The following is a 57,671-nucleotide window of genomic DNA, read 5'->3' as shown; positions in this document are numbered from 1 at the left end:
AATGAAGCTGCAATTGAGAAAATTTATCAGATAAAAAATCGACCATCATCTAAATCGTTGATTATTTTGGTTGATTCTCCTAAAATGTTACAAGATATTGTCGAAGTACCAGAATTGGCTTGGGATTTAATGGATCTTAACGAAACACCGTTGACAATTATTTATGATGCGCCAAAAGGATTGCCTAAATCTCTTGTTGCGGACGATAATACAATCGCAATTCGGTTAACAGATGATCTTTTTTGTAAAAAAATTATAGGTAAATTAGGAGGACCGTTAGTTTCTACATCTGCAAATTTATCGGGAGAAATTTCTCCAAAAATATTTTCGGAAATGAATCCTGCTGTAATAGAGCGAGTTGATTTTGTTGTAGACGAAGCAAAAACTTTTCGACCACAGTTCACAGCATCCACAATAATTAAATTAGGTCTAGATAACGAAGTAAAAGTTATTAGAGACTAGTTTTTTTATTACAAAACTTTTACTTTTGCAAAATGAAAATCTTAGAAGCCGTATCAAATCCAATATTTAAAGCTGTTACAGAAGTTGCTGATCAAATCAATCAAGAAACTTATGTAGTAGGTGGTTTTGTGCGCGATTATTTATTAAATCGTGGTCAAAAGAAAGACATCGATTTTGTAACCGTTGGTAACGGTATTTTATTGGCTAAAGAATTATCAAATAAATTAGGAAATACTTCACAAGTTTCTGTTTTTAAACGTTTCGGTACAGCAATGTTTAAATACAATAATATAGAACTTGAGTTTGTAGGCGCTCGCAAAGAAAGTTATTCGGAAGATAGTCGTAAGCCGCATGTAGAAGATGGTACGTTAGAAGACGATCAAAAACGCCGCGATTTTACGATTAATACATTGGCAATTTCAATGAATAAAGATACTTTTGGCGAATTATTAGACCCTTTTAATGGAGTAGAAGATTTAGAAAATAAAATTCTTCGTACGCCGTTAGAGCCTAATGTAACGTATTCTGATGATCCTTTGCGTATGATGCGCGCCATTCGTTTTGCGGCTCAATTGGGTTTTGAGATTGAGGAAGCTTCATTTCAAGCAATTATTGATAATGCAGATCGTATTAACATTGTTTCTTTTGAACGTGTGATGGACGAGTTTCAAAAAATAATGATGACAGACAAACCATCTGTTGGTCTTTTATTATTAGAGCAATCAGGATTATTGCAGCATATTTTGCCAGAATTAATTGCCCTAAAAGGAATAGAAGAAGTAGAAGGGCAAAAACATAAAGATAATTTTTACCATACATTAGAGGTTGTCGATAATATTTCTGTAAACACAGACAACGTTTGGTTGCGTTGGGCGGCACTTTTACATGATATTGGTAAAGCAGTTACAAAACGTTTTGATAAAAAAGTTGGTTGGACTTTTCATTCGCACGAATTTGTAGGCGCTAAAATGGTTGTAAAACTATTTAGACGATTAAAATTACCGTTAGGTAATCAAATGAAATATGTACAAAAATTGGTGATGATGAGTTCTCGTCCAATTGCTGTAGTTACAGACGATGCAACAGATTCTGCATTACGTCGTTTATTATTTGATGCTGGCGAGGATTTTGAAGATCTAATTACGTTATGCAAAGCAGATATCACAACAAAAAATGAAAAGAAACAAAAACGTTTCAAGCAAAATTTTGAAGTGGTTGATCAAAAAATAAAAGATGTTGAAGAACGCGACAGAGTTCGTAATTTTCAACCTCCAATTTCGGGCGAACAAATCATGGAAATCTTTGATATTAAACCCGGAAAAGAGATTGGTATTCTAAAAAATGCAATAAAAGAGGCTATTTTAGAAGGCGAGGTAGAAAATAATTATAATTCTGCATTAGAATTTGTAATTAATATTGGAAAAGATTTAAATTTGGTACCGAAAAATATTTAGAAAGTGATATATAAAATTCGTGTTTTCCTTGACGCAAAAGAGGATGTTTTTAGAGACATAGAAATTAAAGAGCGACAAACTCTATTTACTTTGTACAAAGGGATTATTAGTGCCTTTAGTTTACAAGGAGAGGAATTGGCTTCGTTTTATGAATTAGATGAAGATGGAAATCAGGCAAAAGAAATTCCCTTAGAGGATATGTCTGATGATGGTACAGATGAAACAATGGCAGATTTTTATATCAAAGAAGCATTCGCATTAGAAGGTGATCGAATGATGTTTTTATATGATTTTATGGAAATGTGGACATTTGTTGCCGAATTAGTTTCGATAGAAGATAAACCAGCAGTTTTAAATTACCCATTAACAGTTTACCGTTTTGGATCGATGCCTTTAAAAGCACCTAAAAAAGACTTAATTGTTGATTTAGAAGATGAAGACGAAATGGATTTTGCAGACGATGCAGAATTAAATGATCTTCAAATGGACGACGACATTGATGTCGAAGATTTATAAAGAGCAAAAAATATTATATATCAAAAATCTGAATGGCAACATTCAGATTTTTTTTGCTTGTAACACAACAATTTGAAGTTTATTTATCATTCACAACCAACCATTTTTCTGTAACTTGCATCTACTTATAAAATATCACTATGAAACAGTTTCTGTTTTTTTTAACCATCCTAATAAATCCATTGCTTATGGCTCAATCTCCTTCGATTGATCAAAAGTGGAAAGAAATTGACCAACAAATGCAAGAAGGTCAATTTAAATCAATCCAACCAAAAATTGATGAAGTAAAAACTTTATCAAGAAAACAAAATAACGAGCAAAGCATAATAAAAGCCTTGTTTTACGAAGCAAAAATAAAAGTTGCAACTTCTGATGAAACAGACGATGTTAATTTTGTTTTTGATGCTTTCAAAAAAGAAATTGACGGAAAATCAAAAGTAAAAGACGCCATCGTTAGTTCGTATTTAGCGCAATTGTATCAATTGTATTTTAACGAAAATAGATGGACAATACAGAAACGTACAAATGTCGAAAATCAAACGTCGAATGATGTAAGATTTTGGACTGAAGAAACATTTACAAAAACAATCAATGCAAATTTTTCGAAATCTATTGCTGATAAAAATGTATTGTTGAATGAAAAAGTAGGCAATTGGAAAACTATTCTGAATTTTAGCAATGATAAAAAACAAACGCAATTACAGGCCGATTTAACGCCAACTATTTATGACGTTTTGGTGTACGATTATATCAATTATTTGACTGAAGATGATAATAAAGCGAAAAAAATAGAACTTTATAATGAGTTGATTTCAATCAATCAAAAGCAAAATAATCAAAATGCAGTTTTGTACAATGAACTGAATTTATTGAATTATAAGAACAGCAATATTTCGTCTTCAGATTTTGTTAATCAAAAGAAATCTTTGGCTACAAAATATCCACAAGCATGGTATTCTGCGTATGTTTATTCGTCTTTGGCAACAGATTTATATGATTTAGAAGAAAATAAATTAGAAAATATTAACCAAATTTTTGACATTCAGAAAAAGATTAATCAATTATATCCAACATCTTCAGAAAAAAAATCGATTGATACTTTAATTGCTAAAATCAATTCAAAAGAATTTAAAATTGAAGCAGAAAAATATATCACCGAAAATAAAAATGCGCCAATTAAAATTTCGCATAAAAATTTAGACAAGATTTATGTAAAAGTTTTGGCTTATAATGTCGGTTTTGAGGATAATGAAAAGCAAGATGCATTGTATGTTTATAACGACAATCGTTTAAAAGAAGCGCAAAATTTCTTAAATACGTTGAAAGTTGTAAATGAATATGCGATTGATTTAAAATCGTTTGATGATTATCAATTTCACGCATCGGTTGTTAAATTAAATCCTTTGGAAAACGGGCGTTACATCGTTTTGTTTTCTCCAGATCAAACATTTAACCTGAAATCGAAAGATGAGGTAGATTATATTGATATTGCCGCTACAAAATATGCGTTGAATGTATTGAATGATAAAATTTCGGTTGTAGATCGCGAATCTGGAAAACCAGAAAAAAATGTATCTGTAGAGATTTTAAATCGTTCTAATTACAATGTAAAAGATGATAAAAAAATAGTTGTTTCTGATAAAAACGGAGAAATTATTATTCCAACAAAATGGCAAAATTTTGAATACCGTGTAAAAAACGAAAACGCAATTTATTCGTCTTATGTTTATGATAACAATTACGATGAAGAAGACGCAATTAATCAAGTAAAGATTTTTACAGATCGTGCGATTTATCGCCCAGGACAAACTGTTTACTTTAAAGGAATTTTATACAATTCGAAAGATAAAAATAGACAAGTTTTAGTAAATAAGAAGTTGACATTTGTTTTAAATGATGTGAATGGAAAAGAAGTTTCTAAAATAGAATTAAAGACAAATGAATTTGGTTCTGCAAACGGAAATTTTGTATTACCAGCTTCTGGTTTAACCGGTAATTTTTCTGTAATTGCGAATGAAAATTCAAGACAAATTGGTTATTATTCATTTAAAGTAGAAGAGTACAAACGTCCAAAATTTGAAGTAGAAATAGAGGATAACAAAGGCGTTTATAGTTTAAATGATAAAGTTGTAGTAGACGGAAAAGCAATTGCTTTTTCGGGTGCAAATATAGATAATGCAAAAGTAAATTACCGCGTTTATCGTCAAGAGATTTTTACGTTTTGGCCTTGGTATCGTTCAATTCCAGCTGGTCGTGGACAACGAGAAGAAATTACATTTGGCGAAAAAGTAACTGATGCTTCGGGTAAATTTTCGTTTGATTTTATTGCAAAACCTGCATCGGATAAAAAGAAAGATGAAACACGAACGTACAACTATTTTGTAGAGGTTAATGTAACCGATATTAACGGTGAAACGCAGTCGACAACGTCTTCTGTAAAAGTTGGTGATACACGAATGGTGTTGAATGTTTTGGTAAATGATAAAACAAAATCAGACGATTTAAAAGTAATTAAAGTTGAAGTAAAAAACTTGAATGATGCTAAATTAGATGGAAAAGGTCATATCGAAATTTATTCGTTAAACGCTCCAAAAGAAGTTTTGCGTCGTCAAAAATATACAACAGATTATAATTTTTATTCGAAGGAAGAATTCAAGAAATTATTTCCGAATGAACCCTATGGCGATGAAATGAATCCAAAAACATGGTCAACTAATAAAAAGGTTTTTGAAGCTGATTTTGATACCAAAGTTTCGAATGAAATAAAATTTAACCAAGCAAATGATTTAGAAGAAGGTTATTATGTGGTAAAAGGTTTTGTGCTAGATGGAACGCAAAAAGTAGAAGTTGACCGTTTGATTTATGTTTCGAATGAGAAAAAAGCAAATGAAATTAAGACACTGTTATCTGTTTCGCAAAATAAAACATCGTATGAGCCAAATGATGTTGCAAAAATTGACTTCAAATCGGGCGCAAAAGATGCGTATGTGTATTATGAAGTAGAAGCGAATCAGAAAATTATTGACAAAGGTTTTATCGAATTAAATAAAAAATCATCTATTCAAATTCCAATCAAAGAAGATTATCGTGGTGGAATTTACGTGAATTATGTGATGACAAAATTTAATGACATTCAATCAGGAAGTTTACAATTAATTGTTCCATTTACCAATAAAACATTGAAAGTTACGGCTGAAGTTTTACGCGATAAATTGACGCCGGGCGCAAAAGAAAAATGGCAATTAAAAATTGAAGGACCAAATAAAGATAAAGTTTCTGCCGAAATTTTAGCAGGAATGTACGATGCTTCTTTAGATCAATTTGCATCTAATTCGCTAAGTTTTGATGTGTATGATATTACAAATCAACGTCGTTATAATCCATTTAATTTATCTCAATTTTATACGATAAATTCTTCAAGAACCATATATAATCAAGATCGTTATAACTTTTATAGCAATGGTTATACTGGTGCTGATTTATATTTATTTGATTTTGGTTTTAACCAATATCGTATGAAAAATAGAATGATGAAATCAGTTGCTCCATCTGCAAATATAAATAGAGACGGGAATGAATCTTCTCCACAAGATGGAGGAGGACCGGTTTTAAAAGAGTCAGATAGTTTTTATGTAACGAAATCATCATATAATTTAGGAGCAAATACTGTAACAGTTCGCGGAGCAAGTTCAATCGATTCAAATTTTAACGCTTTATATGTAATTGATGGTGTTGTTTATGATAAGATGCCAGATAATATAAATGAAGAGGATATACAAAATATAAATGTTTTAAAAGATGCTGCAGCAACAGCGTTATACGGTTCTCGTGGTGCAAATGGTGTTATTGTTATTACAACTAAAAAAGGCGCAAATGCGGCTTTAGATAATGTAAAAGCGCGTACAAATCTTAATGAAACTGCATTTTTCTATCCAAATTTAAAAACAGATGCAAACGGAAACGTAATTATAGAATTTACTTCGCCAGAAAGTTTAACAGAATGGAAATTTATGGCGATTGCGCACACTACAGATCTAAAAACAGGATATTTAGAGCAAAACGTACGCACGCAAAAAGACTTGATGGTTGTACCAAATATGCCAAGATTTTTACGCGAAGGTGATCAAATTTCGATTTCATCAAAAATCAATAATTTATCTGATAAAGTATTAAATGGTTCGGCGAAATTGATGTTGTTTGATGCGTTTACAAATCAACCAATTGATGCAGAATTTAAATTGAATAATGCGATTCAGAATTTTGAAGTTGCAAAAGGAAATTCAACACAAGTAACGTGGACAATCAATGTTCCGAAAAATATTTCGGCGGTTGTTTATCGCGTTGTCGCTTCGGCTGGAGATTTTTCTGATGGAGAAGAATCTGCTTTGCCAATTTTAACAAATCGTATGTTGGTAACAGAAACAATGCCGATTTATGTGAAAGAAGGACAATCAAAAACGTTTCAATTAGATCATTTAGCAACTAATAAATCAACAACATTAGATAATTTCAAATTAACTTTTGAGATGACAACCAATCCAATTTGGTATGCAATTTTCTCGTTGCCTTATTTGCGCGAATATCCTTACGAATGTGCGGAGCAAGTTTTCTCACGTTTATACGGGAATATGATTTCAGAAAAAGTGATTAATTCGAATCCAAAAATCAAAGCGGTTTTTGATGATTGGAATAAAAAAGGAGAATTGAAATCGAAACTTCAATTAAATCAAGAATTAAAAAATATCATTTTAGAAGAAACGCCTTGGGTTAAAAATGCTGAAAGTGAAGAAGAGCAAATGAAACAAATTGCGGTTTTATTTCAATTGAATCAAATGCAAACTGAAATGAAATCTGCGTTCCAAAAATTATCAGATAAACAGCAATCAAACGGAGGTTTTGCTTGGTTTGAAGGCGGTCGTCCAAACGAGTATATTACAACGCATATTGTTGCTGGTTTTGGTAATTTGAATAAAATGGAAGTTAATTATAAAGCTTTTGATATTGATGTTAACCCATTAATTAAAAAAGCGATTCAGTTTATGGATGACGAAAATTTAAAACGTTTCAAAGAATTTAAGAAAGATCAAAAATCATTTAAAGAAGTTACATATTCAGACGGTTTACATTATTTATATGCACGTTCTTTTTTCTTGGAACAATATCCAATGTCGGCTGAATTAACTGAAATGAAAACAGCAATGTTGAAAAATTTGAACGACACAAAATTAGATATTTCTTTACAACAAAAAGCAATGGCTGCTTTGGTTATGAATCGTTTCGGAATGCAAAATGAAGCAAAAATTGTTGTGAATTCTGTAAAAGAAAGAGCAGTTTTATCGGATGAAATGGGAATGTATTGGAAAGAAAATCAACCGGGTTGGTTTTGGTATCAAGCGCCTGTAGAAACACAAGCTTTATTGATTGAGGCTTTTGATGAAGTAACAAAAGATGTGAAATCTGTAGAAGAAATGAAAGTTTGGTTGTTAAAAAATCGTCAAACAAATCAATGGAATTCTACAAAAGCAACTACAAAAGCAGTTTATGCATTGATGAATACAGGGAAATCTTGGATTGATGCTGATAAAGGTATTGTTGTTAAAATTGGGAATAAAAACCTTGATTTAGATAAAAATGCGCAAGCTGGTTCTGGTTATGTAAAAACGTCTTGGAATAAGAACGAGATAAAACCAGAAATGGGGAAAGTAGAAGTTTCTAAATCTTCGCCAGGTGTTGCTTGGGGAGCAGTTTATTGGCAATATTTTGAAGATTTAGATCAAATAAAATCTAGTGAAACGGGAATCAAATTCAATAAGAAATTATACATCAAACAAAATTCTGATAAAGGACCAATCTTAAAAGAAATTACAACTGCAACGCCAATAAAAGTTGGTGATATTGTAACGGTTCGTTTAGAAATTTCGGTTGATCGTAACATGCAATTTGTACATATAAAAGATATGCGCGCAAGTGGTTTTGAGCCTGTAAATGTACTTTCTGGTTACAAATGGAAAGGAGAATTTGGGTATTATGAAAGCACGCGTGATGCGGCAACAAATTTCTTTTCGGATTATATGAGAAAAGGAACTTATGTTTTTGAGTATGATTTAAAAGCAAATAATGCAGGTAATTTCTCGAACGGAATTACGTCTATGCAAAATATGTATGCGCCAGAATTAAGTGCGCAAAGCGAAGGAATTCGTGTTGAAATTAAATAAGAATTAGAATCAATAAATCTAAAAGAGCTGAAAATATTTCAGCTCTTTTTTTATTATCTTTAATTTAAATTTTGATAAAAAAGTTAATTCTACTACATGAAAAAATTACTTTTATTTAATACTTTGTTGATTCCATTTTTAGGATTTGCGCAATTACAAACGATTTTTCAGAACAAAATAGATTCAATTTATGAGAAAAATAAAGATGCAATTGGAATTATTGTACATGTTGAAGCTCCAAAACAAAATATTTCTTGGAGTTATGCAAAAGGAGTTTCGGATATTAAAACGAAAGAACCATTAAATAGCGAACAACCCGTTTTGATTGCAAGTAATACCAAACCTTATGTTGCAGCTGCGATTTTGAGATTAGTTGAAAAAGGTCAGATTTCTATTGATCAACCTATTAAGAATTTATTGTCAAAGAAAACGCGTCAATTGTTTGAAAAAAAGGGTTACGATTTAAACGTAATTACTGTAAAACACTTATTGTCGCATACGTCTGGAATTCATGATTATGTAGATGATGCTTATTTTGGATTTGTAAACCAACATCCAAAATATAAATGGATAAAGGAAGAACAAATTAAAAGAGCAATCGATAATGGAGAACCTCAAAAAGTTGGTGAAAAGTTTAGTTATGGTGATATAAATTATTTGCTTTTAGCTGAAATTATTGAACAAAAAACACGTCAACCATTTTATACAGCGATTAGAGATTTGTTAAAATATAACGAATTAGGATTGACTAAAACATGGTTTATTGATTTAGAAAAATATCCCAAACAAACTTTAGCTCTTGCTCATCAATATTCGGATAAGTATAATTGGGATTCTTATGACATTAATCCGTCTTGGGATTTGTATGGAGGTGGAGGGATTGCTTCGACAGCTAAAGAATCTGCATTATTTTTTCAATATCTATTTGATGGTAAAATAATTAAAAATAAGAAGATTCTGAATGAAATGTCTAGTTATGTTTTGCCTTCAGATCAATCAAAGTATTGTTTAGGAATTTATCATTTTGATATGGGATTTAACGCCTATTACCATGGTGGTTGGTGGGGAACAGATGTTATATATTCTCCAGAATCTGAAGCAACGATTACTGTTTTTACTTTACAAAAAGGATTTCAACATATCATCAATCCATTTATAGGAAAAGAATTTCAGAAATTATTAATGAAGAAAGATATTGTAAAACTATAATAAAAAAGCCTCACAAATTGTGAGGCTTTTTTATTATTATGTAAAATGATTTTACTTTTTATTGTCTTGTAATCCAAAAACTTGTTGCAATAACGAAGTTGTTCTTAAAGCAGAGTTTCCTCTAATTCCGGTTTCTTTTTCAGCAACCATATTAAAAACACCATTTATTGCTTGTTGCGTTACATAAGCGTTTAAGTCTGGGTTTACAGTATTACCAGTAAGCGTATTGTACTTTGTAATCATATTATTCCAAACTTTATCAGCGCCAACTTTTCCTAAAGAAGCTTCAACTTTCGGCTCAAAAGCCTTTGTTAAATTAGCTGTCGTTTTAGACTTTAAGTAATTTGTAGCCGAATTATTTCCTCCTAACAAAATATCTTTTGCATCTGTAATTGTCATCGATGTTAATGCATTTACAAATATTGGAGCCGCTTCTGAAACTGCATCTTCGGCAGCAGTGTTCAATAATTTTACCCCTTTATCTGCTAAACTTCCTAAACCTAAAGAACGCAATGTTTTTTCTACCGTTTGCAATTCTTCTGGCATCAATATTTTAGCAACAGAATTGTTATAGAAACCATTTTTTTGACTTAATGATTTTATTCCGTCGTTTAATCCAATCGATAAAGCTTCTTTTAAACCAGATGCAACTGTTGCATTTGATAAGTTATTAAGCTTAGTTAAAGACGTCGCAGAAATAGTTTTAGTTTCTTGTGGACTAGTTATAATTTTTACTGAATCAACTTTTGCAGTAGGCTGTTTTGTTGATGTTGTTTTATTAGTTGTAGAAGTTTGAGTATTTACTTTTTCAACTTCTTTTTTTATTGTTCCAAAAATTGATTTTAAATCTTGTGCTTTTGCATTTGAAGCAAAAACTGAAATTAATGCAACACTAAAAATGGCTTTTTTCATTTAGGATATTTTTATACTTATTTTTAGGTATAATTCAATTATCTGACCAAAGATTAAAATTCACTTACAAAGTGTAATTTAACCGATGGAAACTTGTCTTGTGTCATTTGAATTGTAAACGGAGAATCCGCTAAAAATACCAATTGATTGTATTTATCTCTTGCTAAATAACGTTGTTTTACTCGTTTAAATTCTAAGAACTCTTCTGAGTTTTCATTCTCAACTTCAACCCAACATGCTTTGTGTACAGAAAAAGGTTCGTATGTTGCTTTTGCGCTATATTCGTGCTCTAAACGATATTGGATAACCTCGTATTGTAATGCACCAACGGTACCGATAACTTTACGATTATTCATTTCTAAAATAAATAACTGCGCCACACCTTCGTCCATTAATTGGTCAATACCTTTCTCCAATTGTTTAGATTTCATTGGGTCAGCATTGTTAATATAACGGAAATGTTCAGGTGAAAATGCAGGAATTCCTTTGAATGTGAATTTTTCTCCTTCTGTTAAAGTATCTCCAATTCTGAAGTTTCCTGTGTCATGAAAACCAACAATATCTCCAGCATAAGATTCGTCGATAACTTCTTTTTTATCAGCGAAAAATGCATTTGGAGCAGCAAATTTCATGTTTTTATCTTGACGTACGTGGTAATAATTTTTGTTACGCTCAAATTTTCCAGAAACGATTTTTACAAACGCTAAACGGTCGCGGTGTTTTGGATCCATATTTGCGTGAATTTTGAATACAAAACCAGAAAATTTATTTTCGTAAGGTTCTACAATTCTCAAATCTGTTTCTTTTGCTTGTGGAGTTGGCGCAATATCAACGAACGCATTTAGCAATTCGCGCACTCCAAAATTATTTAATGCAGAACCAAAAAATACAGGTTGTAAATTTCCGTCCATATATTCTTGCATATCAAATTCTGGGTAAACACCGTTTATCAAATCAATTTCATTACGAAGATTTGTAGCATAATCAGAACCAATTAAATCATCTAATTCTGGATTGGCTAAGTCTTCGATTTCTGTTGATTCAGAGATTTTTTGTTTATTATCTCCCGAAAATATATTGATATTTTTTTCCCAAATATTATAAATTCCTTTAAAAGTAGCACCAATACCAATTGGCCAAGAAAGTGGTGTAACTTGTAAACCTAATTTTTGTTCTACTTCGTCCATCAAATCAAAGGCATCTTTTCCTTCGCGGTCCATTTTATTAATGAAAACCAACATCGGAATTTTGCGCATACGACAAACTTCTACCAATTTGATTGTTTGTTCCTCTACACCTTTTGCAACATCAATTACCACAATCGCAGAATCTACGGCAGTAAGCGTACGGAAAGTGTCTTCAGCAAAATCCTTGTGACCAGGCGTATCTAGAATATTAATTTTTTTACCTCTATATTCAAATGCTAAAACAGAAGTTGCAACAGAGATACCACGTTGACGCTCAATTTCCATAAAATCGGAAGTTGCACCTTTTTTGATTTTGTTACTTTTTACCGCTCCAGCTTCTTGAATTGCCCCACCAAATAATAATAATTTTTCGGTTAATGTTGTTTTACCAGCATCGGGATGGGCGATAATTCCAAAGGTTTTTCTTTTATTTATTTCTTGTACTAAAGACATCTTAATCAAATTTTCAGGTTGCAAAGATAGTTTATCTATAGAAAACACGAAACATTATCGGTGATAGAATATTTAAAAGTAAATTGCGTTATCATAAAATAGAGGAGATTGACCTATGAAAAAGATATTTTACATTTTTTTGTTGATGATTAGTGGATTTGTTTGGGGGCAGATTGCTGATTTTAATAATTTGTGTATCAATAATTCTAATTTGAGTTTAGATAATACGTATTATGATTTTAAATTTAAAACTCCAATCGGATGTTCTCAAGATCAAAATAGTAGCTATAAGAGTATAAATTATTATAAAGTAGTTACTGGAGGTAGTTTTGAATTTGTATTACGTTCATCTAAATTGGTAAATTTTCACGTTTGGATTTTATCAGAAACAGAACTAAGTAGTTTTTTTTTAAATAAAGAATCACGTTATAATGCAGTAAGGTCTTCATATACTGTAAATAATAATGAGAAAGGATTATTCAATACAATAACAGATGAATGTGAATTTTATGGAGCTGCTGATGGTAAATTAAAACCAATTGATGTTGCTGCTGGACAATATGTTGTAATAGGGGTTTTAGGTGCAGATATTAATACAAATTTTACTATCAGTTCAGGAGGAACAGCAACTGTTTGCGAGCCTGAGCCAGAAAGAGGGACGCTTGATTATAACAATAAATGTGTGAGTGATCCTTATAAATTAGCTGATGTTAAAAATGATATTAAAGCTAATATAGCAAGTCAGTTTGCTGACAATACAATTGATGTAAATAAAATAAAATTATTTGTTACAGAAACTTCAATTTCTGAAAAAACTTCAGATATTGTATCAGCTGATGGACCTAATCAAACATATTATGCAAAAGTTTATGACGACCTTGGTAGGTTAAAATATATTTATAAATTAACATTTTATTTTAGAGCACCACATAATTTTAATTCCTTTTTTTTTAATGGGAATAGTGAGCTTAGAAATTTTAATACATGTAGTACTGTTTTTAAATGGAAAGGAAAAAGATGGTATTTATATGAATATTTAAATTTGGCAGATGTTTCTGATTATGATATTCTATACATAAAATATGTAGATAAGAATGGAGTAAATCAACGAATAGATGACCCAGAAAATTCTTATGATATTGACATTCCTATTGGAGGAACTTTAATATTAGAAATCTTAGTTAAATCTGTAAACCCTTTAAAGTGTGATAATCAGTCTTTTATAAATCAATCAATAACTAATAATACATTAACATTGAATGATGAATATTCTATGAATGTTTGTGAAGGTTCAGTTTTTAACTACGATGAAGTCTTAAGAACTATGTTTCCAGCGGGATATTCAGGTTACGAATTAATAACTTCAAGAGCTAATAATTCTATTCTAAATTTTGGAACAGAAACTGAATTAGTAATTCCAGTTAAAGTAAAATATGGTCTTGATGATTGTATAACAAGAGAAGTTAATATAAGAATTAAAAAAACTTCTCCTGCAAACATTGCAAATGCAGAAATTAAAAATATTTGTTTGGATGATTTTTCTCAAGCTGATGTAAATAATGCAATTACAACAATTCAAAACGGTAATTTATATCAATTAAAATATTACCAAACAAACGGAACTTCAATTGCTTTTGCAGATTTATTTACTTACATAAAAACAACTAAACAAGGCAAAATAATTGTAAAGGCTTTAGCTTCAGAAAATACAGCTATTTGTGATACAGAGGTTGAATTAACGTTTAATTTAGGTGTATCATCTTTTGTTAAAGTAGATAATATACCAACTTTAAATTCTACATGTGCTGAAGTTGGTACTGGTTATATATTTACAAAAACAGAAATAGAAACTTATTTAAAATCAAAATTAGGAAGAGCAGACATTACTTTTGAAGGAGTTGGAAATGAAACTTTAGCTGATAACGCATCAACAACAATTCGATTTAAAGTTAAATTAAATAGTGAATCTTGCTGGTCTGAGGAAATGATACTTAAATTACAGGTAATTACAAAGCCAAATGTTATAAATGCTTCGCGAGAATTACAAGCAGATTGTGATAACTTGATTATAATTAACGAATCTATTTTGAAAGATTTATTTGGAGTAAATTCTACTACCATTTATGATTACGAAATTTTACACAATAATTCAACGCCATTAATTTTTGATACAAATGGAAAGACTGAAATAAAAGTTATTTTCAAAAATAAATTAGCTGGAACTTGTTTTGTAGAGAAAACAATTATTGTCAATAAAAAACCAACTTTAATAACTCCACCAAGTTTAAATGCAGATATTGAGGCTAAAAAAATAGTATATTGTGAAGATAATATTGATGCTGCAAAAACTCAATTAACAACTCTTTTAAACTATATAAAAAGTACGTATAATTTAGAGGCAAGAATAACAGTTGAAGAAATTTTCAACCAATTTATCGACGATGAAAATTTTGTAGAAGTTGTATTTTATAATCCTAATTCGTGTGGAGAAATAAAACTGAAAATTGGGTATAAAAAGAATGGTTTACCAAATATTATTGTTCCAGCAAAAGGATTAATTTGTACAGATACGTTATTTGAACTTGATTTTACTACGCAAACAGATTATGCAAATTATAATTATAGTGTAGAAAAAGCTGATGGAACACGAATAATAGGTATAGATAATTTTCACCTTGATGCAGGAACATATAAAGTGACAATAGAGGATAAAATAACATTATGTTCTGTTGTTAAAACCTTAGTTGTCGAAAATTCTCCTGAACCAATTCTTGAGAAAATTACAGTTAACGAAAAAAGTATCATTGTTACAGCAAAAGGTTCGGGTAAATTAGAATATGCTTTGTTTGATGAAACAGGAAATATTGTAGTTGCTTGGCAAACAAATAACGAATTAATTATTCCAGAAAATATAACGAATAATAATTTCACCGTAAAAGTGAGATTAAATAATTGTGGTGTTGTAACTTATACAAATATTATTTATTTAGCATTACCAAGTTTTATTTCGCCGAATAATGATGGGAAAAATGATTTTTGGCAAGCAATGACTAAAAATGGTAAAGTAAATGATACAACAAATTCATATAGATTGATTATTTTTGACCGTTACGGAAAACAATTTTTAAACAAAGAAGGTATTGATATTATAAAATGGGACGGTATGCATTTAGGGAAACCAGTTGCAGACGGTACTTATTGGTATCTTTTAGAACCGATTGGCGAATCGGGTGTATTGCAAGTTAAATACACGGGTAGTATAGTCGTAAAACGTAAAATAAATTAGTTGCTTGAAACATTTTTATGAAGAAATTTTCACTTTTAGTAATCACATTACTTTCACTTTCAAAAGTAGAAGCACAACAAGGCTTACCATTTTATAACCATTATTTGGTAAGCGATAAAATGTTGATTAATCCATCGTATGCAGGTCAAAATCCAGAAGTTATTTCAATTTCAGGAACGCACCGCAATCAATGGGACGATTTGCCAGATAGTCCAAGTACGCAAACCGTTAGCGCGCACGGAATTATTATTGATCGTTTAGCAATTGGAGCATCATTTTTTAATGACCGTAATGGTGCCGTAAAAATGACAGGATTTGGTTTAACAGCCGCTTATCATATTCCGTTAGAAGACCGCGAATATGATTCGGAAGAGGCAAGTGTTTTCTCGTTTGGGGTTGGTGCATCTAATGTTTCACAACGTTTTGATTTGTCTAAAGTAATTGCAGAAGATGGTAGCGATCCTGCTTTAAATGAAGATAAATATTCTACATTTTTTGTGAATTTAGGATTGTCATTTAAGTACGCAAATTTCTTTGGTGGTGTTTCTGTTTTAGATATTCCACTTTCTCAAAACGAATATTACATCAATAATATAGAGCCTTTGCCAACGTGGTATTATTTTAATTTCGGGTACAATTGGCACTTGTCAGAAGGTATTGCGTTAGAGCCATCTTTGGTTTATAATATGAATTCGAGCTCTGAACGTCATTTAGATTTAAATTTGATGAGTAACATTAGTTTCGGAGACAATGGACAAGGTGTAGGAATTGGAGTAGGATACAAGCAAGGAATGGATTCTAAAAATAGTAATCCGTTATTTGTTTCGCCAATTCTGAAAGTAAAAGTTGGATCTATAAAAGCAGGAATGTCTTACGATATAGGTTTGTCAGATTATCAAGTTGATGGACGAAAAAATGGTTTTTTATTTAGCTTAGGTTTTGATTTACAAAATCCGTGGGGCACAAGATTTGATTAGAAATTTTAAAAATAAAACATAAAAAAACTCCAACTAATTTTAGTTGGAGTTTTTTGTTATTGTAAAGGTGCAATATTTAATTGTACATCTCTTTTAAAAATAAAATAAGGTTGTAAATTTTCTCGAGTTACAATTTTTTGTCCACGTTGCGAACCTGCAAATCGTGAGTAACCAGCTCCAATTCCAAAACCGACTTCATTTTTCAAAACATAAATCTGACGATAAAAAGGGTAATAACCATATCTCAAATTATAATTTGATGGTTCAAAAATTTTTCCTTTATCATCAACAATCGATAAGATTTTTACATGTTTCAAATACTCAATGATTTTTGGATTTCCTTTATCACTCAAAACATTTAATCCAATAATTCCGATTGCTTTTGGATCTTTTTTTACAAAATCAATCACTTTATCAGCATCGCCCATCGCCGTAACATTTGTGCCTTTTGGTACAGTCAATTTTAATTTTTCGTTTATTGTATTAAAATTTGCCGAATTGGGATGATCAAAAACAAAAGTAGTTTTTGGATTGGCTTGATATAAATTTTCTTTAATTTCTTTTTGACTGATAGAATCGATTGGATTATCAACCGAAGTAATAAAAATTGCAGCATCTAACGCAATTACAGAAGAAACATAATTGATTTTTGTTTTTTCAAATAAATGTTGTTGTTGCGCTTTTGTCAAAGGTTTACCAACAAATAAAAGTGGAATTTTACCTTCGTAAAAATCTTTAATCGCTTTTTCTTCAATTTCTTCTTTTATATCAATTTTTACATCTGGATAATCAACCATATACATTTCTGCAAGCGATTTCGCCAAATTCTTAAAACTAGGATCTACCGTTATTGTTAAGTTTCCATACTCGTGTAAAGCTCTTTTTACAGGAGTTTTATTGGCTTGTTTTTCCAATTCGGTTTTTGCCTCCTTGTCTTTACAATTAACCGATGAAAAGGCAACAAAAGTTGCAAAGGCTAATAAACTAATCTTTTTGATCATTTTTATAACTTTTTATAGCACGATATACACGAAATGCGCCGTAAACAATAAATAAAATACCAAGTAACATGGCTTTTATATCATCTAATTTTATAACGAAAAATTGATATTTCCAAGTAAAAATCCCGATCAAAAGATAACCGAAACCGATCAATCCGTATGCAATATTTTTATTCATAATTCGCAACGAAGTTACAATTTTATTGTGTTAACTGTAACTTAAAAATTAAATTTGTGTGTGTATTTTTTCTAAATAAGCGAAACCATTGCGCCTAAAATAGGGACGCAATGGTTTCTGAAAGAAAAGTATTTTATATTAATTTGTTGTTTGAAATTTAACTGGAATAGAGAAAATTAAATTTGCATCCGAACCATCTTGTAATTTTGCAGGCGTTATTTTTTTACCTTTTCTTAAAATTTGTTTGTTGATTCTTTCTAACGCAATTTTTGCTTCTTTTCCTAAATCTTGGTTACTTCCACTTAACGATTTTACTTGATAAATTTCTCCATTTGTATTGATAATGAATTGCATTTTTGCAGCAGCAGAAGTCATATTGTTTTTAGACGCAGTTTCTGCAAAATCACTTAATTCATAACCCAACTCTTTCGAGATTTTTTCGCTCATACACTTTGTTAAAGCGTCATTTCCTTTTTTGCTTTCGCTTTCGCAACCAGGATAAATTGCCATAACAGCTGCATTTCTTGTCGTAATAGCAACATTAGGTTTTTTCTCCGGAAAAGTCGGTTTTCCTTCAGGTTTGTCTGTGTTTTGAGGACCTTTTATGTCTTTCTCTCCATCACTCACTTCTCCACCGCCAGTTTGTCCTTTGCTTTTATCGCCATCTCTATCAAAAGCGCCCAAATCTTTCTCTTTTAATTCATCTACAGATTGTATTGTTTCCTCAACAATCGGTTTTTCTTTTGGTGTAGGCATAATATGTTTCGCCTGATCTGTGTTCAATTGCAAACGTTTTACCTCTGTTGGCGGATCTTCTTTTGGTGGAATTACAGTTTCGTCTGGTTTTTCGGGGTCAATTTTTGTCATATCAACCGTAACTACTTTTTGAAAATCATCTGTAATAATTATATCTTTTGTTGCTTTATGATTTGCATACAAAGTTCCACCAGTTGCTAAAGCAACAATTCCGATTCCAATAAAAAGAGATTTCATTAAATCGTGATTCGCAATTTGACGCAATTGATACGCGCCATATTCTTTGTTTCGGTTTTCGAAAACAATGTCTAAAAATGTTTTGTTACTCATATCATAAAATTTTAAGGTTAATTACTCTTTTTCTTTATAGATTCACATTTTAGCAAAAAGGTTGGTTGAGGTTTGAATTATTTTCTAAAAAAGTTTAATTTTATTAGAAAGTCTATTTTTATGGAGCTAAAAATAGGATAGAAAGTTTGACGACTATTTTTAACTCTAAATATGATTTTTATTTGCTTGACAGATTTAATTCAACAAACTTCACTTTACATTTAGTGCATTTCGTGTTTAAAGTTTATCTTTGTACACTTAAATTTTAAACAAAATGCCAAGAATACTTACAGGAGTTCAAGCAACTGGAACTCCGCACTTAGGAAATATTTTAGGAGCAATTTCACCAGCTATTGATTTAACTGAAATTGAAGGAAATGACTCATTTATCTTTATTGCAGATTTACATGCTTTGACGCAAATAAAAGATGCAGAAGTTTTAAGACAAAATACGTACGAAGTGGCTGCAACATGGCTTGCATTAGGTTTAGATCCATCAAAAGTGGTTTTTTACCGTCAATCTGATGTTACCGAAACAACAGAATTAACTTGGTATTTGTTAAACTTTTTCCCTTTTCAACGTCTTACATTAGCGCATTCTTTTAAGGATAAAGCAGATTATTTGGCAGATGTAAATGCTGGATTATTTACATATCCAATTTTGATGGCAGCAGATATTTTATTGTACGATGCCGAAATGGTGCCTGTTGGTAAAGATCAATTGCAACATTTAGAAATTACACGTAATGTGGCTGAGAAATTTAACCATCAAATGGGCGAAACATTTGTATTGCCACAAGCTGCTATTGACGAAGATATTATGTTGATTCCTGGTACTGACGGAAACAAAATGTCTAAATCAAGAAATAATTTCATCAATATTTTCTTGCCAGAAAAACAATTGCGCAAGCAAGTAATGTCTATCGAAACAGATTCTACACCGTTAGAAGATCCTAAAAACCCAGATACAGACAATGTTTTTGCATTATACAAATTATTAGGAACACCGGAGCAAGTAGAAGAAATGCGTCAAAATTATTTGAATGGTGGTTACGGTTACGGACATGCGAAACAAGCGTTGTATGAAGTTATTTTAGAAAAATATGCGGATGCACGTATTCGTTTTGATGAATTAATGAATGATAAACCAACTTTAGATGCGTTTTTAGAAAACGGTGCATTAAAAGCACGTGTTGTTGCACAAAAAGTTTTGAAACGTACACGAGCTAAATTGGGCTTAAAATAATAAAACATTATAGAAATAAATAGTTGCGCTATTGTTAATATTTATATCGAGCTTTATTTAATCTCGTTTTAAATAGGTACCTTTGTAGTAATAAAATTTAATTCAAATGATTAAAATTTCAGAAACAGCAAAAATAAAAATAAACTCACTAATGCAAGAAGACGGTTCATCAATCGAAGAATCTTTTGTTAGAGTAGGAGTTACAAGTGGAGGATGTTCTGGTTTAAATTATAATTTAGAGTTTGATAAAGAACATAAACCAGAAGATAAAGTGTTTGAAGATAACGGTGTAAAAGTAATCGTTGATAAAAAATCATTCTTATACTTAGTTGGTATGACACTTGAGTATTCGGGAGGATTAAACGGAAAAGGATTCGTTTTTAACAACCCAAATGCGACAAGAACATGTGGTTGTGGTGAAAGTTTTTCGATGTAATTTGATGAAAAAATTAACTTTATTAATCGCCTTTTTTTGTGGATTTGTTGCTTTTGCACAAAACACAATTGTAGAAAAAGATTTGATGGTTTATCAACCAACAGCAAATTCTGCAAAAATTAATAAAGCTTATTCAGAAAACATGTTTTTTGGTTTGTTTGGTGTTAAATCTTTTATAAAAGCGTTAGACTTAAACGAATCAAAAATAAAAACGATTACAATTGCAAATGCATCAACCAAAAAAGTTGCTTATAAAGCAAATTATGATGCAAATGATCATTTACTTGATTTTGAAATTACAGACGAAGTAGGAACACCTTTCAAAGTAAACTATACTTACAAAGATGGTGTTATCGAAACAGAAAAAATTGAAAGAAAAGGAAGTGAATCAAAAGTAAATCAGTTTTTTTATAACCAAGATATCATGTACGTCAAAAATGCAAATAAGCTTTTTGATATGGTTTGGTTAGAAGGTGATGTGATGCTAAAGAAAACATATTTAGATCAAAAAGTAGGCTTCGAAGATCGTTTAATGCACGATTGTAGAATTACAAAATCTTTAGGAAAAGACATAAATAAAGTATGTTTCAGCAGTTCTACATTTACAGTGCCATTCAAAATAAAAGAATACACACCAGATGTTGAGCCACGAACAGAAAAAGTTAATTTGATAGAAGGATCTTGGTCTGAAATAAAATTAATTTCACAAAATAAATATGCAATTTCGATTAAAAATCAACCTCAATTTGAAGTTGTTTTAGATCAAAATCAACGCATTAAACAATTTAATTTTTTAGGTAATAAAGCGGACAAACAAACTCCACTTCAATATAATTTTACCTATACATTTTATAAATAATAAGATGAGTAACACAAAATATACAGAAGACGATCTGCGTGAAGATCTTGCTAGCCAAAAACAATATGAGTTTGGTTGGTCGACTGAGATGGAATATGAAGAATTCCCGGTCGGATTGAATGAAGATATCGTACGTGCTATTTCAGCCAAAAAAGAAGAGCCAGAATGGATGACGGAATGGCGTTTAGAAGCTTACCGCGCTTGGCAAAAGATGGAAGAACCTGAATGGGCAAATGTAAAATACGAAAAGCCAGATTTTGATGCAATTCGTTATTATGCAGCACCAAAGGTGAAGAAAGAATTAGCGAGTTTGGATGAGGTTGATCCTGAATTATTAAGAACTTTCGAGAAATTAGGAATTTCATTAGACGAACAAAAACGTTTATCTGGAGTTGCAATTGACGTAGTTTTTGATTCGGTTTCAGTTAAAACAACTTTCCGCGAAACTTTATTAGAGAAAGGAATCATCTTTATGTCGATTTCAGAAGCGATTAAAGAGCATCCAGAATTAGTCAGAAAATACATTGGTAAAGTAGTTCCACCAACAGATAACTTTTATGCAGCATTAAATTCAGCAGTTTTTTCTGATGGATCTTTTTGTTACATACCAAAAGGTGTTCGTTGTCCAATGGAATTGTCTACTTATTTCCGTATAAATTCTGCAGGAACAGGACAATTTGAACGTACTTTATTAGTTGCGGACGAAGGTTCTTATGTTTCTTATTTAGAAGGTTGTACTGCGCCAATGCGTGATGAAAACCAATTGCACGCTGCTGTTGTTGAGTTAATCATTATGGATGATGCAGAAATCAAATATTCTACAGTACAAAACTGGTACCCAGGAAATGAAGAGGGTGTAGGTGGAGTTTTTAACTTTGTAACAAAACGTGCGGTTTGTGAGAAAAACGCAAAAGTTTCTTGGACGCAAGTTGAAACAGGTTCTGCTGTTACATGGAAATATCCTTCTTGTATCTTAAAAGGTGATAATTCGGTAGGTGAGTTTTACTCAATTGCGGTAACAAACAATCATCAACAAGCAGATACGGGAACAAAAATGATTCATATCGGAAAGAATTCGAAATCTACAATTATATCAAAAGGTATTTCTGCAGGTAAATCGCAAAACTCTTACCGTGGATTAGTTAAAGTAATGAAAAATGCAGACGGAGCGCGTAACTTCTCTCAATGTGATTCATTATTAATGGGTAACGAATGTGGTGCGCATACTTTTCCATACATCGAAATTGATAATAAATCTGCACAATTAGAACACGAAGCAACAACTTCTAAAATTGGTGAAGATCAATTGTTCTATTGTAATCAACGTGGTATCGATACAGAAAAAGCAATTGCTTTAATCGTAAACGGATTTAGCCGCGAGGTATTAGATAAATTACCAATGGAATTTGCTGTTGAAGCTAAAAAATTATTAGAAATTTCATTAGAAGGTTCTGTAGGATAATTTTAGATATTAGTATTAAGTAGTTAGAAATTAACAATTATAAATAGATTGATTGATTATAAGATTCTGAAATCTAAAATCTAAAATCTAAAATCTGAAGAAAAAATGTTATTAAATATAAAAGACTTACACGCTCGTATTGAAGAGCGCGAAATTTTAAAAGGATTAAATTTACAAATCAATCCAGGAGAAGTTCATGCAATTATGGGACCTAATGGTGCTGGTAAATCAACTTTATCTAATGTAATTACAGGTAAAGATGAATACGAAGTAACAGAAGGAGATATCGCATTTGAAGATGAATCTATCTTAGAAATGGCTCCAGAAGAAAGAGCTCAAAAAGGAATTTTCATGTCATTTCAATATCCAATTGAAATTCCTGGAGTTTCTGTAACTAACTTTATCAAAACTTCTTTAAACGAAACACGCAAAGCACAAGGTTTACCAGAAATGGGCGCTTCGGAAATGTTGAAAATGATTCGTCAAAAAGCAGAGTTATTAGGAATTAAAAAAGATTTCTTATCTCGTTCTTTAAACGAAGGATTTTCTGGAGGAGAGAAAAAACGTAACGAAATTTTTCAAATGTTAATGTTAAACCCAAAATTAGCCATCTTAGATGAAACTGATTCTGGTTTAGATATTGATGCTTTACGTATTGTTGCAGATGGTGTAAACGAGTTTAAAAACGAAAATAATGGTGTATTGTTAATTACGCATTACCAACGTTTATTAGACTATATCGTTCCTGATTTTGTACACGTTTTAGCTGACGGAAAAATCATCAAATCTGGTGGTAAAGAATTGGCTTTAGAGTTAGAAGAAAGAGGTTACGACTGGGTTAAAGAAGAAGCAGGAATCTAATTTCTGTTCGAAAAAAGTAATAAGTAGTATGTCTTAAGTTGATAATACTTTTTACATAATACATTAATACAATATCAAAAATGATTGATTTAAAAGAAAATTTAGTTTCTCGTCATTTAGTGTTTAACGAAAAAAATAAAGTGAATAAAGGTATCGAAGGTTTACGTCAAGAAGCCATCGAAATCTTTAATCAAAAAGGTTTTCCGACACGTAAAGACGAAGAATGGAAATATACAAATCTTGCGCCTTTGTTGAAAGTGGATTATAAATTATTCCCAGAAGACGAAGTTGCAGTAGAGTACAAAGACATCAAAAAATATTTGGTTCACGATATCGATTCTTATTTAATTGTATTCGTTAACGGAAAATATTCTTCTTTTTTGTCAAACACAACACATGATGAAGCTGATATTTGCGTACTTTCTAGTGCAATGCATAAAACAACTCATCAAGCTGTAATCGAAAATTATTACGGTAAAATTGCGAAGAGCGATGATAGTTTGGTTTCTTTAAATACCGCTTTTGCAAAAGACGGCGCGTTTATTTATATTCCAAACAATGTTATCCTTTCTAAACCAATTCAGCTTGTTTATTTTTCGACTGGCGCATCTCAAGAAGTGATGTATCAGCCACGTAATTTGGTTGTAGTAGGTGATAATGCACAAGTGCAAATTATCGAAAGACATCAAACTTTAGATGAAAAAGCGAATTTAACAAATGTTGTTTCAGAAGTTAATGTTGGTAAAAATGCCGAAATACATTGGTATAAATTCCAAAATGATACAAATGAAGTTTCATTAATTGACAATACTTACATTAATCAAGAAAGAGATTCTCGTGCTAATGTATTTACGTTTTCTTTTGGAGGAAAAATTGTACGTAACAATTTAAATTTCTTTCAAAACGGAGAAAACTGTAATTCTATAATGGATGGTATTACAGTGATTGATGGTAAGCAACACGTGGATCATCACACATTTGTAGAGCATAATGCGCCAAATTGTGAATCACACGAAATGTACAAAGGTATTTACGATGACAAATCACAAGGTGTTTTTAATGGTAAAATTTATGTACACAAAGAGGCTCAAAAATTGAATGCTTTTCAACAAAATAATAATGTTTTATTATCAGATGGAGCGTCAATTAATTCAAAACCTCAATTAGAAATTTTTGCAGATGATGTTAAGTGTTCTCATGGTTGTACAGTTGGTCAATTAGGAGAAGATTCTTTGTTTTATATGCAACAACGTGGTATTCCTAAGAAAGAAGCGCGCGCAATGTTATTGTATGCTTTTGCTTCGGATGCATTACGTCATGTAAAAATTCCTCAAATATCAAATCAAGTAAACACCATAATTGCAAAAAAATTAGGAGTTAGCTTAGATTTTGAATTATAAGAAAGTTTTAAGTAATAAGTTTTATATATTAAGTTGTAAGTTTTCTTACAACTTTTTTTAAATTCATTTTATAAACTACATAATACAGCAAAAAAATGTCATTAGATATTCAACATATTAGAAGTCAATTTCCTATTTTGAATAGAGAAGTTAATGGTCAATCATTGGTTTATTTAGACAATGGTGCAACTTCGCAGAAACCAAAAGTTGTTTTAGATACATTAGACACCTATTACGAAAAATACAATGCAAATGTACATCGTGGTATTCATACATTAAGTCAGGAAGCTACTGATTTGATGGAAGAATCGCGTCGTAAAATACAAGCATTTATCAATGCTAAACACGATCACGAAATTATTTTTACAAGAGGAACTACAGAAGGTATTAATCTTGTTTCAAATGTTTTGCGCAATGTGTTAACAGCAGAAGATGAAATTATTATTACAGAAATAGAGCATCATTCTAACATTGTTCCTTGGCAATTGCTTTGCGAAAGAACGGGAGCGAAGCTAAAATATATTCCATTAACCAAAGAAGGTATTTTGGATATCACGAAGCTTGATGATTTATTGACGGATAAAACAAAATTAGTTTGTGTTAATCAAGTTTCTAATGCATTAGGAGTTGTTAATCCAATAGAAATTATCATTCAAAAAGCACACGAAAAAGGTGCTTGGGTTTTGATAGATGCAGCACAATCTGCACCACATACACCAATTGATGTTCAAAAAATGGATTGTGATTTCTTGGTTTTTTCTGGACATAAAATGTACGGACCAACAGGAATTGGAGTTTTATATGGTAAAGAAGATATTTTGAATGCTTTACCGCCGTTTCATGGAGGAGGAGAGATGATAAAAGATGTTACGATGGAGAAATCGACGTATGCATGTTTGCCTTTCAAATTTGAAGCTGGAACACCAGATATTGCAGGAATTATTGGTTTAGGCGCTGCTGTAGATTTTATTAATTCAATCGGTATTCAAACTATTCATGATTATGAGAAAGAGTTGGTTGATTATACAATTCAACGTTTATCAGAATTTGAAGAAGTAGAAATTTATGCAAAAGATGCAGAGCATTCTGGCGCAGTTTCTTTCAACTTAAAGTTTGATGGTGTACATTCTTCGGATGTCGGTATGATATTGGATAAAAAAGGAATTGCGGTACGTACAGGACATCATTGTGCGCAACCAATTATGCAACATTTCAATATTCCAGGAACAGTTCGTGCTTCGTTTGCAGTTTATAACACAAAAGCAGAAATTGATACATTTATAGACGGTTTAAAAACAGCTATCCGAATGTTGGGATAGGTGGTTTTATATAATATAAGTAGAAAAGGGAAATGATATTATCATTTCCCTTTTCTTTTTTTAAACGCTAAAGAAGCACAATTTCATCTATTACAATTTCAGTTATTGTTTTTTGTTGCTTTTCCTTATCTAGATATTCACGATAAGTCAATTTACCCTCAACTGCGAGTTGTTTACCTTTTTCAATGTGTTGTTCAATCACATTAACAATCGATCCATACGCAACAATATTGTGCCATATTGTTTGCTGAATCTTTTCACCTTTGCTGTTTGTATAACCTTCATTTGTCGCTAAACTAAACTTTGCAAACTTCTTGTCGTTTTCTAATGTTTTAACTTCAGGATTGTTTCCAACATTCCCTATTAATCTTACACTGTTTCTTAATGTACTCATGGCGATAAAATAATTTAAATTAATGTATACGTAAATTTAAGAAACTAAATATAATTAACTGAATTTTAAATATTTAAATTTATAAAACATGATCTTTAAACAATTTATCTAATGTTTTTTCAAGATTATTTGTTTTACCTGGATGTGGACGAGATGATTGTATAACCGAACTTCTGACCGCAGTTAACCAACGAAAACGTTCGGCAACATCAAATTCAGAAATAGCAGATTCGGTGTGTAAACCTTCAGCAATTTTAGATAAAGCATTCAAGTTACTATCAATAAAATCTAAATCCAATTCATGGCAAAATGCGTTAATTCTTCTATCGTTTATAAAATATTTTACTTTTAGATAATTTTCTTTTTTAGAGAAAAGAATAACCCCAATATTGATAAATTCTTCACGTTCAACTTTCGGAACTAAGCGAAGAATGGCATACTCATATAATATTTTTTCTGGCATTGTTGGCTTCGTTTATAAAAAGTTCGGTATGTTGTAATCGTGTTTTGATAAAGGTTTTGTAAACCGTTCTCATTTCATCAAAAGTTGCATGATAAGCTTCGGTTTCTAACCATTCATCTGGAATTAAATCAACAATATTATCAATAATTTCATCATTCAGAATTGCTTTAAATTCAGCATCAACTTCTTCTAATTTTGTTGCATTTTTTAGTAAAACATGGTCTTTTACTTGCGAAAAAGTTGTTAAAGCAGCTTTTTCCCAATTGTCCCAAGAATGATGAAAATAATACGAAGCACCATGATCAATTAACCATAATTCTTTGTGCCACATTAACATATTTGTATTTCTAAATGTACGGTCAACATTGGTAAGAAAAGCGTCTAACCAAACAATTTGAGATGATAATTTATCATCAACTTTCATCACAGCAGGATCGTAATTAATAGCGCCAGACAAAAAATGCAAAGCAAGATTTGTGCCTTCGCTAAACTTTAATAAATCCTGAATTTCTTCGTCTGCTTCCGATTGCCCAAAATATTCGTCCAATAAAGCAAAAACTAATTCGGGCACTTTAAATCCTAAAACGCGGGCAATTTCTCCACCCAATAATTCGGAAATTAACATACGAGGACCATGTCCAGCTCCTTTAAATTTTAACACATATCTAAAACCGTCATCTGCATCTGCCAAAGCAGGCAAAGATCCGCCTTCTCGCAAGGGTTGCAAGTAACGTTCTACGGTAACTGTTCTCAATTCTGGCTTATTCATCGCCTAAAATTACAATGAAAAATTAATTAAACTTTCACATTTATAATTTTTTAGTATCGCCAAACTTGTGGAATTTTGTTAACTAAATATTTTTGTTACGGATAAATGAGTAAAATTGTAAAAATAGGACGATTTTTTGTTCGTAAAAGCATGTTAATTATAGGATTAATAGCTGCTTTTACAATTTTTGTAGCACTCGCTATTCAGATTTTTACATCATATTATATTTACAATTACCAAGGAAATATACCGAATGATTATAGAGTTGCAGTTGTTTTTGGAGCAAAAGTACAAGCAGATAGAAATCCGACAAAATTTCTGAAAGACCGATTAGATGCCGTAATTAGATTGTATAATGAAGATCAAATTGATGCGATTTTATTGTCTGGTGAAAAACTAAACGAAGGTTTTAATGAAATTGATGTGATGGAAAAATATTTGCTAGATCGCGGCGTAAAAATAGAAGACACTTATTTGGATGGCGCAGGTTTGGATACGTACAGCACAATTTATAGAACAAAAAATATCTATCAGTTTAATAAAGTAATTCTAATTTCGCAATCATTCCATTTAAAAAGAGCTATTTTTTTAGGAAAGATTTTTGGATTAGATTGTATTGGATATAGCGCAGATAGTGGACCTTATAAAACAGAGAAAAAGCAAAGTTTTAGAGAAGTCTTGGCAAACATAAAAGCCTTGTTGGATCTTAGTAATGATCGCACACCAGAAGTAATAATTGAGCCAAAAAAAGATTAAAAATAAAAGCCACTTAATTTTAAGTGGCTTTCTTATTTTTAGTATTCTATTAAAGTAACAATATCTGTTGCAAATGGTGTTAATTTATCTTTTCCATTTAAGAAAGTTAAATCAACAATAAACGAAAATTGTGTTGTTTTTCCACCACATTTTTCTACTAATTTAGCACACGCTTCTGCTGTTCCGCCAGTAGCCAAAACATCATCGTGTATTAAAACTCGTGCACCATCTTTTATGTAATTCGAATTTACTTCGATTGTAGCTTGTCCATATTCCAAATCATACGATTCGCTAATAGTTGGAGGTGGTAATTTACCTGCTTTACGAATTAATACGAAAGGAACATTTAATTTTTGCGCAATTTGTATTCCGTATAAAAATCCTCTACTTTCAATTCCGCAAACAATGTCTACTTTTCCTTTGGCTTTTTCTACAAAAGCGTCTACAATTTCTCCAGAAAGTTCAGGATTTAAGAATAAAGGTGTAATATCTTTATAAACAATTCCTTCTTTTGGAAAATCATTTACATCAACGATAGTTTGATTTATTTTTTCTTGAAGTGTCGACATTTTGTTTTTGAATGTTTTTTGTAAGCAACAAATTTAAAGAGAAAATCTGGCTTATATTCCTAAAATCTATAATTTATATTAGGATGAGATTATTCGCCCAAACCTAAACTTGCCCAAATACGTTCGGGAATGCGAACAGGTCGCTTTGTTTCGGCATTCACACAACAAAGTACCGTATAGCCTTCGTTTATTTTTTTTCCAGCTTCATTATATATGGTATAATCAAAACGAATGCGAACACCTTTGTCACGTTCTTTCACAATTGCCTCAATTTCTATCATTTCATCATACAAAGCACTGCCAATGTACTTCGAATGCATTTCTATAATAGGCATTTGTATACCCATAGCTTCTAATTCGGCATATGGAAAACCGCGTTCGCGCATCAATTCTACACGACCTATTTCATAAAATTCGGGATAATTACCATAATAAACAACTTTCATTTGGTCGGTATGTTTATATAGAATACGCGTTTTGGTACGAAAAACGTTTAATTGTTCTTCTTGATTTATCTTCTCCATGATTATTTTTCTAAACCTTCATTTTCTCGTTTCAAAAATAGAGAACAAAAAAAAGACTTTATCATTTTATTTTATAAAAATGATAAAGTCTATTCCGTAATTTTTTTATAATCCATCCAACTAAATGATGCTTGCGAAGAATCTTTTTGCTCTTCTTTTAAAAAATCATAAGGAATTTGAACGATTGTTTTAAATGTAGGATTTGCAATCTCAAAATAAAATATCCTTACATTTGGTTCATCATTTGGCTCAATTTTTAAAAGAGCAAAATTATTTTTGATGCCTAAATCTCTTAAATGATTTTCTACTTTAATTATTGCAAAGTCAATTTTTTCTTGTGTTATTTCCATAATGAAACAAAAATACTAATTATTAATTTTGATAAGACATAATTTGTCTGAAAATATTATCTTTGTATTACTTTTATTTTTATCTCATACTACTTATTGAGTTTTTTAATTATACAACGTATTTTTTAATATATCAATACCCTTTTCGTTTTTTTTATTAAAAATTTATGCACAATTTTGTAGAGAAGGTTTAGTTAAATTACTTCGCTGATTATCAATTTTTTACATTAAAACTTAAGCACTTTTGGACAATATTATGACGATAACTGCAAATTCTGTGTGGGATAAATGCTTGTCTTTTATCAAGGACAACATTGCCGAAGATGCATATAACACATGGTTTGTACCTATACGACCGGGCAAATTAATTAATAATGTTTTGACGATTCAAGTACCAAGTAAATTTTTTTACGAATGGTTAGAGGAGCATTATATCAAAATTTTAAAAAGTGCATTGCAAAAAGAACTTGGTTCTGATGCAAAATTGGTTTATAGTATTTTAATGGATCAGAAATCGCAAGGACGCGAACCTTTTACGGTTCGTATTCCGAGTTCGAATAAAGAAAAACCAAAACCGCAAGAAGTAGAAGCGCCAATTAATTTGCAAGCTGGCAAAATGATGAATCCGTTTATTATCCCAGGATTACAAAAGCTTAAAATTGATTCGCAATTAAATCACAATTACACATTCAGTAATTTTATTGAAGGTGAATCTAATCGTTTGGCTCGTGCTGCAGGTCGTGCAATCGCAAAACGTCCAGGTGGAACTTCATTCAATCCATTATTTATATATGGTGGTGTAGGTTTAGGAAAAACGCATTTAGTGCATGCGATTGGTTTAGAAGTAAAAGATATTCATCCCGATAAAACAGTTTTATATGTGTCAACAGAAAAGTTTACACAACAATTTATAGAAGCTGTAAAAAATAATAATCAAAACGATTTTATTCATTTCTATCAAATGATAGATGTATTAATTATGGATGATATTCAGTTTTTGTCAGGAAAAGCAAAAACACAAGAAGTTTTCTTCCATATATTTAACCATTTACATCAAAGAGGAAATCAAATTATTTTGACTTCGGATAAATCTCCAGCCGATATCCAAGATATGGAAGATCGATTGATTTCTCGTTTCAAATGGGGATTATCAGCCGATTTACAAAATCCAGATTACAACACACGTTTATCTATTTTGAAACAAAAATTAGAAAACGATGGAATCGAATTTCCAGATGAAGTAATGGATTATATCGCACAAAATATTGATACAAATGTGCGTGAATTAGAAGGTTCTTTAAACTCAATAATTGCACAAGCAACTTTAAATAAACGCGAAATTACACTTGATTTAACGGCACGTACGTTGTCTAAATTAGTGCAAACTGCACGCAAAGAAATTTCGATAGATTATATTCAAAAAACAGTTTGCGAATACTTCAAAGTTAAGATGGAAGATATTCAATCAAAAACACGTAAACGCGATGTTGTGCAAGCACGTCAATTGGCTATGTATTTTGCAAAACAATATACCAAAGCATCATTGGCAAGCATTGGTAAACAGATTGGTAAACGCGATCATGCAACTGTTTTACACGCATGTAAAACCGTTAAAAATCTGCAAGAAACAGACAAAGCTTTCCGTGGATATATAGAAGATATTTCGAGAAAAATAGCAGATTAATTTTAGAAAAATTTTACCATGAAAATTTTAATGGTTTGTTTAGGAAATATTTGTCGTTCTCCTTTAGCAGAAGGTATTTTGCAAGCAAAAGTTGGCGATAAACATCTTGTAGATTCTGCCGGAACTGGAGATTGGCATGTTGGCGAACAGCCCGATCGTCGCTCTGTTTCTGTAGCAAAAATGCATGGTGTAGATATTTCTGATCAACGTGCAATGCATTTTAATCCAATTTTTTTTGAAGAGTTTGATTTAATTTTTGCAATGGATAAACAAAATTCTATTGATTTACAAAAATTAGCGCGAAACGAAGAAGAACAAAATAAAGTAAAACTAATTTTGAAAGAAGGTTTGGGTGTTGCACACAATGTTCCAGATCCTTATTACGATAACGAAGATGCTTTTGAGCATGTTTATCAATTACTAGATGATGCAACAAATGGCATCATCACCAAATACAATCTTTAATTTTATTACAATGAATACGGCTAAAGTTTATCTAATTCCTTCACTTTTAGGTGAAAGCGAACACAGTAGAGTATTGCCTTTATATAACTTAGATATTATCCGTTCTTTAAATACTTTTGTAGTTGAGAATGAGAAGTCTGCGCGTAAATTTATTAAACAAGTTTGTCCAGAAAAAGTGCAAGCAGATTTAGAAATTTATATATTAGATAAGGATACAAAACCTGCGGAATTGTTTGATATTATAAAAATATTAGACAAAGGAATTTCGGTTGGTGTTATTTCCGAAGCTGGTTTGCCTGCGGTTGCAGATCCAGGCGCACAGTTGGTAAAAGTAGCCCAAGAAAAACGCATTCAGGTTGTACCTTTGGTTGGTCCTTCGTCTATTTTATTGGCGTTGATGGCTTCGGGAATGAATGGTCAAAACTTTGCATTTCACGGTTATTTACCAATTGATAAAACAGATCGTAAAAAACGATTGTCGCATTTAGAAGCTGAAAGTGCGAAAACTGGAATTGCGCAAATTTTTATGGAAACACCTTATCGTAACAATCAAATGGTTGACGATTTGACGAAAATTTTGCGTTCCGAAACCAAAATTTGTGTGGCTTGTCATATCACATTAGAAGACGAAGATATCCGTACATTAAGCATTAAAGATTGGAAAAAAGAGAAATATGATTATCATAAACGTCCTGCAATTTTTGTAATGCAAGCGTAAATTTTATAATAAAATAATTTAGGAATACATCAACACGTTGTGTTGCTTTTCCCGAGTTCATTTTTACAAAGTATACAATTAAGCCAACTCCCAAAGAGTTGGCTTAATTGTATAATCATATCTCGTCGCGAAAATTTAGGTACTTTATTATCAATTAAAAATTCTTAAATAATTAGTACATTTAATTCCAAACTAATTGAAGATGAGAAAAATTGAACAACTTTTTGATGAATATGGAGAAAGTCACAAAAATGCAACCAATAAATTAATTCATTGGATTTGTGTTCCACTTATTTTTTGGACAATTTTAGGTTTCATTTCTTACATTCCGACACCGCATATTTACATTCAATATTTTGGATTTTTAAGTATTGCGTCTATTTTAGCACTGTGTCTTGTGTCTGTCTTTTATTTCCGATTGTCATTTGTTATTGGTCTGTTGATGATTTTCGTGATGTTGTTGATGGAACATTTTGTGTCATTAGTAAACATCAATTTTGGCAACAAATCTTGGATATTATATCTTATAGTTTTTGTAATTACGTGGATTTTACAATTTGTAGGACATAAAATTGAAGGGAAAAAACCAAGTTTTCTAAAAGATTTACAATTTCTTTTGGTTGGTCCTATTTGGTTGTTGAGTTTTATTTTACGTAAAATCGGAATCAAATATTAAGTTATTTTTGAGCACTAAATATTTCGTTCACTTTTTGCTCAATAGCTGTAGAAAGTCTGCTAAAACCCAAATCATTTGGATGTATACCATCAGTAGAACCTTCGTTATCAGTTCCAAGTAAATTATCGCCTTTCAAAAGATGCAAATTTGTAACACCATCTTTTATCAATGCTTCATATTGATTGCGATAAGCTTTATTTTGCTGTATCATATTTTGATGCCCAATTTGATCAAATTTACTCATTGGTCTTATAATGCTTTCAACCATCAAAATTGGTGTTTTTGGATGATATTTACGCAGTAATTTTACAAAAGGAATCGTTCTGGCTTTTATTTCTTCTTCAGAACTATTCGGAACACAATCTAAAATAAATAAATCTACATTTTGAATATCTTTCATCATTTCGGCGATTTCAATTTCGATTTTAGCATTTCCGCTCAAACCAAGATTGATCCATTCGTATCCAGTTTTTCGAGATAGAATAGAAGGATAGCTCATTCCCGGGCGACTTGCCGAAGCGCCTTGTACAATACTAGAACCGTAAACAACAATTTTCTTTTTATAGACAATTGGCTGATTGATAAAGTTAGCTGTTTCATCTATCCCGATTTTTAAATCAGTTAATTCGTTCCAAAGTGGTAAATACAAAAGAAATTCTTTTTCGGTTTTTGTCATATTCTGAACAACATCGTAATCACTTTTTACATTTTGTTGATTGGGAAGTGCCGCTCCTGCAAAAATCCATTTTCCGTTTTCTTTAGTATACAAATCCATTCCACGTGCCATAATTCCAGTTGTATTTGCGCCTAAATACGTAGAACGCGTAGTCCAATCTAGTTTAATTTTAGAAGTATTCGATTTAAAAGAAACATATAATCCCGCAGGATCTGTAAACAATGTTTTTACTTTTGGCGGAAGATTAGCATATTTATCTGTATCAATACGATGATAAAAAGGCGTGTTTTGAAAAGCTTTTCCTTGAATTGTAAACTCTTTATTTGTAATGTATTTAAGTTGTTGTGCAAAGAGTTGAAATGTGATGAAAAGACTAAAAAGCAGAAAATATTTTTTCATTTACGTTAGGTTGTATTTAGGTGCAAATTTGAGAAATAATTTGAATTAAAATAAAAAAGGATTCCAATTTCTGGAATCCTTTTTCTTTGTGTGTGTTAATTTTAAGCGGTATTATACTTTTAAGTCTGTATGAGCACCTAAAAGCGATTTATTTTCTTCTATTATTGGATCTACAATATCTTTTAAGAATTCGACAGTTTGTTCTGCTGCAAATCCTGTAAAGTTTTTCGGATCTAATAATTCAACTAATTTTTCTTTATCAATTTTGATTGAGTCATCTGCAATAATACGTTCAATCAAATCATTTGATTTTCCTTCCATTTTTACCTGTCTTGCAGCTTCCATAGAATGAGTTCTGATGATTTCGTGTAATTCTTGACGATCTCCACCATTTTTAACACCTTCCATAATAATATATTCGGTTGCCATAAATGGTAATTCTTCTGCAATATGCTTTTCAATGATTTTAGGATAAACGACTAAACCATCTAAAATATTGTTCCAAATGATTAAAACTGCATCAATTGCTAAGAAAGCTTGAGGAATAGCTAAACGTTTGTTGGCAGAATCATCTAAAGTTCTTTCAAACCATTGTGTAGCCGCAACCATTGCGGGAGATGAAGCTAATGACATTACGTATTTAGATAATGAAGAAATACGCTCAGAACGCATAGGATTGCGTTTGTAAGCCATTGCCGATGATCCAATTTGATTTTTTTCAAAAGGCTCTTCAACTTCTTTTAAGTTTTGTAACAAACGTAAGTCGTTTGTAAACTTATGTGCAGATTGTGCAATATTTGATAATAATTCTAATGCTTGTGCATCAATTTTACGGTCGTATGTTTGTCCAGAAACTGCAAATACATTTTTAAATCCGAAACGTTCTGATAATTTTTTATCTAACGCTTTTACTTTCGAATAATCGCCATCAAATAATTCTTTGAAAGACGCTGCTGTACCCGTTGTTCCTTTAACGCCACGAAAACGTAAAGTATCTATTCTAAATTCTAATTCTTCTAAATCTAATAAAACAGATTGTAACCAAAGAGTTGCACGTTTACCAACTGTTGTTAATTGAGCTGGTTGAAAGTGTGTAAAACCTAATGTTGGTAAATCTTTGTATTGACGAGCAAATTTTGCTAATCCATCAATCACATTAATTAATTGACCTTTGATGTGTTGAAAACCATCACGAATCTGAATCAAATCTGTATTATCTCCAACAAAAGCAGAAGTCGCACCTAAATGGATTATTGCTTTTGCACTTGGCGCAACATCACCATATGCATGTACGTGAGCCATTACATCGTGACGAAATTTTTTCTCGTACGCTGCGGCTACATCGTAATCAATATTTGTTGCGTTATCTTTTAATTCTTGAATTTGTTCGTCTGTAATATCTAATCCAAGTTCCTTTTCTATTTCTGCTAAAGCAATCCATAACTGTCTCCAAGTTGTAAATTTTTTCTCAGGAGAAAAAATGTATAGCATTTCATCGCTACAATATCTTGATTCTAAAGGATTTTGATACTTGTTCATTGTGTATTTTGTTTGTTGTTGTGTTTAAAATTTCTTTAAAATTGTCTGTACATCTTTTACATAATAACCTTCAAAAAGATAAGCGTGTATCAATAAAGGAAATAATTGTGCAATAGGCAGGCGTTCTTCGTGGTTATTTTCGAGCGGAGAAATTTCTTGATAAGCATCAAAAAAAGTATCATCAAATCCACCAAAAAGTTTTGCAATAGCCAAATCCATTTCGCGATGTCCATAATAAATAGCTGGGTCTACAACTGCAAATTCGCCATCTTTTGTCGCTAAAATATTTCCATTCCAAAAATCACCGTGTATAAGTGTTGGTTTTTCTACAGGAAAAATATTGTCTAATTGTTGGCAAAGTCGTGTAGCAGCTTTTACTTCTTTTGTGGTGATTAATTGTTTGTTTTGTAACAATTTCATCATCGGAATAATGCGATTATTGGTGTAAAAATCGCTCCAAGAAGTTGTAAAATTATTAGGTTGTACAACGATAGAAATATAATTATCCTCGTTCCAACCAAATTTATCATTTGTATTTTGATGAAACTTAGCTAAGTTTCGACCAAGATTTTCCCAATTTACAAGTGTAGGTTCTGCGGTTTCTATCCATTCTAAAATCAAATACTGAAAATTATTATCTGTTTCTCCAACATTCAGAACGTTAGGAGTATAAAAGGTTTCAGTTTTGCGAATAGTATCCAATGCGCGAGCTTCTTTTTTGAAAAGATCAGGAAAATTATTTGCTGTATTAAGTTTTAAAAAATATTTTTTATTGAACGATTCAAGTCGAAAGGCATCATTTATATCGCCACCTTTTATGGGAACAATATTATCAATATCTAAATCTAATTGTTTTAACCGTTCTAAAATTTCGTTCATAAAAATATCATATAAAAAGTTATAGCCCAACAAATGTTAGGCTATAACTGAATTATTAAAATAAAGTTGTTCTAATAATATTTTGAGATCTTTCTGGACCAACCGAAACTAAATAAACTTCGATTCCTAAATATTTCTCAATATAGTGGATGTAGTCTTGCGCTGTAAGTGGCAATTCGTCAAAAGATTTTACGTTTGTAATATCTTCTGTCCATCCTGGTAATTCGTCACAAATTGTTTCGTATTGATCTAATTTGTTCGTAGAAGAAGTAAAATAATCAATTATTTTTCCGTCTTCAGTTTTGTATGCTGTACATACTTTTATTGTATCGATATTAGATAAAACATCTAATTTAGTGATTACTAAATGTGTAATTCCGTTAATCATACAAGCATGTTTTAACGCAACTAAATCTAACCATCCTGTACGACGTGGACGACCTGTAGATGCACCAAATTCATGACCAACTTGGCGAATTTGTTCTCCTAATTCGTTGTCTAATTCTGTTGGGAAAGGACCATTACCAACACGTGTACAATATGCTTTAGAAACTCCGATTAAATTTTTCAATTTTGTTGGAGGTACTCCTGCACCAACACATGCACCACCAGTTGTTGGAGATGATGATGTTACGAAAGGATATGTCCCAAAATCGATATCTAACATTAATGCTTGTGCGCCTTCAAATAAAACACTTTTACCAGCATCAATTGCATGATTGATTTCTAATTCAGAATCAATGATACGTTCTTTTAAACGTTCACCATATTCTAAATATTTTTCGTAAATATCTTCGAATTTTAATGGTTCTTTATTGAATAATTTTTCGAATAAAGCATTTTTAACTACTAAATTTTCTTTGATTTTTTCTGCTAAAATCTCTGGATTTAATAAATCTACTGCACGAATACCAACACGTGCTACTTTGTCCTCATAACAAGGTCCAATTCCGCGTTTTGTTGTACCAATTTGATTTTCTTTTCCTGCAAATTCTTCACGGTATTCATCCATAAGAATATGGTAAGGCATAATGATATGCGCTCTTCTCGAAATAAATACATGATCAGTAGAATAACCTTTCGCTTCTAATTGAGCTGTCTCATTAAAAAAAGCTTCTGGATTAACCACTACACCATTTGCAATAATACATTTTCCTTTACATTGCAAAACCCCTGAAGGTAATAAGTGAAGTACAAATTTGTCCTCGCCTACATATACTGTATGTCCCGCATTGTTACCACCTTGGTAGCGTACAACATAATCCGATTTTTCGGCTAATACATCTGTGATTTTTCCTTTTCCCTCGTCACCCCATTGAAGGCCGACTACTACGTGTGTTGACATATTATTTTGTTCGTTATTTGATTTGGAATAAAAATGAAATTTATCATTTTCTTGGTTCACTGCAAAGGTAAATGAAACCTTGTCTTAAACAAATTTAAAACCCACATTTGGACGATTATTTTTCAAGTTTTTATTAATAATTTCAAAAGTTTAAATTAACCGAAAAATAACCGAATCCATTAAAATAATTGATGTAATTTTGTAAACTTTTACACCAAAAATTTCTTGTATGAAAATTGAAATATGGTCGGATGTGATGTGTCCGTTTTGTTATATCGGAAAAAAGCATTTTGAACAAGCTTTAGATAAAATTCCTTATAAAAATAATATCGAAATAGAGTGGAAGAGCTTTCAGTTGAATCCAGATTTGCCTAAAAACGAAATAACTTCTGTTGAAGAATATTTAGTAAAAGCAAAAGGAATTTCGGAAGAGCAAGTTGCTGCCATGAATAATCAATTGGCTGAAATGGGAAAATCGGTTGGAATAGATTTTCAGCAACAAAACTCTAAAGTTGTTAATACGGGCGATGCGCATCGTTTAATTCATTTTGCACAAGCTAACGGCAAAGGTTCGGAAATAGAAGAACAATTATTCGAAGCATATTTTACTGAAGGTAAAAATGTGGCTGACCATGAAGTTTTGGCAACAATTGGCGAAAAAATAGGATTAAATAAAACTGAGATTTTAGAAATGCTAAATTCAGATGCTTATGTATTTGATGTTGCTTCGGATATTTTAGACGCACGAAACATTGGTGTTTCTGGTGTTCCTTTTTTTGTAATTGATCGTAAATATTCAATTTCTGGCGCTCAACCAGTTGATTATTTTGTGTCTGCTTTAACGCAAGCGTTTGAGAAAGATCATGCAAATAATTCATCACCAAATAACGCATCTTGCGATGTTGATGGTAATTGTGACTAACGTTACTAAATTTAAGATATATAAAAAAGCGTCTCAATTTTGAGACGCTTTTTTAGTATTATATTGTTTTATAATTTTCTAAATAATTAACAATTTTTTCGGCTAATTGCTTCTGATAATCTGCTGCTTTTAAAACTTCGATATCTTTATCATTGCTAGCAAAACCAAGTTCTAATAGAAAAGCAGGAACTTGAGAGTCTCGTAATATCCTGAAGTTTTGCTTTTTTAAACCTCTATTTTCAATTGAATTAAAGCTAATTAGTTCAGCTAAATCACTACCAATTTGTGCAGTTTTTTCATCTGTATTATTTTTATATATAAAAACTTCAGAACCATTTGTTGTTCTGTTTTGCGAATTATTAACATGTAAAGAAATAACAAGATCTGGTTTTATCGAATTTATTTTAGACAATCTATTTTCAAAATCAACTATTTTATCTTCATCTCTCGTTAAAATAACTTCAATGTTTTTTTCTTTTGCTAATTGCTGAATTTTTTTTGCAATTTCTAACGTAAATTGACTTTCTACAATCGCATTATTTTTAGATCCGACATCAGATCCACCATGACCAGCATCTATAACAATTGTTTTTGATGCAGTTTGCGCATTTAAATTGGTCGTTAAAAATGACGTTGTCATAAAACCTAGTAAATAAATAATCCTTTTCATGTTAAATTGATTTTATACAATAACGTAATAAATCCTAAAACTATTTCGATTCGAAAATAACTTTAGAATTTATTTAACTAATTGATAAATATTGTTTTATTAGGTTTTAAGGCGCTAAAGATTGCAGAATCTTATCCGCTATTTTATCATAATTTTTTTCGTCTGTCAAATATTTTCTGTCATCATCATTTGTCAAATATCCAATTTCTATCATCACAACTGGAGCTTGTGAATCACGTAAAACTTTCGAATTTGTCTCTATAATTCCTAAATTTTCAAAACCCAAAGAACTTATGTTTATACTCATTTTTTCGCCAATTGCTTTTGCTTGTTCAAAATAAGGATTCATTGGAGAAACATGAATTTCAGTTCCTTTTTTCGTGTCTTTTATATTGTAATTCGCATGTATAGAAAGTACCAAATCGGGTTTCAATTCGTTGATTAATTTTGCGCGATTAGCATTTACAATTTGCTCGTCGCCCGTGCGTAAAAAAACAAAATTAATGTCCGAATATGGATTTCTTTCTTTAATTGTATTAACAATTTTTAGAACAATATCTTTTTCTTGAAATTCATCTTTCTTAACACCAGTATCTGCGCCACCATGTCCCGCATCTAAAACAATAGTGCGTTTAGGAGTTGAATTTGTACTGACTAAATTGGTTTGTGCAAAAATATTTGTAGCGATTAAAATACAAAAGAGTTGGATTATTTTTTTCATTGTTAGTATTCGTATAGTTTTCCGAATTTTAGCAATAATTGTGCATTTTTGATGCAGAATAGGTTAATTAAAACATAAAATTAAAATAATCCTCTTGCCTTTATCTCTAAATATTTGTTGATTAAGTTGATAGATAATTCTTTTGGTTCGCAATAAATGGTTAAAATACCAAATTGATGCAAACGATTTATGATTAATTCTTTATCGTAATTAAATTTTTCTGCAATAGTTTGATCATAAATATCGGTTGTTGTTTTGGCTTTTTGTGTGGTTAATTTTTTTAATTCAGAATTCTTAAATAAAATTAAAACCACAACATGCGATTTTTTAATCAATTTTAGATACGGTAATTGACGTTCTAAAGCATCAATAGTTTCAAAATTTGTATAAACAAAAAGCAAAGAACGTTGCGTTAATTTACGTTTTATGTAAGCGTATAATTTACCAAAATCACTCTCCAAATAATTGGTTTGTACATTGTATAATTTCTCTAAAATCAACTGCATTTGATGATTTTTTCGGTCTGCAACAATGTGATCTTGTATATTTTTATTGAAGGTAATTAAACCTGCTTTTTCATTTTTTTGTAAAGAAATATTCGCAATAACTAAGCTAGAATTGATGGCGTAATCTAACAATTTTAGACCATCAAAAGGCATTCTCATCGTTCTTCCTAAATCAATTATAGAATAAACGGGTTGCGATTTTTCTTCCTGAAACTGATTTACCATCAGTCGATTTGCTTTTGCCGTAGCTTTCCAATTAATTAAACGATATTCATCACCAATTGTATAATTTTTAATGTTTTCAAACTCTGTATTTGTTCCAATTTTTCGAATACGTTTCATTCCAAATTGATTTTGATGTTGCGCTGTCGAGTACAATTGAAACTGTTTTAATTGTAAATAAGACGGATAACAAGCAATTTCAATCGGTTCATTCGTCGTAATTTTACGCTCAACCAAACCTAAAAAAGAAATAAAAATATTGGTTACGCCAAATTTATAAGCGCCACGTTCTGTCGGTTTTAATTTGAAATCAAATTTTATGGATTGATTTGACTTAAAATGTTTTTTGAATTGTAAATCTCTTATCTGAAATTGAATAGGAAATTCTTCTATAATTCTTATGTAAAGCGGAAATTGGTATTTATTTTCTGCAATTAATTCTAATAAATTTTCATCTCCATTCGAAAAACGTTCAGGATAATTTCGTTCAACAAAAACTGATTTTTTTGGTAGATATAATAAGAAAAATTCTGCACTAGTAATCACAACAAATGCAATCAATAATAGTTTTGCAGCCAAAAAAAATGTTGGCATAAAAAAACTGATTACGAAGCAAAATGCAACGAAAAATCCTGCATAAAAAAAGCGATTTGTAAAAAATATACTTTTAATAAATTTCATTAACGAGGAATTTCTACACGGTCAATAATTTGTTGAATAATATGATGTGTTGTAAAGCCTTCCATTTCTTTCTCAGGAATCATCACAACACGATGTCCCAAAATAGCATAAGCAACTTGTTTGATGTCTTCGGGAATTACAAAATCACGTCCATTAATTGCTGCATTAGATTTGGATGCATCTAAAATTGCAATAGACGCACGCGGCGATGCACCAATATATAAAGCTTGATCTATCCTTGTTTGATGAACAATTGTAGCAATATAATTAAGCAAAGCTTCGTGTACATAAACCGATTTTATGCGTTGTTGATACGATACAATTTCTTCACCATTTATCACTTTTTCTACCAATGATTCTTTGTCAATTTCTTTGCGATTTTGTTGCTCATTCAATAAGATAATTTCATCCTCTAACGATGGATATTTCACAATAATCTTGAACATAAAACGATCCAATTGCGCTTCTGGTAAACGATATGTACCTTCTTGTTCAATCGGATTTTGTGTCGCAAAAACTAAAAAAGGTGGCGCCAAAGGATAGGTAGTCCCATCTACAGTAACTTGTTTTTCTGACATCGACTCAAACAACGCAGCTTGAGTTTTGGCTGGAGAACGGTTAATTTCATCAATCAAAACAATATTAGCGAAAATAGGTCCTTTTTTGAACTCAAATTCATTGATTTTTGAATTAAGAATTGACGTTCCGATCACATCCGAAGGCATCAAATCTGGCGTAAACTGAATACGACTAAAATTGGCGTCAATTGTTTTTGCCAGCAACTTTGCCATCATTGTTTTCGCAACGCCAGGTAAACCTTCTATCAACGAATGTCCGTCAGAAAGCAATGATAAAATTAATTGATCAATCACATCATCTTGCCCAACAATTACTTTTTTTAACTCGTTTTTTATGGCATCCGTTTTATTTTGAATATCCGAAAAATCAGTGCGATTTTCGAGAGGTTGATATGTATTTTCGTAATTCATTAGATATTGGCTTTTTGTTTGTAGTTTTCGATTATGTCGTACACAATTTTTAAATCGTGTTGATTTGGGTTTTCTTTTTGGTGAATATTTTTTAGAATTTCAAAATTCTTATAACATTCTTCTTGTGTAAAATTTCCTTTTTGAGCCACAATTTCTATAAAATTTTTGTGGGTAATATCATCTGTTTCAATCAAAAATATTTTTCTAATTTTGTATAAAAAGTAATCAATTTTCTTTGAAATAATATCTTTTATTTCTCCATTTTCTTGATACAGTGATGAAATTGTTTTGGCAAATTCTACCGTATGATTTTCTTCTTGTTTATAAATCGGAATAATGCGTTGTTCGCGTCGACTTCGGAAAATTAAGAAGATAAATAAAAGTGCTAAAAGTACATACCAAGCGTATTTTAGTGCTTTTTCGGATAAAATGTAACGCATCATAGAAGTGTTGCTACTTGCATAGGTTTTATCAGTATTATACCAAATTATTGTTCTGCCTTTTAGATGTTGTAAAACCGATTTTGTGTAAAAATAACTATCTTGATTTAGTAAATAATAATTGCTAAAATAAAGCGGTTCTGCATGAAATAAATAATATCCTTTTGCATTTTCAGGTTGTTTTTTTAGAATATTTGGATAGTTTTTATTCTTATATTTTATAGTTCCTATTATTGTAAAATCGTTGCTAAAAGTTTCAAAATAATGATGTTCGATTAACTTTTTTTTATGAATATTAAATGTATCATTTGTCGTTAATTCGAAGTCCGCAGTTGGCGGTATATTGTTGGTGTAAATGGTATCTAAGGTATTATCTTGATAATCTGAAATAAGAACAATTCCTCCATTTTTTACGATATTATTGAAGTTTTGTAATGTAATCGAATCAAAATACGATTCATCAGAAATCACCACAATTGCATAGTTTTTTGCTTTTGCTGAATCAATATTTAGTTCAGAAAGTTTCTCTAAATCCTGTACTTTACCTTTTGCTAAATTTCCAATTTCTTTGTGCGCAATATACAATCCATACGGATTTTTACTGTTTTGCGTCAAATCGATTTCCCAATTTTTTGTTTTGGCTGATTTTGTACAACTATTTAATGCGAAAAATGCTGAAACAAAGCAAATAATTGCAATTAATCTTTTAAATATTATCATTTTATCGATTGATTTAATTGATTAAACATTGCTTTGAAAGTTTGGTATTGAGTTGCATCTATTTTGAATTCGCCAAACCAAATTTGATTGAAAACTTTGGTATTATTTGCAAAAGAAGTTTGTATATTTTCTTGTTTAATTTGATTAATAAATTGCTGATTTGTTTTCTTCGGATTCCATTCAATTAAACCTTTTTTATCTAAATTTTGTAAATTTTGATAATGTAAATAGCGAATTGCTAAAGGATAATTTTGTTCTTTTTCGGCTTTAACAATTAAATCATTCAGATTAATTTCAGATAGATTTTCTTCAATAAAACCAAAATCAGATTCGTTATAAATTTTCTTCGTATTAGATTTAAAAACTCCACCATTTTTATAAATACGATAAGCGATAAAAGCTAAAAAAAGTGCCAATAAACAATAGAAAATTATCTCTAATGGTAAGCGCAAAATCACATTAAAAATCTTTCCAATAAATTCAGAAAATTCATTTGGTTGATATTCTTTTGGAAGTGGTTTTTCTTTTTCGATATAATTAAATTCTTCCGAATTATATTTTGCTTTAAACGTATTAAATTCTTGTGATTTAGTTTGAGCAAAAAGTATAATTTGAAAAAATAGAAGTAAAAATGTCGTTATAATTTTATTCTTTTTCATTTGTTGTTTGTGATGGATTAAACAAAAAAGAATTATTATTTCTGTGTTTTTGAATTGGATAAATAATATAATACCAAACGATTAAGGAAATTGAAAGTAAAATAACTAGTAAGCTAAAAAACAGATTGACATCGTATAAACGTGTTATAAAACCTTCAATAAAACCAGCAATCATAAAGAGAGGAATAGTGCTAATCAAAATCATTACGGCTTCTTTTGCTTTGATGGTTAATGATTTTGTTCGCGATAAAGTTTTAGGAAACATAAAACTATTACCAATCATTAAACCACAAGCTCCAGCAATAATTATAACCGAAATTTCTATAGTTCCGTGCATCCAAATGGCAGACATTGCTTTTCCTAAAACACCTTCTTGGTAAAACATATAATGAAATGCGCCCAACATTATTCCGTTCGAAAATAAAATATAACCCGTACCAATACTAAAAAATAAACCTAAAGTAAAGGCGTAAAATGCAACTTTTATATTGTTAATTGTGATGTATAAAGTAGAGCCAGCCTCGCTTCCAGATTTGTAAATTGCCGCAGGATCTCCTTTTTTTATATTGATTAATGTTTCGTTTACATAATCATCGCCCAAAATAAGTCGCGTAAAATCTGGATCAAAATGCGAAGATAATACACCAATTAAAACTGCAAGCGAAAAGATTAGAAATGAATACAAAAACATTTTTTGGTTTTTATATACAATCGCAGGAACATCATTCTTGAAAAAATCAATAAACTGATTAGACGAAGTTCGTTGATCTTTGTAAATTGATTGATGGGCAAAAAGTGCCAACTCATTCAAATAATCTTTGGTTTTACTTTTTGAATAATAGGTTTGCGCAAATGCCAAATCATTTGTAATTTCAATATAGTTTTTGGCTAAAATATCTGGATGTACATTTAATTTATTTTTCAAATTATGTTCAATATCAGACCATTTCGCCTTATTTTTATCAATAAAATGCGCTTCTCTCATTTTAGAGTAGTTGTTAGTTACCCAAATATATGAATAAACTTTTAGTGAATACACCACAAAATGTTCAAATTGAATATAATATTGCACCATTAGGCAAGCGCGTATTAGCGTATATTATTGATGCAATTATTCGTATTATTTTAGCGTATTCTTTATTTTTTGTTTCAGAACATCTGCCTTATAATGACGAATGGATGCAGTACGGTATTGATAGTACCATCTTTTTTATCGTGTTAATGTATCCACTTATTTTAGAAATTTTGATGAATGGACAAACCGTTGGAAAGTTGATAATGAAGATTCGTGTGATTCGTATGGACGGAAATCGTGCCAATAATTTTGATTATTTTTTGCGTTGGGTAATCGGAATTGTAGAAATTTATCTGTTTTTTGGAATGATTGCTTTGATAACTGCAATTGTCAACAAAAATGGACAACGTTTAGGCGATATTGTGGCAAATACTTGTTTGATTGATCTTAATCCGAAATTAGATTTATCACAAACTATTTTTGCAGAAGTTTCGCAAACGTATAAAATCCGTTTTCCAGAAGTTTATCGTTTGTCCGACCGCGATATAAATATTGTGAAAGAAAATTTTACGTCAGCTTTACATTCAAATAATTACGATGTTTTACAAAAATTAACGCGAAAATTAGAAGAAATAATGGATGTAAAAAGTGATGGTTTAGGAAATATAGATTTTATACAAGTTATAATTCAAGACCATTATCATTTTCATAAAGACAAGTAAATTGTATTTTTGCCTCAAAATTATTAAGAAATGAATTGTCCTTGTTGTTCAGGAAAACCCTACGAAAATTGCTGCGAACCTTTTCATCTTGCAAAAGAAAATCCAGAAAATCCAGAACAATTAATGCGTTCGCGTTACACAGCTTTTGCTAAAGTTTTGACAGATTATTTAGTTGAAACGACACATTTTTCTACCCAAAAATTACATGATGCAAAAGATATTGAAAATTGGGCAAAATCAAATAAATGGCTAAAATTAGAAATCGTTTTTGCGAAAGATGACAAAGTTAGATTTCGTGCTTTTTATCAAGATCAAAAAGGAGATATTTACGAACATGATGAACTTTCTACATTTAAAAAAGAAAACGGGAAATGGTTTTATCTAGATGGAGAATTTTATTGATTTATTTTAAATTTTTCAGAATATCTTCTACTTCTAATTGATAAATTTCCAAAAACTTCTCATCATAAGGATCTTTATCTTTGTAATTGTTTTTGATTAATTCTAAACTTTTTTGGTAATTATATTTTGCAGAATCCAATTGATTAGTAGCTTCTAAAGTTTGTGCTTTGTAAAAGTAGGCTTCTGCAATATTTTTATCTAAATTAATGGTTTTATTGTAAAATTCTATCGCTTTTTTATAATTTTTCTGATCAAATTCCATTTTTCCTCTGTAAGTAAATGTTCTTGGATAAATGTTTTGAGGATTTTTTTCGGACGCAATAAATTTGTCATAATAAATATTTGCCGAATCATAATTTTTTAAACCTTGATAAGAAATTCCCATCAAATAATAAATATTTTCTCCCCAAGGATATTCAACGATTTTTGAAAGTTTATTTAATCTGTGATAATTTTTTAAGGCATTTTCATAATCCTTAAGTTTTGTTTGTTTTATCCAGCCAGCATAACCTAATTTTTCTTGTGGAGCTAGTGCAATTGCTTTATCTAAACGCTTCATTCCTTCTTCGTGCTCTCCTCGTTTGTTATATGCTACTGATGATTCCCAAACTATTTTATAATTATCAGGATTAGACTTTATTAAATGATCTAACATAAATACCGAGTAATACGAACCTTGAGGTTCCGCTGCTATTTTAAATTTTGTATCAATAGGAGAGAAAAAATACAAATAAATTATAAAAATACTTACACAAAAAATAGGAACAGAAAACAATAGTTTTAGTGTTCCAAAAATAATTCGAACAACTTTAGAACTAAAAAATATCTTCAACTTTTCCATTTCGTATTTTGATATAAATTTGATAATAAGAATCTTTATTTTTTCCATTCCAATTTTTCAATTGTTGTATGATTGCAACAATTTGTTTTTGTAAAGATGCAGGAATTTCAATATTTTTATAGTGCTGATTTGTAGTTTTAATTCTGAAATAACCAATTTCATTTTTACAATTAATTACAAATCTTACATTAATAAGTCCAGAAAAATTAGGGTAATTTAAGTTATTAATTGATTGAGAAATTTCATTTCTAATTCCGAAACGTTCCGTTTTATAACCAGTTTTATCATTATAATATTGATAAATATCAGATGAACAAGGTTCAAAAGCTGTATTCTGGTCAATAATATCACGTTTATTAATATTACCAACTTCCGTTTTAAGACTAAAATAAAAAATTGCTCCTACAATAATTACCAGAAAAATTGTGAGATATACAAAGTAGTTGATGTATTTCATTCAGATAAAGTTATATAAAATTTTAATAAATAAAAACCTCAATTTTATGAATTGAGGTTTTGTTTTTTTATCTGAAATAGAGTTAGACTTTAATTGCCTTTCTATTTAATTTATTTTGATAATTGACCAATTTTTTCCCAAGAAGGATCAATGTTTAATTTTACAGCAATGTAAACATCTTCACCTTTTTGATTGAAAACCGTTCCTTCAGCCATTTCTGCTTGTACTTGCTTTGGTGTTAGTCTAAACATTGCGCCTGTAGCAGGATCAATAATAAAACCAATTAAACCTCCAAAAAATGCATTTCCAATGTACCATGCATTAAATTTTTTAGTGATTTCAATTTCAAATGGTTGATATCCATCTAAAACAATTTTTACATTGTGATTTTTCTTACGTTCTAACTTCTTTTCTATTGGCGTTTTTCCAATTTCCACTTCATCAATGTAAACTGTTGCTTCGGAAGGAGTACTTGCAAAGCTAATTTTCTGTTTAGAGCCAGAAATAATTGTAGCACAACTTGTTAAAGTTAATAAACTTCCTGCAAATAATGCAATTGATAATTTTTTCATGTGTAATTTTTAATATGGTATAATCGCAAAATATTATTCAGAAATATTTTGTTAAAATTAGAACAAAAATAGACTGAAATATGGATTTAACAAATTTTATTTTAAGAATTTAGCAACACAACATAAACTCAATTCTAAGAATTGAGTTTATGTTTATTATTTAAAGTATTCTTCAGCTTCAATGATGCTTTCTGGGCGACCAACATCAATTAAAATTCCTCCCGAATGGTCGAAACCTTTTATTGATTGCGATTGCATCAAATCCATATAAACTTTCATGATAGAAAATTTACCATGTTGATGAATATGCCCAAATAGAGTAGGAGAAATCAAATGAATACCACTAAAAGCCAATTCAGTTAGGTTTTCTAAAGAATCTGTTGCTTTAATTTCTTCGTTTGTGTTTAAATTTTTCCAACCTTTTAATTCGTTTTTATCACTAAAATAAAGTTTTCGAGACGAATTTCTGTCCGAAACAGCTAAAGTTACTAGCGCTTTATTTTCTTGATGAGATTTTATAAATTCTGCAAGATTTAAATCAGTCAAAATATCTGCATTAATCACTAAAAAATCTTCTGTAAAATTGGCTTTCGCTTTTACTAATCCGCCACCAGTTTCTAAAACTTGATCAGTTTCATCAGAAATTTCAATCGAGATATCAAAGTAATTATTTTCTTCTAAAAAAGCAATAATTTGATCTGCAAAATGATGAACATTGATTACAATTTCGTCAATTCCGTAAGATTTTAGGTACTCAATATTTCGTTGCAAAAGAGTTTTTCCATTTACAACTGCCAACGCTTTTGGATGATTTTCTGTAAATGGTTTTAAACGAGTTCCTAAACCCGCTGCAAAAATCATTGCTTTCATATTTAATACGCTTCGTTTATCCAATTTTTTTCTTCTTGCACAACATGATGTAACGTAACTTGTGCTTCAGGAAATTTTTCTTCAATGTGTTTTGCGGTTGCATCAGCCGAATAAACCGAACGATGTTGTCCGCCTGTACAACCAAAATTAATTTCTAAATTCTCAAAACCACGGTTCAAATAATCTTCAATAGAAATGTCAATTACGTTAAAAGCACCTTCTAAAAAGATAGCGATTTTAGTTTCCGTTTCTAAGTATTTTTTTACCGCTTCGTCGCGTCCTGTTTGTGTCTTGTATTCTTTGATTCGACCTGGATTTAATACGCCACGACAATCAAAAACAAAACCACCACCATTTCCGGTAGGATCAGTTGGAATTCCTTTTTTGTATGAAAAACTGCGTACGTTTATGTTTAATTTAGCCATTTATTTTTTGATTTACTCGTTCTAAAGTTTCCGGTAAAACGAGAAGTTTAATGATATGTTTTAATTCTGGATAATTCTGTAAAATTGGATATTCTAATATTGCTTCTAAATTTTTCAGTCCGAAAGAAATACTGTCTATAAAATGACTTTTTCGTTCGATGATTCCGCGTAATCCGTAAGCGCCTAAAACTTGTAAAAGTCGTGCTACAACACAATATTCGTACGATTGTCTAAAATCTATCGGAATTAATGTTGGCAATTGTTTTTGTAATTCTGCAAAGTAAAATTCGTACAATTTTTTCTTAAATTCGAAAGGTAAATTTGCTTTTGCTTGCCAAATTAACGAAACCAAATCGTAAACAACAGGACCGTATAAACCGCCTTGATAATCAATAAAATATGGTTGATTATCTTTTATCATAATGTTGCGCGTTTGGAAATCTCTAAAAACAAATCCTTTTGGCGAAAGTTGATTGAATTGTGAAGCAAATAAATCAAAATCTTTAATCAATTTTCCTGCATTATAATTGATGTCTAAAACATCTAAAAAGTAAAAATTGAATTGAAATAAATCTCTTAAAACAAGTGTTTTATCTAATTTCGAATAAGAAAAAGTATGATTAAAATCGATAACTTTTTCTCCTTTTATTTGAGCAATTGCTAATTTTTCGAGCGTTTTAAAATAATACGGTTTTGCTTTTTCTAAATCAGTTAAAACCAAATCCATTAATGTTTCGTCGCCCAAATCTGTTTGAACATAAGCGGAGAAATCATCCGAAACCGAAATTATTTCGGGAATATTTGGAATTACTTTTTTTAAGTCGAGTGTAAATTGAATAAAAACTTTATTCTCTTCAATATTTTTACTTTCTGCTAAAATATACGATTCATTTTGATCAAAAAATCTTGAGTATATACGCGAAGATCCGCCACCAGAAAGTTGTGAAATACTTTCTATCGCTTGTTTCGTAAAGTTTTCTTGTAAAAATTTAGATGTAGTTTCGTTCATCGTTTTAGGTATTACTGAAGTGCGAAATTTAGAAGCACAACAGTTCAGCTAAAGTACAAAAGTTGATAGAAGTACACAAGGACGAATTATAACTTAGTAATGCCTTGTTTTTGGTAGTTTTTCTTTAGTTCAATTATTGTTTGTAAATAAATTTAAAATTTTTGTAAACATGATTTTGTGTGAGTTTTGCTAAAATTATAGCTAACATCTTATTTTACTAAAGTTACATATATCAATAAAGATTAAAAAATCATTTTACATTTTATGTAACCTTTTTCTAATTGCTGCATCTTACTAATAAATAAACATAATATGAAAAAAATAGCACTTATAATTGCCCTTATTTCGCTGCAATCTTGTATCACGGTTCGCGTAAATGCAGATGTAGATTCATCTAGTTTTTATTCAAAAGAAACAAATCCAGATATAAAAGTTCAAGGAACTTTTTTTGAAAATGGAACAAATGATTCGAAATGGTCAAATTCTAACGGAGATAATTGGACAAAAGCGAGTTTTAAAGATGCTTCTGTAACAAGTTATGTGAAATTTGAAACGACTAAAAGTTTAACCGCTAATTTTCATCATAAATTAAAATTAGAAGGTTCTGTTCGTTTTGAAATTATAGATGAGAATAAAAATGTTTTATTTTCGAGAGATTTTAAAGATTCGAAAGAAGAAAATTTTACTGTTGATTTTCCAAAATCAGGAAATTACCAAATTCGTTGGGTTTCTAAAGATGCCTCGGGAAGTTATTTTTTAGAATGGAAACAAGAAAAATAATATCATTTAATAGAAAAAGGATTTCTGCGAAGAAATCCTTTTTTATTTATAGTTTAGACAAATGCACTAAATCCTGTGATTGATCGTCCGACAATTAATGAATTAATTTCTTTTGTGCCTTCGTAAGAGTAAATTGCTTCGGAATCGGCTACAAATCTAGCCACATCATATTCTAATAAAATTCCATTTCCGCCCATTACTTCGCGTGCGTGCGAAACAACATCTCGTGTTCTTAATGTACAAAAAACTTTAGCTAACGATGCATGTTCGTCTTTTAGAATTCCTTCGTCTTGCATTTCAGATAATCTAAAAACTAAGGTTTGCATTGCCGTTAAATTAGATAACATTTCGACCAAATGTCCTTGTATCATTTGAAAAGATGCAATTGGTTTTCCAAATTGTTCTCTTTTGCGCGTATAGTCTAAAGCGCTTTCGTAGGCACCGCGTGCGCAACCTGTCGCCATCCAAGCAACGCCAGCTCTTGTCATTCTCAATACTTTTGCTGTGTCTTTAAAAGAATTGGCGTTTTGTAAACGATTTTCTTCTGTTACGACACAATCTTTTAAAGTAATTAAACCATTTTGAACGATTCTCAACGCCATTTTTCCTTTGATTTTCTCGACAGAAAAACCAGGATTATCTTTTTCTACAATAAATCCTTTTACTTCGCCATCAGCCAAATCTCTTGCCCAAATAATTATTAAATCGGCGAAAGTTGCATTTCCAATCCATTTTTTTTGACCATTTAAAATCCAACCATCTTCAGTTTTTTCACATGTTGTTGTTAAACCGCCTGCTGCACCAGAACCAACTTCGGGTTCGGTTAATCCAAAAGCACCAATTTTATCAAATTTCTGCATTTGTGGTAACCATTTTTGTTTTTGTTCTTCAGACCCGCACATATAAATTGAACCCATTGATAAGCCTGATTGTACGCCGAAAAATGTAGCAATAGAAGCATCTACACGTGCCATTTCCATTGCCAAAACTCCTTCCATCATAAACGGTAAATTTGGACAACCATAACCATCATAAGTAACCCCGCAAATATTAAGTTCTTTAAATTTCGGAATTAGTTCGAAAGGAAATTGATCGCGTAACCAATAATCATTAACAATAGGTTTGACTTCTTTCTCCATAAAAGCTCTTACTTTTAATTGTAATTCGCGGTGTTCTGGTGGAAGAGTGTGAAAAACATCATAAAAATCGCCATCAATTGGTGGTAATTCTTTTTTCTTTTGATTGGGATTCAACATTTTCATTAAGCCTTGAAGTTGTTTGTCATCAAGTTTAGAAAAGTTGTTCATGAGTTGAGGTAAATCTACTTTTTGAGAAATTTTTTGCAATTGCTCTAAATCAACAGATTTTAGTAGATGTATAATATTTTTTAAATTAGAAAATGCTCCTGACATAATAATTTGGTTTCCCAAAAATTAATCAAAGAGCATTCCTAAAATATTGTATTGTGATTAAAATTAAGCTTTTACTAATTTTATTTTCAAGTTATCTAACATTGTAGTTGTCATTTTTGAAATGTCAAATTTAGGATCAAATCCCCAATCTGCTTTTGCTACAGTATCATCAATTGATGAAGGCCATGAATCTGCAATTGCTTGACGGAAATCTGGTGCATAATCAATTGTAAAATCTGGAATGTGTTTCTGAATTTCTTTTGCTAAATCTTCTGGTGCAAAACTTAAACCTCCTAAGTTGTATGATTTAAATTCACCTAATTTTTCTGCATCCGAAGTCATTAATTCTACAATTGCATTAATTGCATCGTCCATATATAACATTGGTAAATATGTTCCTTCTTTTAAGAAAGATGTATATTTTCCGTCTTCGATAGCTTTGTAATAAATGTCTACAGCATAATCTGTAGTTCCTCCACCAGCAGGAGTTTTCCAAGAAATTAAACCAGGAAAACGTACCGAACGTACATCAACGCCATGATTTTGTTGGTACCATTTGCACCAATATTCTCCAGCTAATTTAGATATTCCATAAACTGTAGAAGGTGTTTGAACTGTGTTTTGAGGTGTGTTTTCTTTTGGTGTATCTGGACCAAAAACACCGATAGATGAAGGCCAAAATATTTTATCAATTACTTTATCTTTTGCTAATTCTAAGAAAGTTAATAAAGTATCCATGTTTAATTTCCAACCAAACATTGGATTTTTTTCTGCTGTACCCGAAAGTAATGCAGCTAAATGATAAACAGTTTTGATGTTGTGTTTTGCAATTACTTCTTTTATTTTTTCTGCATCCATCACATCAATTACTTCGTAAATACCGTCGTAATCAACATCTTTTGGGTCGCGTATGTCAGAAATAATTACATTATTTTTTCCATAAATTGTTTTTAATTTTTCGGCTAATTCAGAACCAATTTGTCCTAAAGCTCCGGTGATCAAAATCGTATCGGTTTCCATTCTAAAAGTTACTTTTGTTTGTTTACATCAAAGGTAAAATAATCTGTTAAATTTCTGAACTTATTTTAGTAGATTTGTAACAAAGGTTGTGTAAATAACGACAAATCGTATCAATAATACTTAGTACAATCATGAAAAAACAATTATTTGTTGCCGCTTTTGCATGTACATCTATGTTAGCAATGGCGCAAGAAGGATATCAGGCTTTAAATCCAAATTTTATGGATAAAACTGTTCGTCCGCAAGACGATTTATATAATTATGTAAATGGTAATTGGATGAAGATTACCGAAATTCCTTCGGACAGAGCAAGATGGGGAAGTTTTGATGAATTACGTGAAAACACAGATAAAGTAACGTTACAATTAGTAAAAGACTTAATCAAAACAAAACACGCAAATGGTACAAGTGAGCAAAAAATTGCTGATTTATACGAAGCGTATATGAATGTTGATGCGCGTAACAAAACAGGTTTAGCGCCAATTCAAAAATATTTTAAGCAAATAGATAATATTAAGAATCTAAAAGATTTACAAGATTATTTAATTGATGTAGCTTCTATAGGAGAAAATCCTTTTTATGGTGCTTATGTGTACACAGATTTAAAAAATAGTACACAAAACGCTGTTTATTTAGGTGATATTGATTTGACTTTAGGTAAAACATATTACCAAAAAGAAGATGCAAAAAATACGGAGACATTAGGTAATTTAACAAAATTTGTTGACCAATTAATGCCTTACACAGGTTCTAAAACAAGAGATTTAAAAGGACCAAAAATTGTTGAATTCGAAAAAATGATGGCGAAATACATCAAAACAGTAGAAGAAGACCGCGATCCAAATAAATCTTACAATCCAGTAAAATTATCTGAGGTTAAAAACTTAACAAAAAATATTGATATTGAAAGATATGTAAAAGCGTTAGGAATTAATCCAGAAACTGTAATTGTTGGTGAATTAGATTATTACAAAAATTTAGATAAAATCTTAAATCAAGAAAATTTACCTTTAATTAAAGATTATTTAAGATTTAAATTAATCAACTCTTTTGCAAGTTATTCTACAGCAGATTTAGATAAAATTAATTTCGAATTTTACGGAAAAACTTTATCAGGTCAAAAAGAACAACGTCCATTAGAAAAAAGAGGTTTAGCATTTGTAAACGGTTCTACAGGCGAATTATTAGGACAAATTTATGTAAAAGATAATTTTCCGCCAGAAGCAAAAGCAAAAGCAGAAGAATTAATTAGTTATTTATTCAAATCTTTTGACAAACACATCAAAGAATTGGATTGGATGTCTGCTGAAACAAAAACAAAAGCGTTAGAAAAATTAAATAAATTTACGGTTAAGATTGGTTATCCAGACAAATGGAAAGATTATTCTGGCTTACAAGTAAAATCTTTGGCTGATGGCGGTACATTAATAGACGATGTAATTGCAATTAGCAAATGGCGTTCTAAAGAAAACTTAAAAGATTTTGGAAAACCAGTAGATAAAACACGTTGGGGAATGTCGCCACAAACGGTAAATGCATATTTTAATCCAACAAATAACGAAATCGTTTTTCCAGCAGCAATTTTACAACCACCTTTCTATGATTATAGAGCAGATGCAGCTGTAAACTTTGGAGGAATTGGAGCAGTTATTGGTCACGAAATTTCTCATGGATTTGATGATTCAGGAGCAAAATTTGATGGAGATGGTAACTTAGTAAACTGGTGGACACCACAAGATGAGCAAAAATTTGCAGCAGCTACAGGTGCATTAGCAAAACAATATGACGGTTACGAGCCTGTAAAAGGAACACATGTAAATGGTACTTTTACATCTGGAGAAAATATTGGAGATTTAGGAGGAGCTTCTGTTGCTTTTGATGCATTACAAATGTATTTAAAAGACAAAGGAACTTATGCAAACATTGATGGTTACACACCACAACAACGTTTCTTCTTATCTTGGGCAACAATTTGGAGAACTAAAGCAACGGAAGAAGCATTAGTAAATCAAGTAAAAACAGATCCACATTCGCCAGGATATTACCGTTCTTTTGGACCAATCGTTAACATTGATGCTTTCCACGACGCATTTAAAACAAAACCTGGAGATAAATTATACAAAGCGCCAAAAGATAGAATTAGAATTTGGTAAGATGCTAGGTAAAATAATCACTTGGTTTAAAAATAGAAAAAGAGTTATTAGTATGACAACAGTTGAAGCAATCAACAATGCTAACGTAACATTGATAGATGTTCGTGAGCCTTATGAATTAGAGACAGAAGGATTTGTGCCAAACGCAATTAATATTCCGTTAGGAGACGTTCCGACTCGTGTAGAAGAAATAAAAGCAATGGCTAAACCAGTTGTGGTTTTTTGTAGAAGTGGTAACCGTTCTGGTTCTGCTGCACAATTTTTACAAGCAAATGGATTAGATGAAGTTTTTAATGGAGGAGGTTTTCAAGATGTTTTAGATGTTTTAGAAAAATAAATCATTGAAATAATTCAAATTTTATAAAAAAATCGATAAATATTTATTTATCGATTTTTTTTGTATTTAATTGAAAATAAAGAATATATTTACTTTTAAGTATTTGTTTTACGAAAATAATTCTAAATATTTAAAAAAAGATGAAAATAATAAGTGACCAGTTAGGTATTGGTGTGTCTTAATAATGTAAGCAGTTAAAATGTCAAAGGATAATTTAGAAAATATTGAAGATGACATTTTGGTTTATAAGATTGTCGAAACAAAAAATCAACATTTGTTTGCTATATTATATGATAGGTATGCAAACAATCCTGTCCTAAATAAAAAATCAACATAGAAAATTGGACCATTTCATTGAGTTTCCGCCTTGAAATGGTTGTTTTTCAAAATAGAACCCCTTG

The 57,671-nt window shown here is 30.7% G+C and carries 55 protein-coding genes (1 of these 55 running past the window's edge); 25 read left to right on the top strand and 30 right to left on the bottom strand.

Translation table 11 applies throughout. From position 1 onward, the window contains the following. The 5 genes from BM072_RS13650 to BM072_RS13630 form a co-directional block, all read left to right on the top strand. Window positions 1-462, top strand: partial view of an L-threonylcarbamoyladenylate synthase gene (locus BM072_RS13650; RefSeq protein WP_092909638.1) — the 3' portion only. The gene continues 87 nt to the left of window position 1, outside the view; only the last 462 of its 549 coding nucleotides appear in the window; its start codon lies off the left edge, out of view; the stop codon is at window positions 460-462. A 32-nt stretch (window positions 463-494) separates the two neighbouring features. Beyond that, window positions 495-1,916: a CCA tRNA nucleotidyltransferase gene (locus BM072_RS13645; RefSeq protein ID WP_092909569.1), complete on the top strand. Its 1,422-nt coding sequence runs from the start codon at window positions 495-497 to the stop codon at window positions 1,914-1,916. Window positions 1,917-1,919: 3 nt separating this feature from the next. After that, window positions 1,920-2,432 carry an IS1096 element passenger TnpR family protein gene (locus BM072_RS13640; RefSeq protein ID WP_092909567.1) on the top strand — a complete coding sequence of 171 codons (513 nt, stop codon included), beginning with the start codon at window positions 1,920-1,922 and terminating at the stop codon, window positions 2,430-2,432. Between the two features lie 188 nt (window positions 2,433-2,620). Continuing rightward, complete coding sequence (locus BM072_RS13635) at window positions 2,621-8,647, top strand: alpha-2-macroglobulin family protein (RefSeq protein ID WP_177190322.1); 6,027 nt, start codon at window positions 2,621-2,623, stop codon at window positions 8,645-8,647. A gap of 96 nt (window positions 8,648-8,743) precedes the next feature. Continuing rightward, entirely contained in the window at window positions 8,744-9,856 is a 1,113-nt protein-coding gene (locus BM072_RS13630) for a serine hydrolase domain-containing protein (protein WP_092909561.1), read from the top strand. 51 nt (window positions 9,857-9,907) lie between these two features. On the opposite strand, the gene BM072_RS13625 is transcribed toward BM072_RS13630, so the two are convergent. Together BM072_RS13625 and BM072_RS13620 are read right to left on the bottom strand one after the other, a co-directional pair. Beyond that, entirely contained in the window at window positions 9,908-10,768 is an 861-nt protein-coding gene (locus BM072_RS13625; RefSeq protein WP_092909558.1) for a DUF4197 domain-containing protein, read from the bottom strand. Window positions 10,769-10,821: 53 nt separating this feature from the next. Beyond that, on the bottom strand, window positions 10,822-12,408 hold the full coding sequence (locus tag BM072_RS13620) for a peptide chain release factor 3 (protein ID WP_092909554.1): 1,587 nt from the start codon (window positions 12,406-12,408) through the stop codon (window positions 10,822-10,824). A 115-nt stretch (window positions 12,409-12,523) separates the two neighbouring features. Here BM072_RS13620 and BM072_RS13615 point away from each other — a divergent pair, with 115 nt between their 5' ends. Next, window positions 12,524-15,694, top strand: a complete 3,171-nt coding sequence (locus BM072_RS13615) for a T9SS type B sorting domain-containing protein (RefSeq protein ID WP_092909550.1) — start codon at window positions 12,524-12,526, stop codon at window positions 15,692-15,694. Window positions 15,695-15,711: 17 nt separating this feature from the next. Continuing rightward, a complete protein-coding gene (locus BM072_RS13610; protein WP_092909547.1) occupies window positions 15,712-16,671 on the top strand; it encodes a PorP/SprF family type IX secretion system membrane protein in 960 nt (319 codons plus the stop codon). 56 nt (window positions 16,672-16,727) lie between these two features. Here the strand turns inward: BM072_RS13610 and BM072_RS13605 are convergent, their stop codons facing one another. The 3 genes from BM072_RS13605 to BM072_RS13595 form a co-directional block, all read right to left on the bottom strand. Continuing rightward, window positions 16,728-17,672, bottom strand: coding sequence for a PstS family phosphate ABC transporter substrate-binding protein (locus BM072_RS13605; protein ID WP_092909543.1), 945 nt, complete (start codon window positions 17,670-17,672; stop codon window positions 16,728-16,730). Continuing rightward, the gene (locus BM072_RS13600; protein ID WP_092909539.1) at window positions 17,656-17,850 is read right to left on the bottom strand and encodes a hypothetical protein; all 195 of its coding nucleotides are present in this window, start codon (window positions 17,848-17,850) and stop codon (window positions 17,656-17,658) included. Before BM072_RS13600 ends, BM072_RS13605 begins: the two co-directional genes overlap by 17 nt. Before the next feature lie 138 nt (window positions 17,851-17,988). Next, complete coding sequence (locus tag BM072_RS13595; protein ID WP_092909537.1) at window positions 17,989-18,936, bottom strand: hypothetical protein; 948 nt, start codon at window positions 18,934-18,936, stop codon at window positions 17,989-17,991. 274 nt (window positions 18,937-19,210) lie between these two features. Here BM072_RS13595 and trpS point away from each other — a divergent pair, with 274 nt between their 5' ends. From trpS to BM072_RS13560, 7 genes are all read left to right on the top strand, one after another. Further along, entirely contained in the window at window positions 19,211-20,182 is a 972-nt protein-coding gene (gene trpS / locus BM072_RS13590) for a tryptophan--tRNA ligase (protein WP_092909531.1), read from the top strand. 106 nt (window positions 20,183-20,288) lie between these two features. Beyond that, complete coding sequence (locus tag BM072_RS13585; protein ID WP_092909527.1) at window positions 20,289-20,618, top strand: HesB/IscA family protein; 330 nt, start codon at window positions 20,289-20,291, stop codon at window positions 20,616-20,618. A 4-nt stretch (window positions 20,619-20,622) separates the two neighbouring features. Further along, entirely contained in the window at window positions 20,623-21,477 is an 855-nt protein-coding gene (locus BM072_RS13580; RefSeq protein WP_092909523.1) for a hypothetical protein, read from the top strand. A gap of 4 nt (window positions 21,478-21,481) precedes the next feature. Next, window positions 21,482-22,939, top strand: coding sequence for a Fe-S cluster assembly protein SufB (sufB, locus tag BM072_RS13575; protein WP_092909519.1), 1,458 nt, complete (start codon window positions 21,482-21,484; stop codon window positions 22,937-22,939). Window positions 22,940-23,044: 105 nt separating this feature from the next. After that, window positions 23,045-23,800 carry a Fe-S cluster assembly ATPase SufC gene (sufC, locus tag BM072_RS13570; protein ID WP_092909515.1) on the top strand — a complete coding sequence of 252 codons (756 nt, stop codon included), beginning with the start codon at window positions 23,045-23,047 and terminating at the stop codon, window positions 23,798-23,800. 80 nt (window positions 23,801-23,880) lie between these two features. After that, window positions 23,881-25,200, top strand: a complete 1,320-nt coding sequence (gene sufD, locus BM072_RS13565; protein WP_177190321.1) for a Fe-S cluster assembly protein SufD — start codon at window positions 23,881-23,883, stop codon at window positions 25,198-25,200. 95 nt (window positions 25,201-25,295) lie between these two features. Next, window positions 25,296-26,519, top strand: a complete 1,224-nt coding sequence (locus BM072_RS13560) for an aminotransferase class V-fold PLP-dependent enzyme (RefSeq protein ID WP_092909511.1) — start codon at window positions 25,296-25,298, stop codon at window positions 26,517-26,519. 67 nt (window positions 26,520-26,586) lie between these two features. On the opposite strand, the gene BM072_RS13555 is transcribed toward BM072_RS13560, so the two are convergent. The 3 genes from BM072_RS13555 to BM072_RS13545 form a co-directional block, all read right to left on the bottom strand. Then, window positions 26,587-26,913, bottom strand: coding sequence for a single-stranded DNA-binding protein (locus BM072_RS13555; protein WP_092909507.1), 327 nt, complete (start codon window positions 26,911-26,913; stop codon window positions 26,587-26,589). A 79-nt stretch (window positions 26,914-26,992) separates the two neighbouring features. After that, entirely contained in the window at window positions 26,993-27,376 is a 384-nt protein-coding gene (locus tag BM072_RS13550; protein ID WP_092909503.1) for a DUF3037 domain-containing protein, read from the bottom strand. Next, window positions 27,354-28,145 (bottom strand): HipA family kinase, encoded by a 792-nt coding sequence (locus tag BM072_RS13545; protein ID WP_092909501.1) that lies wholly within the window; start codon window positions 28,143-28,145, stop codon window positions 27,354-27,356. The genes BM072_RS13550 and BM072_RS13545 overlap by 23 nt, the downstream gene beginning before the upstream one ends. A 105-nt stretch (window positions 28,146-28,250) precedes the next feature. Here BM072_RS13545 and BM072_RS13540 point away from each other — a divergent pair, with 105 nt between their 5' ends. Next, on the top strand, window positions 28,251-28,901 hold the full coding sequence (locus tag BM072_RS13540; RefSeq protein WP_092909498.1) for a SanA/YdcF family protein: 651 nt from the start codon (window positions 28,251-28,253) through the stop codon (window positions 28,899-28,901). A 38-nt stretch (window positions 28,902-28,939) separates the two neighbouring features. On the opposite strand, the gene BM072_RS13535 is transcribed toward BM072_RS13540, so the two are convergent. From BM072_RS13535 to BM072_RS13525, 3 genes are all read right to left on the bottom strand, one after another. Continuing rightward, window positions 28,940-29,470, bottom strand: coding sequence for an adenine phosphoribosyltransferase (locus tag BM072_RS13535; RefSeq protein WP_092909494.1), 531 nt, complete (start codon window positions 29,468-29,470; stop codon window positions 28,940-28,942). A gap of 89 nt (window positions 29,471-29,559) precedes the next feature. Continuing rightward, a complete protein-coding gene (locus BM072_RS13530) occupies window positions 29,560-29,994 on the bottom strand; it encodes an acyl-CoA thioesterase (protein WP_092909491.1) in 435 nt (144 codons plus the stop codon). A gap of 89 nt (window positions 29,995-30,083) precedes the next feature. Next, the gene (locus BM072_RS13525; protein WP_092909489.1) at window positions 30,084-30,344 is read right to left on the bottom strand and encodes a hypothetical protein; all 261 of its coding nucleotides are present in this window, start codon (window positions 30,342-30,344) and stop codon (window positions 30,084-30,086) included. A gap of 256 nt (window positions 30,345-30,600) precedes the next feature. Here BM072_RS13525 and dnaA point away from each other — a divergent pair, with 256 nt between their 5' ends. The 4 genes from dnaA (at window position 30,601) to BM072_RS13505 (ending at window position 33,887) form a co-directional block, all read left to right on the top strand. Further along, window positions 30,601-32,028: a chromosomal replication initiator protein DnaA gene (gene dnaA, locus BM072_RS13520; RefSeq protein ID WP_092909485.1), complete on the top strand. Its 1,428-nt coding sequence runs from the start codon at window positions 30,601-30,603 to the stop codon at window positions 32,026-32,028. Between the two features lie 18 nt (window positions 32,029-32,046). Then, window positions 32,047-32,493: a low molecular weight protein-tyrosine-phosphatase gene (locus BM072_RS13515; RefSeq protein ID WP_092909481.1), complete on the top strand. Its 447-nt coding sequence runs from the start codon at window positions 32,047-32,049 to the stop codon at window positions 32,491-32,493. Beyond that, window positions 32,465-33,211 (top strand): SAM-dependent methyltransferase, encoded by a 747-nt coding sequence (locus tag BM072_RS13510; protein ID WP_245752201.1) that lies wholly within the window; start codon window positions 32,465-32,467, stop codon window positions 33,209-33,211. Before BM072_RS13515 ends, BM072_RS13510 begins: the two co-directional genes overlap by 29 nt. Before the next feature lie 202 nt (window positions 33,212-33,413). After that, window positions 33,414-33,887, top strand: coding sequence for an Mpo1 family 2-hydroxy fatty acid dioxygenase (locus BM072_RS13505; RefSeq protein WP_092909478.1), 474 nt, complete (start codon window positions 33,414-33,416; stop codon window positions 33,885-33,887). Window position 33,888: 1 nt separating this feature from the next. Here the strand turns inward: BM072_RS13505 and BM072_RS13500 are convergent, their stop codons facing one another. From BM072_RS13500 to BM072_RS13485, 4 genes are all read right to left on the bottom strand, one after another. Beyond that, window positions 33,889-34,962, bottom strand: a complete 1,074-nt coding sequence (locus BM072_RS13500; RefSeq protein WP_092909475.1) for an SGNH/GDSL hydrolase family protein — start codon at window positions 34,960-34,962, stop codon at window positions 33,889-33,891. 111 nt (window positions 34,963-35,073) lie between these two features. Continuing rightward, entirely contained in the window at window positions 35,074-36,501 is a 1,428-nt protein-coding gene (gene purB / locus BM072_RS13495; protein WP_092909471.1) for an adenylosuccinate lyase, read from the bottom strand. 24 nt (window positions 36,502-36,525) lie between these two features. Continuing rightward, a complete protein-coding gene (locus tag BM072_RS13490) occupies window positions 36,526-37,380 on the bottom strand; it encodes a fructosamine kinase family protein (RefSeq protein ID WP_092909468.1) in 855 nt (284 codons plus the stop codon). Between the two features lie 55 nt (window positions 37,381-37,435). Beyond that, window positions 37,436-38,725, bottom strand: a complete 1,290-nt coding sequence (locus BM072_RS13485; protein ID WP_092909625.1) for an adenylosuccinate synthase — start codon at window positions 38,723-38,725, stop codon at window positions 37,436-37,438. Between the two features lie 229 nt (window positions 38,726-38,954). On the opposite strand from BM072_RS13485, the gene BM072_RS13480 reads away from it, so the two are divergent. Continuing rightward, window positions 38,955-39,647 (top strand): DsbA family oxidoreductase, encoded by a 693-nt coding sequence (locus BM072_RS13480; protein WP_092909465.1) that lies wholly within the window; start codon window positions 38,955-38,957, stop codon window positions 39,645-39,647. A gap of 58 nt (window positions 39,648-39,705) precedes the next feature. On the opposite strand, the gene BM072_RS13475 is transcribed toward BM072_RS13480, so the two are convergent. The 7 genes from BM072_RS13475 to BM072_RS13445 all read right to left on the bottom strand — a co-directional run bounded on the left by BM072_RS13475 (window position 39,706) and on the right by BM072_RS13445 (window position 46,240). Further along, window positions 39,706-40,317, bottom strand: a complete 612-nt coding sequence (locus tag BM072_RS13475; RefSeq protein ID WP_092909461.1) for an N-acetylmuramoyl-L-alanine amidase — start codon at window positions 40,315-40,317, stop codon at window positions 39,706-39,708. 106 nt (window positions 40,318-40,423) lie between these two features. After that, window positions 40,424-41,038: an N-acetylmuramoyl-L-alanine amidase family protein gene (locus BM072_RS13470; RefSeq protein ID WP_092909457.1), complete on the bottom strand. Its 615-nt coding sequence runs from the start codon at window positions 41,036-41,038 to the stop codon at window positions 40,424-40,426. A gap of 80 nt (window positions 41,039-41,118) precedes the next feature. After that, on the bottom strand, window positions 41,119-42,360 hold the full coding sequence (locus tag BM072_RS13465; RefSeq protein WP_245752199.1) for a DUF58 domain-containing protein: 1,242 nt from the start codon (window positions 42,358-42,360) through the stop codon (window positions 41,119-41,121). 86 nt (window positions 42,361-42,446) lie between these two features. After that, on the bottom strand, window positions 42,447-43,436 hold the full coding sequence (locus BM072_RS13460) for an AAA family ATPase (protein WP_092909450.1): 990 nt from the start codon (window positions 43,434-43,436) through the stop codon (window positions 42,447-42,449). Beyond that, window positions 43,436-44,596, bottom strand: a complete 1,161-nt coding sequence (locus tag BM072_RS13455) for a hypothetical protein (protein ID WP_092909446.1) — start codon at window positions 44,594-44,596, stop codon at window positions 43,436-43,438. Before BM072_RS13455 ends, BM072_RS13460 begins: the two co-directional genes overlap by 1 nt. Beyond that, window positions 44,593-45,255 (bottom strand): type 2 periplasmic-binding domain-containing protein, encoded by a 663-nt coding sequence (locus tag BM072_RS13450; protein WP_092909442.1) that lies wholly within the window; start codon window positions 45,253-45,255, stop codon window positions 44,593-44,595. Before BM072_RS13450 ends, BM072_RS13455 begins: the two co-directional genes overlap by 4 nt. Continuing rightward, a complete protein-coding gene (locus tag BM072_RS13445) occupies window positions 45,242-46,240 on the bottom strand; it encodes a stage II sporulation protein M (RefSeq protein WP_092909622.1) in 999 nt (332 codons plus the stop codon). Before BM072_RS13445 ends, BM072_RS13450 begins: the two co-directional genes overlap by 14 nt. A gap of 29 nt (window positions 46,241-46,269) precedes the next feature. Here BM072_RS13445 and BM072_RS13440 point away from each other — a divergent pair, with 29 nt between their 5' ends. Then, window positions 46,270-46,992, top strand: a complete 723-nt coding sequence (locus BM072_RS13440) for an RDD family protein (protein WP_092909438.1) — start codon at window positions 46,270-46,272, stop codon at window positions 46,990-46,992. A 30-nt stretch (window positions 46,993-47,022) separates the two neighbouring features. Next, entirely contained in the window at window positions 47,023-47,394 is a 372-nt protein-coding gene (locus BM072_RS13435) for a YchJ family protein (protein ID WP_092909434.1), read from the top strand. 1 nt (window position 47,395) lies between these two features. Here BM072_RS13435 and BM072_RS13430 read toward each other — a convergent pair whose 3' ends face one another. From BM072_RS13430 to BM072_RS13405, 6 genes are all read right to left on the bottom strand, one after another. Then, window positions 47,396-48,235, bottom strand: a complete 840-nt coding sequence (locus tag BM072_RS13430) for a tetratricopeptide repeat protein (RefSeq protein ID WP_092909432.1) — start codon at window positions 48,233-48,235, stop codon at window positions 47,396-47,398. Next, window positions 48,210-48,692 carry a hypothetical protein gene (locus BM072_RS13425; RefSeq protein WP_092909429.1) on the bottom strand — a complete coding sequence of 161 codons (483 nt, stop codon included), beginning with the start codon at window positions 48,690-48,692 and terminating at the stop codon, window positions 48,210-48,212. The genes BM072_RS13430 and BM072_RS13425 overlap by 26 nt, the downstream gene beginning before the upstream one ends. A 110-nt stretch (window positions 48,693-48,802) precedes the next feature. Continuing rightward, window positions 48,803-49,264: a PEGA domain-containing protein gene (locus BM072_RS13420; RefSeq protein WP_092909427.1), complete on the bottom strand. Its 462-nt coding sequence runs from the start codon at window positions 49,262-49,264 to the stop codon at window positions 48,803-48,805. Between the two features lie 156 nt (window positions 49,265-49,420). Beyond that, window positions 49,421-50,134 (bottom strand): nucleotidyltransferase family protein, encoded by a 714-nt coding sequence (locus BM072_RS13415; RefSeq protein WP_092909423.1) that lies wholly within the window; start codon window positions 50,132-50,134, stop codon window positions 49,421-49,423. A 2-nt stretch (window positions 50,135-50,136) separates the two neighbouring features. Continuing rightward, the gene (locus tag BM072_RS13410) at window positions 50,137-50,559 is read right to left on the bottom strand and encodes a RapZ C-terminal domain-containing protein (RefSeq protein WP_092909421.1); all 423 of its coding nucleotides are present in this window, start codon (window positions 50,557-50,559) and stop codon (window positions 50,137-50,139) included. Further along, window positions 50,552-51,568 carry an aminoglycoside phosphotransferase family protein gene (locus BM072_RS13405; RefSeq protein ID WP_092909419.1) on the bottom strand — a complete coding sequence of 339 codons (1,017 nt, stop codon included), beginning with the start codon at window positions 51,566-51,568 and terminating at the stop codon, window positions 50,552-50,554. Before BM072_RS13405 ends, BM072_RS13410 begins: the two co-directional genes overlap by 8 nt. A gap of 312 nt (window positions 51,569-51,880) precedes the next feature. On the opposite strand from BM072_RS13405, the gene BM072_RS13400 reads away from it, so the two are divergent. After that, window positions 51,881-52,348 (top strand): hypothetical protein, encoded by a 468-nt coding sequence (locus BM072_RS13400; RefSeq protein ID WP_092909418.1) that lies wholly within the window; start codon window positions 51,881-51,883, stop codon window positions 52,346-52,348. 53 nt (window positions 52,349-52,401) lie between these two features. Here BM072_RS13400 and BM072_RS13395 read toward each other — a convergent pair whose 3' ends face one another. Together BM072_RS13395 and BM072_RS13390 are read right to left on the bottom strand one after the other, a co-directional pair. Next, on the bottom strand, window positions 52,402-53,760 hold the full coding sequence (locus tag BM072_RS13395) for an acyl-CoA dehydrogenase family protein (RefSeq protein WP_092909417.1): 1,359 nt from the start codon (window positions 53,758-53,760) through the stop codon (window positions 52,402-52,404). A 63-nt stretch (window positions 53,761-53,823) separates the two neighbouring features. Beyond that, complete coding sequence (locus tag BM072_RS13390; protein ID WP_092909415.1) at window positions 53,824-54,780, bottom strand: NAD-dependent epimerase/dehydratase family protein; 957 nt, start codon at window positions 54,778-54,780, stop codon at window positions 53,824-53,826. A gap of 131 nt (window positions 54,781-54,911) precedes the next feature. On the opposite strand from BM072_RS13390, the gene BM072_RS13385 reads away from it, so the two are divergent. Both BM072_RS13385 and BM072_RS13380 read left to right on the top strand, forming a co-directional pair. Next, the gene (locus BM072_RS13385) at window positions 54,912-56,933 is read left to right on the top strand and encodes a M13 family metallopeptidase (protein WP_092909414.1); all 2,022 of its coding nucleotides are present in this window, start codon (window positions 54,912-54,914) and stop codon (window positions 56,931-56,933) included. Between the two features lie 52 nt (window positions 56,934-56,985). Beyond that, window positions 56,986-57,270 (top strand): rhodanese-like domain-containing protein, encoded by a 285-nt coding sequence (locus tag BM072_RS13380; protein ID WP_245752197.1) that lies wholly within the window; start codon window positions 56,986-56,988, stop codon window positions 57,268-57,270. Window positions 57,271-57,671 lie beyond the last annotated feature (401 nt).

Origin of the sequence: Algoriella xinjiangensis (assembly GCF_900115015.1) — a bacterium.
GTDB classification, from domain to species: Bacteria; Bacteroidota; Bacteroidia; order Flavobacteriales; family Weeksellaceae; genus Empedobacter; species Empedobacter xinjiangensis.
This window is presented reverse-complemented; position numbering and strand designations above follow the sequence as displayed.

What these genes read in the sequence shown, in the direction of transcription:
- BM072_RS13645 (WP_092909569.1), top strand. Translation starts at nt 495, where the DNA reads ATGAAAATCTTAGAAGCCGTATCAAATCCAATATTTAAAGCTGTTACA.
- BM072_RS13635 (WP_177190322.1), top strand. Translation starts at nt 2,621, where the DNA reads ATGGCTCAATCTCCTTCGATTGATCAAAAGTGGAAAGAAATTGACCAA.
- BM072_RS13630 (WP_092909561.1), top strand. Translation starts at nt 8,744, where the DNA reads ATGAAAAAATTACTTTTATTTAATACTTTGTTGATTCCATTTTTAGGA.
- BM072_RS13625 (WP_092909558.1), bottom strand. Translation starts at nt 10,768, where the DNA reads ATGAAAAAAGCCATTTTTAGTGTTGCATTAATTTCAGTTTTTGCTTCA.
- BM072_RS13620 (WP_092909554.1), bottom strand. Translation starts at nt 12,408, where the DNA reads ATGTCTTTAGTACAAGAAATAAATAAAAGAAAAACCTTTGGAATTATC.
- BM072_RS13615 (WP_092909550.1), top strand. Translation starts at nt 12,524, where the DNA reads ATGAAAAAGATATTTTACATTTTTTTGTTGATGATTAGTGGATTTGTT.
- BM072_RS13610 (WP_092909547.1), top strand. Translation starts at nt 15,712, where the DNA reads ATGAAGAAATTTTCACTTTTAGTAATCACATTACTTTCACTTTCAAAA.
- BM072_RS13605 (WP_092909543.1), bottom strand. Translation starts at nt 17,672, where the DNA reads ATGATCAAAAAGATTAGTTTATTAGCCTTTGCAACTTTTGTTGCCTTT.
- BM072_RS13600 (WP_092909539.1), bottom strand. Translation starts at nt 17,850, where the DNA reads ATGAATAAAAATATTGCATACGGATTGATCGGTTTCGGTTATCTTTTG.
- BM072_RS13595 (WP_092909537.1), bottom strand. Translation starts at nt 18,936, where the DNA reads ATGAGTAACAAAACATTTTTAGACATTGTTTTCGAAAACCGAAACAAA.
- trpS (WP_092909531.1), top strand. Translation starts at nt 19,211, where the DNA reads ATGCCAAGAATACTTACAGGAGTTCAAGCAACTGGAACTCCGCACTTA.
- BM072_RS13585 (WP_092909527.1), top strand. Translation starts at nt 20,289, where the DNA reads ATGATTAAAATTTCAGAAACAGCAAAAATAAAAATAAACTCACTAATG.
- BM072_RS13580 (WP_092909523.1), top strand. Translation starts at nt 20,623, where the DNA reads ATGAAAAAATTAACTTTATTAATCGCCTTTTTTTGTGGATTTGTTGCT.
- sufB (WP_092909519.1), top strand. Translation starts at nt 21,482, where the DNA reads ATGAGTAACACAAAATATACAGAAGACGATCTGCGTGAAGATCTTGCT.
- sufC (WP_092909515.1), top strand. Translation starts at nt 23,045, where the DNA reads ATGTTATTAAATATAAAAGACTTACACGCTCGTATTGAAGAGCGCGAA.
- sufD (WP_177190321.1), top strand. Translation starts at nt 23,881, where the DNA reads ATGATTGATTTAAAAGAAAATTTAGTTTCTCGTCATTTAGTGTTTAAC.
- BM072_RS13560 (WP_092909511.1), top strand. Translation starts at nt 25,296, where the DNA reads ATGTCATTAGATATTCAACATATTAGAAGTCAATTTCCTATTTTGAAT.
- BM072_RS13555 (WP_092909507.1), bottom strand. Translation starts at nt 26,913, where the DNA reads ATGAGTACATTAAGAAACAGTGTAAGATTAATAGGGAATGTTGGAAAC.
- BM072_RS13550 (WP_092909503.1), bottom strand. Translation starts at nt 27,376, where the DNA reads ATGCCAGAAAAAATATTATATGAGTATGCCATTCTTCGCTTAGTTCCG.
- BM072_RS13545 (WP_092909501.1), bottom strand. Translation starts at nt 28,145, where the DNA reads ATGAATAAGCCAGAATTGAGAACAGTTACCGTAGAACGTTACTTGCAA.
- BM072_RS13540 (WP_092909498.1), top strand. Translation starts at nt 28,251, where the DNA reads ATGAGTAAAATTGTAAAAATAGGACGATTTTTTGTTCGTAAAAGCATG.
- BM072_RS13535 (WP_092909494.1), bottom strand. Translation starts at nt 29,470, where the DNA reads ATGTCGACACTTCAAGAAAAAATAAATCAAACTATCGTTGATGTAAAT.
- BM072_RS13530 (WP_092909491.1), bottom strand. Translation starts at nt 29,994, where the DNA reads ATGGAGAAGATAAATCAAGAAGAACAATTAAACGTTTTTCGTACCAAA.
- BM072_RS13525 (WP_092909489.1), bottom strand. Translation starts at nt 30,344, where the DNA reads ATGGAAATAACACAAGAAAAAATTGACTTTGCAATAATTAAAGTAGAA.
- dnaA (WP_092909485.1), top strand. Translation starts at nt 30,601, where the DNA reads ATGACGATAACTGCAAATTCTGTGTGGGATAAATGCTTGTCTTTTATC.
- BM072_RS13515 (WP_092909481.1), top strand. Translation starts at nt 32,047, where the DNA reads ATGAAAATTTTAATGGTTTGTTTAGGAAATATTTGTCGTTCTCCTTTA.
- BM072_RS13510 (WP_245752201.1), top strand. Translation starts at nt 32,465, where the DNA reads ATGGCATCATCACCAAATACAATCTTTAATTTTATTACAATGAATACG.
- BM072_RS13505 (WP_092909478.1), top strand. Translation starts at nt 33,414, where the DNA reads ATGAGAAAAATTGAACAACTTTTTGATGAATATGGAGAAAGTCACAAA.
- BM072_RS13500 (WP_092909475.1), bottom strand. Translation starts at nt 34,962, where the DNA reads ATGAAAAAATATTTTCTGCTTTTTAGTCTTTTCATCACATTTCAACTC.
- purB (WP_092909471.1), bottom strand. Translation starts at nt 36,501, where the DNA reads ATGAACAAGTATCAAAATCCTTTAGAATCAAGATATTGTAGCGATGAA.
- BM072_RS13490 (WP_092909468.1), bottom strand. Translation starts at nt 37,380, where the DNA reads ATGAACGAAATTTTAGAACGGTTAAAACAATTAGATTTAGATATTGAT.
- BM072_RS13485 (WP_092909625.1), bottom strand. Translation starts at nt 38,725, where the DNA reads ATGTCAACACACGTAGTAGTCGGCCTTCAATGGGGTGACGAGGGAAAA.
- BM072_RS13480 (WP_092909465.1), top strand. Translation starts at nt 38,955, where the DNA reads ATGAAAATTGAAATATGGTCGGATGTGATGTGTCCGTTTTGTTATATC.
- BM072_RS13475 (WP_092909461.1), bottom strand. Translation starts at nt 40,317, where the DNA reads ATGAAAAGGATTATTTATTTACTAGGTTTTATGACAACGTCATTTTTA.
- BM072_RS13470 (WP_092909457.1), bottom strand. Translation starts at nt 41,038, where the DNA reads ATGAAAAAAATAATCCAACTCTTTTGTATTTTAATCGCTACAAATATT.
- BM072_RS13465 (WP_245752199.1), bottom strand. Translation starts at nt 42,360, where the DNA reads ATGCCAACATTTTTTTTGGCTGCAAAACTATTATTGATTGCATTTGTT.
- BM072_RS13460 (WP_092909450.1), bottom strand. Translation starts at nt 43,436, where the DNA reads ATGAATTACGAAAATACATATCAACCTCTCGAAAATCGCACTGATTTT.
- BM072_RS13455 (WP_092909446.1), bottom strand. Translation starts at nt 44,596, where the DNA reads ATGATAATATTTAAAAGATTAATTGCAATTATTTGCTTTGTTTCAGCA.
- BM072_RS13450 (WP_092909442.1), bottom strand. Translation starts at nt 45,255, where the DNA reads ATGAAAAAGAATAAAATTATAACGACATTTTTACTTCTATTTTTTCAA.
- BM072_RS13445 (WP_092909622.1), bottom strand. Translation starts at nt 46,240, where the DNA reads ATGAGAGAAGCGCATTTTATTGATAAAAATAAGGCGAAATGGTCTGAT.
- BM072_RS13440 (WP_092909438.1), top strand. Translation starts at nt 46,270, where the DNA reads ATGAATAAACTTTTAGTGAATACACCACAAAATGTTCAAATTGAATAT.
- BM072_RS13435 (WP_092909434.1), top strand. Translation starts at nt 47,023, where the DNA reads ATGAATTGTCCTTGTTGTTCAGGAAAACCCTACGAAAATTGCTGCGAA.
- BM072_RS13430 (WP_092909432.1), bottom strand. Translation starts at nt 48,235, where the DNA reads ATGGAAAAGTTGAAGATATTTTTTAGTTCTAAAGTTGTTCGAATTATT.
- BM072_RS13425 (WP_092909429.1), bottom strand. Translation starts at nt 48,692, where the DNA reads ATGAAATACATCAACTACTTTGTATATCTCACAATTTTTCTGGTAATT.
- BM072_RS13420 (WP_092909427.1), bottom strand. Translation starts at nt 49,264, where the DNA reads ATGAAAAAATTATCAATTGCATTATTTGCAGGAAGTTTATTAACTTTA.
- BM072_RS13415 (WP_092909423.1), bottom strand. Translation starts at nt 50,134, where the DNA reads ATGAAAGCAATGATTTTTGCAGCGGGTTTAGGAACTCGTTTAAAACCA.
- BM072_RS13410 (WP_092909421.1), bottom strand. Translation starts at nt 50,559, where the DNA reads ATGGCTAAATTAAACATAAACGTACGCAGTTTTTCATACAAAAAAGGA.
- BM072_RS13405 (WP_092909419.1), bottom strand. Translation starts at nt 51,568, where the DNA reads ATGAACGAAACTACATCTAAATTTTTACAAGAAAACTTTACGAAACAA.
- BM072_RS13400 (WP_092909418.1), top strand. Translation starts at nt 51,881, where the DNA reads ATGAAAAAAATAGCACTTATAATTGCCCTTATTTCGCTGCAATCTTGT.
- BM072_RS13395 (WP_092909417.1), bottom strand. Translation starts at nt 53,760, where the DNA reads ATGTCAGGAGCATTTTCTAATTTAAAAAATATTATACATCTACTAAAA.
- BM072_RS13390 (WP_092909415.1), bottom strand. Translation starts at nt 54,780, where the DNA reads ATGGAAACCGATACGATTTTGATCACCGGAGCTTTAGGACAAATTGGT.
- BM072_RS13385 (WP_092909414.1), top strand. Translation starts at nt 54,912, where the DNA reads ATGAAAAAACAATTATTTGTTGCCGCTTTTGCATGTACATCTATGTTA.
- BM072_RS13380 (WP_245752197.1), top strand. Translation starts at nt 56,986, where the DNA reads ATGACAACAGTTGAAGCAATCAACAATGCTAACGTAACATTGATAGAT.